This window comes from Pedobacter sp. AC163, from assembly GCF_979258665.1.
In genome coordinates this window covers 115,343-173,013 of record NZ_OZ409872.1, presented here as the reverse complement: position 1 = coordinate 173,013, position 57,671 = coordinate 115,343, and the positions used below count along the sequence as shown (strand labels likewise).

General features: G+C 36.1%; 60 protein-coding genes (2 of these 60 running past the window's edge). 35 read left to right on the top strand and 25 right to left on the bottom strand.

All coding sequences use genetic code 11. The features are described from left to right. Positions 1-1,556: the 3' portion of a DUF3857 domain-containing protein gene (locus ACZZZK_RS00790; protein WP_463482391.1), read on the top strand. It extends 352 nt beyond the left edge of the window; only the last 1,556 of its 1,908 coding nucleotides appear in the window; its start codon lies off the left edge, out of view; the stop codon is at positions 1,554-1,556. Positions 1,557-1,698: 142 nt separating this feature from the next. Here the strand turns inward: ACZZZK_RS00790 and ACZZZK_RS00785 are convergent, their stop codons facing one another. Further along, positions 1,699-3,147, bottom strand: coding sequence for an SDR family oxidoreductase (locus ACZZZK_RS00785; RefSeq protein ID WP_463482390.1), 1,449 nt, complete (start codon positions 3,145-3,147; stop codon positions 1,699-1,701). Between the two features lie 210 nt (positions 3,148-3,357). Between ACZZZK_RS00785 and ACZZZK_RS00780 the strand changes: the two genes are divergently transcribed. Further along, positions 3,358-4,137, top strand: a complete 780-nt coding sequence (locus ACZZZK_RS00780; protein ID WP_463482389.1) for a murein L,D-transpeptidase catalytic domain family protein — start codon at positions 3,358-3,360, stop codon at positions 4,135-4,137. Here the strand turns inward: ACZZZK_RS00780 and ACZZZK_RS00775 are convergent. Next, on the bottom strand, positions 4,134-4,577 hold the full coding sequence (locus tag ACZZZK_RS00775) for a hypothetical protein (protein ID WP_463482388.1): 444 nt from the start codon (positions 4,575-4,577) through the stop codon (positions 4,134-4,136). The genes ACZZZK_RS00780 and ACZZZK_RS00775 overlap by 4 nt on opposite strands. Before the next feature lie 165 nt (positions 4,578-4,742). On the opposite strand from ACZZZK_RS00775, the gene topB reads away from it, so the two are divergent. After that, a complete protein-coding gene (gene topB, locus ACZZZK_RS00770; RefSeq protein ID WP_463482387.1) occupies positions 4,743-6,593 on the top strand; it encodes a DNA topoisomerase III in 1,851 nt (616 codons plus the stop codon). On the opposite strand, the gene ACZZZK_RS00765 is transcribed toward topB, so the two are convergent. The 5 genes from ACZZZK_RS00765 to ACZZZK_RS00745 form a co-directional block, all read right to left on the bottom strand. Beyond that, entirely contained in the window at positions 6,590-6,967 is a 378-nt protein-coding gene (locus ACZZZK_RS00765; RefSeq protein WP_463482386.1) for a response regulator, read from the bottom strand. The two genes, topB and ACZZZK_RS00765, sit on opposite strands and share 4 nt — an antisense overlap. 155 nt (positions 6,968-7,122) lie before the next feature. Further along, positions 7,123-9,033, bottom strand: coding sequence for an AAA domain-containing protein (locus tag ACZZZK_RS00760; RefSeq protein WP_463482385.1), 1,911 nt, complete (start codon positions 9,031-9,033; stop codon positions 7,123-7,125). Positions 9,034-9,088: 55 nt separating this feature from the next. After that, complete coding sequence (locus ACZZZK_RS00755) at positions 9,089-9,472, bottom strand: DUF3037 domain-containing protein (protein ID WP_463482384.1); 384 nt, start codon at positions 9,470-9,472, stop codon at positions 9,089-9,091. Then, positions 9,450-10,241: a HipA family kinase gene (locus ACZZZK_RS00750; RefSeq protein WP_463482383.1), complete on the bottom strand. Its 792-nt coding sequence runs from the start codon at positions 10,239-10,241 to the stop codon at positions 9,450-9,452. The genes ACZZZK_RS00755 and ACZZZK_RS00750 overlap by 23 nt, the downstream gene beginning before the upstream one ends. Before the next feature lie 97 nt (positions 10,242-10,338). Then, positions 10,339-10,527, bottom strand: coding sequence for a hypothetical protein (locus ACZZZK_RS00745; RefSeq protein WP_463482382.1), 189 nt, complete (start codon positions 10,525-10,527; stop codon positions 10,339-10,341). Positions 10,528-10,632: 105 nt separating this feature from the next. On the opposite strand from ACZZZK_RS00745, the gene ACZZZK_RS00740 reads away from it, so the two are divergent. Genes ACZZZK_RS00740 through ACZZZK_RS00730 form a run of 3 tightly spaced genes read left to right on the top strand, consistent with a single transcriptional unit; the run spans position 10,633 to position 11,979 of the window. Further along, positions 10,633-11,013: a hypothetical protein gene (locus ACZZZK_RS00740; protein WP_265798783.1), complete on the top strand. Its 381-nt coding sequence runs from the start codon at positions 10,633-10,635 to the stop codon at positions 11,011-11,013. 26 nt (positions 11,014-11,039) lie between these two features. Then, positions 11,040-11,243, top strand: a complete 204-nt coding sequence (locus tag ACZZZK_RS00735) for a KTSC domain-containing protein (protein WP_463482381.1) — start codon at positions 11,040-11,042, stop codon at positions 11,241-11,243. Further along, positions 11,236-11,979, top strand: coding sequence for an endonuclease (locus ACZZZK_RS00730; RefSeq protein ID WP_463482380.1), 744 nt, complete (start codon positions 11,236-11,238; stop codon positions 11,977-11,979). Before ACZZZK_RS00735 ends, ACZZZK_RS00730 begins: the two co-directional genes overlap by 8 nt. 154 nt (positions 11,980-12,133) lie before the next feature. Here ACZZZK_RS00730 and idi read toward each other — a convergent pair whose 3' ends face one another. The 4 genes from idi to ACZZZK_RS00710 all read right to left on the bottom strand — a co-directional run bounded on the left by idi (position 12,134) and on the right by ACZZZK_RS00710 (position 14,851). Next, a complete protein-coding gene (gene idi, locus ACZZZK_RS00725) occupies positions 12,134-12,676 on the bottom strand; it encodes an isopentenyl-diphosphate Delta-isomerase (protein ID WP_463482379.1) in 543 nt (180 codons plus the stop codon). Positions 12,677-12,680: 4 nt separating this feature from the next. Further along, positions 12,681-13,517, bottom strand: coding sequence for a phytoene/squalene synthase family protein (locus tag ACZZZK_RS00720; RefSeq protein ID WP_463482378.1), 837 nt, complete (start codon positions 13,515-13,517; stop codon positions 12,681-12,683). Position 13,518: 1 nt separating this feature from the next. After that, the gene (locus ACZZZK_RS00715) at positions 13,519-14,406 is read right to left on the bottom strand and encodes a MerR family transcriptional regulator (protein WP_463482377.1); all 888 of its coding nucleotides are present in this window, start codon (positions 14,404-14,406) and stop codon (positions 13,519-13,521) included. 166 nt (positions 14,407-14,572) lie between these two features. After that, on the bottom strand, positions 14,573-14,851 hold the full coding sequence (locus tag ACZZZK_RS00710) for a hypothetical protein (RefSeq protein WP_056848939.1): 279 nt from the start codon (positions 14,849-14,851) through the stop codon (positions 14,573-14,575). 315 nt (positions 14,852-15,166) lie between these two features. Between ACZZZK_RS00710 and ACZZZK_RS00705 the strand changes: the two genes are divergently transcribed. From ACZZZK_RS00705 to ACZZZK_RS00675, 7 genes are all read left to right on the top strand, one after another. Further along, a complete protein-coding gene (locus tag ACZZZK_RS00705) occupies positions 15,167-15,904 on the top strand; it encodes a LytR/AlgR family response regulator transcription factor (RefSeq protein ID WP_463482376.1) in 738 nt (245 codons plus the stop codon). 109 nt (positions 15,905-16,013) lie between these two features. Beyond that, on the top strand, positions 16,014-16,376 hold the full coding sequence (locus tag ACZZZK_RS00700; RefSeq protein WP_056848937.1) for a response regulator transcription factor: 363 nt from the start codon (positions 16,014-16,016) through the stop codon (positions 16,374-16,376). Positions 16,377-16,386: 10 nt separating this feature from the next. Next, positions 16,387-17,016 carry an autotransporter outer membrane beta-barrel domain-containing protein gene (locus tag ACZZZK_RS00695; RefSeq protein ID WP_463482375.1) on the top strand — a complete coding sequence of 210 codons (630 nt, stop codon included), beginning with the start codon at positions 16,387-16,389 and terminating at the stop codon, positions 17,014-17,016. Between the two features lie 169 nt (positions 17,017-17,185). Further along, a complete protein-coding gene (locus ACZZZK_RS00690) occupies positions 17,186-18,559 on the top strand; it encodes an exonuclease domain-containing protein (protein ID WP_463482374.1) in 1,374 nt (457 codons plus the stop codon). Positions 18,560-18,719: 160 nt separating this feature from the next. After that, positions 18,720-19,073 (top strand): MmcQ/YjbR family DNA-binding protein, encoded by a 354-nt coding sequence (locus ACZZZK_RS00685; protein ID WP_463482373.1) that lies wholly within the window; start codon positions 18,720-18,722, stop codon positions 19,071-19,073. Positions 19,074-19,162: 89 nt separating this feature from the next. Next, positions 19,163-19,579 carry a VOC family protein gene (locus ACZZZK_RS00680; protein ID WP_463482372.1) on the top strand — a complete coding sequence of 139 codons (417 nt, stop codon included), beginning with the start codon at positions 19,163-19,165 and terminating at the stop codon, positions 19,577-19,579. 23 nt (positions 19,580-19,602) lie between these two features. Then, positions 19,603-20,034, top strand: coding sequence for an SRPBCC family protein (locus ACZZZK_RS00675; RefSeq protein ID WP_463482371.1), 432 nt, complete (start codon positions 19,603-19,605; stop codon positions 20,032-20,034). Between the two features lie 11 nt (positions 20,035-20,045). On the opposite strand, the gene ACZZZK_RS00670 is transcribed toward ACZZZK_RS00675, so the two are convergent. Beyond that, entirely contained in the window at positions 20,046-20,489 is a 444-nt protein-coding gene (locus ACZZZK_RS00670) for an NUDIX domain-containing protein (RefSeq protein WP_463482370.1), read from the bottom strand. Beyond that, positions 20,476-21,462 (bottom strand): cation diffusion facilitator family transporter, encoded by a 987-nt coding sequence (locus ACZZZK_RS00665; protein ID WP_463482369.1) that lies wholly within the window; start codon positions 21,460-21,462, stop codon positions 20,476-20,478. The genes ACZZZK_RS00670 and ACZZZK_RS00665 overlap by 14 nt, the downstream gene beginning before the upstream one ends. 112 nt (positions 21,463-21,574) lie before the next feature. Here ACZZZK_RS00665 and ACZZZK_RS00660 point away from each other — a divergent pair, with 112 nt between their 5' ends. Then, on the top strand, positions 21,575-22,771 hold the full coding sequence (locus tag ACZZZK_RS00660) for a pyridoxal phosphate-dependent aminotransferase (RefSeq protein ID WP_463482368.1): 1,197 nt from the start codon (positions 21,575-21,577) through the stop codon (positions 22,769-22,771). 181 nt (positions 22,772-22,952) lie between these two features. Here ACZZZK_RS00660 and ACZZZK_RS00655 read toward each other — a convergent pair whose 3' ends face one another. Further along, positions 22,953-24,197: an ABC transporter permease gene (locus ACZZZK_RS00655; protein WP_265798767.1), complete on the bottom strand. Its 1,245-nt coding sequence runs from the start codon at positions 24,195-24,197 to the stop codon at positions 22,953-22,955. A 199-nt stretch (positions 24,198-24,396) separates the two neighbouring features. Here ACZZZK_RS00655 and queA point away from each other — a divergent pair, with 199 nt between their 5' ends. Then, positions 24,397-25,446: a tRNA preQ1(34) S-adenosylmethionine ribosyltransferase-isomerase QueA gene (queA, locus tag ACZZZK_RS00650; RefSeq protein WP_265798766.1), complete on the top strand. Its 1,050-nt coding sequence runs from the start codon at positions 24,397-24,399 to the stop codon at positions 25,444-25,446. A gap of 71 nt (positions 25,447-25,517) precedes the next feature. After that, positions 25,518-26,183, top strand: a complete 666-nt coding sequence (locus ACZZZK_RS00645) for a 2-C-methyl-D-erythritol 4-phosphate cytidylyltransferase (protein WP_463482367.1) — start codon at positions 25,518-25,520, stop codon at positions 26,181-26,183. Between the two features lie 99 nt (positions 26,184-26,282). Here ACZZZK_RS00645 and ACZZZK_RS00640 read toward each other — a convergent pair whose 3' ends face one another. From ACZZZK_RS00640 to ACZZZK_RS00615, 6 genes are all read right to left on the bottom strand, one after another. Further along, positions 26,283-26,441 carry a lmo0937 family membrane protein gene (locus tag ACZZZK_RS00640; RefSeq protein ID WP_131557824.1) on the bottom strand — a complete coding sequence of 53 codons (159 nt, stop codon included), beginning with the start codon at positions 26,439-26,441 and terminating at the stop codon, positions 26,283-26,285. A gap of 170 nt (positions 26,442-26,611) precedes the next feature. Continuing rightward, complete coding sequence (locus ACZZZK_RS00635; protein WP_010603503.1) at positions 26,612-26,833, bottom strand: DUF2795 domain-containing protein; 222 nt, start codon at positions 26,831-26,833, stop codon at positions 26,612-26,614. 85 nt (positions 26,834-26,918) lie between these two features. Next, the gene (locus ACZZZK_RS00630) at positions 26,919-27,467 is read right to left on the bottom strand and encodes a cob(I)yrinic acid a,c-diamide adenosyltransferase (RefSeq protein WP_463482366.1); all 549 of its coding nucleotides are present in this window, start codon (positions 27,465-27,467) and stop codon (positions 26,919-26,921) included. A gap of 66 nt (positions 27,468-27,533) precedes the next feature. Further along, positions 27,534-28,292, bottom strand: coding sequence for an ABC transporter ATP-binding protein (locus ACZZZK_RS00625; RefSeq protein ID WP_056848927.1), 759 nt, complete (start codon positions 28,290-28,292; stop codon positions 27,534-27,536). A gap of 54 nt (positions 28,293-28,346) precedes the next feature. Next, a complete protein-coding gene (gatC, locus tag ACZZZK_RS00620) occupies positions 28,347-28,637 on the bottom strand; it encodes an Asp-tRNA(Asn)/Glu-tRNA(Gln) amidotransferase subunit GatC (protein ID WP_463482365.1) in 291 nt (96 codons plus the stop codon). Beyond that, positions 28,634-29,284 (bottom strand): lysophospholipid acyltransferase family protein, encoded by a 651-nt coding sequence (locus ACZZZK_RS00615; protein ID WP_463482364.1) that lies wholly within the window; start codon positions 29,282-29,284, stop codon positions 28,634-28,636. The genes gatC and ACZZZK_RS00615 overlap by 4 nt, the downstream gene beginning before the upstream one ends. Before the next feature lie 267 nt (positions 29,285-29,551). Here ACZZZK_RS00615 and trpS point away from each other — a divergent pair, with 267 nt between their 5' ends. The 15 genes from trpS to ACZZZK_RS00540 all read left to right on the top strand — a co-directional run bounded on the left by trpS (position 29,552) and on the right by ACZZZK_RS00540 (position 47,507). Then, positions 29,552-30,550: a tryptophan--tRNA ligase gene (gene trpS / locus ACZZZK_RS00610; RefSeq protein ID WP_265798761.1), complete on the top strand. Its 999-nt coding sequence runs from the start codon at positions 29,552-29,554 to the stop codon at positions 30,548-30,550. Between the two features lie 91 nt (positions 30,551-30,641). Then, the gene (locus ACZZZK_RS00605) at positions 30,642-31,256 is read left to right on the top strand and encodes a deoxynucleoside kinase (RefSeq protein ID WP_056848923.1); all 615 of its coding nucleotides are present in this window, start codon (positions 30,642-30,644) and stop codon (positions 31,254-31,256) included. Between the two features lie 112 nt (positions 31,257-31,368). Then, positions 31,369-31,569, top strand: coding sequence for a DUF5808 domain-containing protein (locus ACZZZK_RS00600; RefSeq protein ID WP_463482363.1), 201 nt, complete (start codon positions 31,369-31,371; stop codon positions 31,567-31,569). Between the two features lie 2 nt (positions 31,570-31,571). Then, positions 31,572-32,339 (top strand): 3-deoxy-manno-octulosonate cytidylyltransferase, encoded by a 768-nt coding sequence (gene kdsB / locus ACZZZK_RS00595; protein WP_463482362.1) that lies wholly within the window; start codon positions 31,572-31,574, stop codon positions 32,337-32,339. A 55-nt stretch (positions 32,340-32,394) separates the two neighbouring features. Next, positions 32,395-32,958: a DUF3575 domain-containing protein gene (locus ACZZZK_RS00590; protein ID WP_463482361.1), complete on the top strand. Its 564-nt coding sequence runs from the start codon at positions 32,395-32,397 to the stop codon at positions 32,956-32,958. 46 nt (positions 32,959-33,004) lie between these two features. After that, the gene (locus ACZZZK_RS00585; RefSeq protein ID WP_463482360.1) at positions 33,005-33,544 is read left to right on the top strand and encodes a hypothetical protein; all 540 of its coding nucleotides are present in this window, start codon (positions 33,005-33,007) and stop codon (positions 33,542-33,544) included. 53 nt (positions 33,545-33,597) lie between these two features. Then, complete coding sequence (locus tag ACZZZK_RS00580; protein ID WP_463482359.1) at positions 33,598-34,869, top strand: hypothetical protein; 1,272 nt, start codon at positions 33,598-33,600, stop codon at positions 34,867-34,869. Between the two features lie 375 nt (positions 34,870-35,244). Continuing rightward, positions 35,245-36,861 carry a CTP synthase gene (locus ACZZZK_RS00575; protein WP_463482358.1) on the top strand — a complete coding sequence of 539 codons (1,617 nt, stop codon included), beginning with the start codon at positions 35,245-35,247 and terminating at the stop codon, positions 36,859-36,861. Between the two features lie 20 nt (positions 36,862-36,881). Continuing rightward, entirely contained in the window at positions 36,882-38,681 is a 1,800-nt protein-coding gene (gene yidC / locus ACZZZK_RS00570) for a membrane protein insertase YidC (RefSeq protein ID WP_463482357.1), read from the top strand. 164 nt (positions 38,682-38,845) lie between these two features. Next, positions 38,846-39,646 carry a PorV/PorQ family protein gene (locus ACZZZK_RS00565; protein ID WP_463482356.1) on the top strand — a complete coding sequence of 267 codons (801 nt, stop codon included), beginning with the start codon at positions 38,846-38,848 and terminating at the stop codon, positions 39,644-39,646. Next, a complete protein-coding gene (locus tag ACZZZK_RS00560) occupies positions 39,636-41,666 on the top strand; it encodes a helix-hairpin-helix domain-containing protein (protein ID WP_463482355.1) in 2,031 nt (676 codons plus the stop codon). The genes ACZZZK_RS00565 and ACZZZK_RS00560 overlap by 11 nt, the downstream gene beginning before the upstream one ends. 3 nt (positions 41,667-41,669) lie before the next feature. Then, positions 41,670-43,757, top strand: a complete 2,088-nt coding sequence (locus ACZZZK_RS00555) for a ComEC/Rec2 family competence protein (RefSeq protein ID WP_463482354.1) — start codon at positions 41,670-41,672, stop codon at positions 43,755-43,757. Between the two features lies 1 nt (position 43,758). Further along, complete coding sequence (locus tag ACZZZK_RS00550; protein WP_463482353.1) at positions 43,759-44,535, top strand: enoyl-CoA hydratase/isomerase family protein; 777 nt, start codon at positions 43,759-43,761, stop codon at positions 44,533-44,535. 22 nt (positions 44,536-44,557) lie between these two features. Continuing rightward, positions 44,558-45,241 carry a DUF4412 domain-containing protein gene (locus ACZZZK_RS00545; RefSeq protein ID WP_056848912.1) on the top strand — a complete coding sequence of 228 codons (684 nt, stop codon included), beginning with the start codon at positions 44,558-44,560 and terminating at the stop codon, positions 45,239-45,241. A 94-nt stretch (positions 45,242-45,335) separates the two neighbouring features. Beyond that, on the top strand, positions 45,336-47,507 hold the full coding sequence (locus ACZZZK_RS00540) for a S9 family peptidase (RefSeq protein ID WP_463482352.1): 2,172 nt from the start codon (positions 45,336-45,338) through the stop codon (positions 47,505-47,507). 211 nt (positions 47,508-47,718) lie between these two features. Here the strand turns inward: ACZZZK_RS00540 and ACZZZK_RS00535 are convergent, their stop codons facing one another. Both ACZZZK_RS00535 and ACZZZK_RS00530 read right to left on the bottom strand, forming a co-directional pair. After that, positions 47,719-48,429 carry a DUF3307 domain-containing protein gene (locus tag ACZZZK_RS00535; protein WP_463482351.1) on the bottom strand — a complete coding sequence of 237 codons (711 nt, stop codon included), beginning with the start codon at positions 48,427-48,429 and terminating at the stop codon, positions 47,719-47,721. Further along, a complete protein-coding gene (locus ACZZZK_RS00530; RefSeq protein WP_463482350.1) occupies positions 48,429-49,040 on the bottom strand; it encodes a SatD family protein in 612 nt (203 codons plus the stop codon). The genes ACZZZK_RS00535 and ACZZZK_RS00530 overlap by 1 nt, the downstream gene beginning before the upstream one ends. A 153-nt stretch (positions 49,041-49,193) precedes the next feature. Between ACZZZK_RS00530 and ACZZZK_RS00525 the strand changes: the two genes are divergently transcribed. From ACZZZK_RS00525 to pdeM, 4 genes are all read left to right on the top strand, one after another. Further along, positions 49,194-50,249 carry a ligase-associated DNA damage response exonuclease gene (locus ACZZZK_RS00525; protein ID WP_463482349.1) on the top strand — a complete coding sequence of 352 codons (1,056 nt, stop codon included), beginning with the start codon at positions 49,194-49,196 and terminating at the stop codon, positions 50,247-50,249. Continuing rightward, the gene (locus ACZZZK_RS00520) at positions 50,246-51,844 is read left to right on the top strand and encodes an ATP-dependent DNA ligase (RefSeq protein ID WP_463482348.1); all 1,599 of its coding nucleotides are present in this window, start codon (positions 50,246-50,248) and stop codon (positions 51,842-51,844) included. Before ACZZZK_RS00525 ends, ACZZZK_RS00520 begins: the two co-directional genes overlap by 4 nt. Positions 51,845-52,096: 252 nt before the next feature. Continuing rightward, positions 52,097-54,574, top strand: a complete 2,478-nt coding sequence (locus ACZZZK_RS00515; protein ID WP_463482347.1) for a ligase-associated DNA damage response DEXH box helicase — start codon at positions 52,097-52,099, stop codon at positions 54,572-54,574. Between the two features lie 59 nt (positions 54,575-54,633). After that, complete coding sequence (pdeM, locus tag ACZZZK_RS00510; protein WP_463482346.1) at positions 54,634-55,272, top strand: ligase-associated DNA damage response endonuclease PdeM; 639 nt, start codon at positions 54,634-54,636, stop codon at positions 55,270-55,272. Here pdeM and trxA read toward each other — a convergent pair whose 3' ends face one another. From trxA to ACZZZK_RS00495, 3 genes are all read right to left on the bottom strand, one after another. Continuing rightward, positions 55,273-55,569, bottom strand: a complete 297-nt coding sequence (gene trxA, locus ACZZZK_RS00505; protein WP_463482345.1) for a thioredoxin — start codon at positions 55,567-55,569, stop codon at positions 55,273-55,275. Positions 55,570-55,670: 101 nt separating this feature from the next. After that, positions 55,671-57,020 carry a dihydrolipoamide acetyltransferase family protein gene (locus ACZZZK_RS00500; RefSeq protein ID WP_463482344.1) on the bottom strand — a complete coding sequence of 450 codons (1,350 nt, stop codon included), beginning with the start codon at positions 57,018-57,020 and terminating at the stop codon, positions 55,671-55,673. A gap of 47 nt (positions 57,021-57,067) precedes the next feature. Continuing rightward, a protein-coding gene (locus ACZZZK_RS00495; protein WP_463482343.1) for a competence/damage-inducible protein A crosses the window boundary here: on the bottom strand, positions 57,068-57,671 show its final stretch. 650 nt of this gene lie beyond the right edge of the window; the window shows 604 of its 1,254 coding nt (coding positions 651-1,254); the start codon falls outside the window, past its right edge — the gene reads right to left on this strand; its stop codon occupies positions 57,068-57,070.

The window sequence follows — 57,671 nt, the reverse complement described above, 5'->3', positions numbered from 1 at the left end:
TTTCTTTGTTTGTAGATAGCCGCGTAAAGCATTATCTGCCGAATGTGAATCAATATCCGTATACCATCGTTTACAACTATGAAATTCGTAATAAACAGAATTTAATTATTCCCAGATGGGTCCCAAAGCCTGGCGATGATGTTTCGGTGGAAAAAAGTTCATACACATTTATCTGTAAACCAACTGATGAGGTGCGCATAAAAACTGTGAATTATGCTATGGAACCAGAGGTTTTTACAGATGAAAAGCAAAAAAAAATGGTATGGAAAACCAGCAATATCTTAGCTGTTAAAAGTGAACCTTTTAGTCCTAACCCCGAAACTTATAGAACAAGCATTCAAATTGCACCCAAACAGTTTACTTATTACAACCGCAAGGGTAGTTATCAAAATTGGGAGGAGTTGGGGAAATGGGTTTATGATGATTTGATTAAACAGCGAAATACCTTGCCGCCAGCTACCATAACGATGGTGAAAGATTTGGTAAAGGATGAAAAAACTGATAAAGATAAAGCCAGAAAAATTTATCAGTATTTGCAGGATAAAACACGATACATCAGTGTTCAAATTGGTATTGGTGGTTTGCAGCCTATTGCAGTAAGTGAGGTCGATCGTTTAGGATATGGAGATTGTAAAGCGCTTGTAAACTACATGCAAAGTATGTTGAAAGCTGTTGATATTGAATCCTATTATTGCGTAGTGGAAGCTGGAAGCGAAAAAATAAGTCTTGACCCTCAATTTGCCGATATGGCTCAGGGTAATCACATCATTCTCTGTTTACCACTTAAAGGAGATACGACCTGGCTGGAATGTACCAATCAAAAAATTCCTTTTGGGTTTTTAGGCGATTTTACGGATGACCGGCTGGTGTTTGCCTGTACTCCAGAAGGCGGAAAATTACTTAGAACACCTAAACTAAGTGCACAAAATAATCTTCAGATAAGAAAAGTAAATTTGAGCATTAGTTATGATGGTACAGCTCTAGGCAATATGCAAACGGTTTTTTCGGGCTCGCAATACGATAATCATGAAACCAATATCGAAAAATCGATAACCGAGCAACTGAAAGCACTTAAAATTTGGTATAATCTTGATCATATAGATTTCGAAAACATCACTTACTTAAGAGATAAAACTGATAATCCGAAGATTACAGAAGATGTTAAAGTTAATATCCGTCAATATGCGCCAGTGGAAAACAATAAGATGTATCTACAGTTAAATGCTTTTAACATCTCGAGAGGTATTCCGGAAATAAAAGTAAGAAAGCTTCCTGTTTATATAAATAGAGGCTATACTGATGATGACACCATCACTTATTCGATTCCAGAAAACGTATTAACTGATTTTATTTTACCGATGAATAAAAGTCTGGAAAGCGATTTTGGGTCTTATGAATCGAAGGTAACTGTTGAGGGTAGAAAAATTATTTACCACAGAAAAATCAAAATTAACGATGGAACATTTCCTGCCGAAAAATATAGCTTATTTGCAAAGTTTATGACCGACGTAAATACTGCCGATAATTTGAAGTTGATCCTTAACTTAAAAAAATAATACCCAAGGCAATTCCAACAATCATAATTAAGTACATTAAAATTTCTGTACTTGCAAAGCGTTTATACTTTGTCCAGAAGGAATAATCGTCGTCCTGATTTGGCATTTTTTTCGTTTAAGCAGCAAAACTAACAAAATTGGATTAAGATTCAGGTTGAAAGGTAGTAATCTGTTTGGCCATGCCCTTAAATAATACAATATGAAATGGCCACATGGCGTACCAATACATTCTTCCCCATAAACCTTTCGGCCTGAAGGTAGCAATTTGCGATAGAAACGCCTGGCCATGAAATTCTACCAATTTGAATTCTAGCCAGGCTTCACCAGGCACTTTCATTTCGGCATAAAGTAATAATCGTTTATTCTTTTTGTCGGCTAAAAGCACCCGCCAGAAATCAAGCACATCACCAGCTTGAAGATCAATATTACTGGTTCTGCCTCTGCGTGTGCCTACGCCGCCGAAAATTTTATCTAAAAAACCTCTTAGCTGCCAAAGCCAATCCATAAAATACCATCCTCTACTTCCGCCGATGCTCCAAATATTATCAAAAACCTCTTCCGCCTTGCGTTCAAAAGGCATTTTCACCTTATATTCCAACGTACCATTTTGTGGAACTTTAATTTGATCCATGAAATCGGTTTGCAGGTAGCCTCTATTTAAGGCATCTTTCCAGCTTGAAACTATAGAATTTTGATCGATTTTTTCAAAAGCCAAATGCAAAGCCTGGGCATAGGTTAAGCATTGCCGCGGCACCACCTCTTTAATTCGGTCATCTTTACAAATCACTTCATTTTTCATGCTATCAACCAAGCTTTTTGCCAGTGAGTAAGGTACAGGTGTAATTAAATTCAACCATAAAGATGATAATCGTGGGGTAAGTACCGGTACGGTGATAATCCACCTTTTCAGACCGCGTTCCTTTGCATAGCCCAACAACATATTTTTATAAGTTAAAATATCCGGACCACCGATATCAAACGTTTCATTAAATGCTTCTTTGTTATGGAGAACACCAGTTAAATAGCCCAATACGTCGCGAATACCGATAGGCTGGCATTTTGTTTTTACCCATTTTGGAGCCACCATCACCGGGATTTTCTCTGTTAGATCTCTGATAATTTCGAAAGATGCACTCCCAGAACCGATAATAATTGCAGCTCTCAATATGGTACAGGCAATTCCCGATGATTTTAATTCTTCTTCGACCGCCAGCCGGGAGCCTAAATGTTTGGATAAATGCTCGTCGTTAGCAATACCAGTAAGGTAAATGATCTGCTTACACTTTGTTTTTTTTATTGCGTTAGCAAAATTCTCTGAAGATTTTTTCTCTAAATCAGAAAACCCTTCGTCGCTTGACGACATGGAGTGAACCAGGTAATAAGCTGCATCAACATCATCCGGAATCTCATTTAGAGAATCGGGATTTAATAAATCACCATTGATAATTTGAACCTGATCCACTAAGTCAGATTGTGCCGCAAATCTTCTGCTATCACGCACCATGCAAACAACCTGATGCTTCGCATCTAATAATAAAGGGAGTAATCGTGTACCTATGTATCCGTTTGCGCCAGTGAGCAGTATTTTCATCAAGTAATTATTTATTTCACAACACCTTAAAAACTGTTTTGTTATTTCTTTTCCTACTGATTTAAAAGAATTTGTATTCCACTAAGCTATAAAATAAAAACCTAAAGTCATTTGAAGGTCAAACAAGCTGTATTATTAAAGCTACACTGTGTTTTGGACAACATTTGGTTTAATCTATCGTATATGTAGTATTAAACCAAACATCCCTGTATGAATAAATACATTTTATACTTTGCTTCCATCATTTTAGTATGTGTTGCTCTTATTGGAACAAGTTTTAAAGCAGCTGATCAATCCCAATCTCAACCTTTAAAAAACTTTGCAGCAGATAGCGTTTACAACCAGTACATTTTGGATTTATATCAAACGGCCGATTTGGATTCGGTTGGTTTGAGTGAGCAGGTATTTGAGAAAGCATTGACCGGTTATTATAATATGAAATATTCTGGCTTATTGCATGACAAATCAGTGCTAACCATCGCAGATTTTGATCAGGAAAGTCGTAAAAAGCGCTTGTACATTATTGATATAGATAAAAAGAAACTAATTTTAAATACATGGGTGGCACACGGCCAGAATAGCGGTGGGGATAAACCCTCTAATTTTTCGAATATTCAGAATTCGAACCAAAGTAGTTTGGGGTTTTATCTCACTGGAGAAATATATTTTGGAAAACATGGCAGATCGTTAAAACTAGATGGAATGGATCAGAATTTTAATAGCAAAGCCAGAGATAGAGCGATTGTTGTACATGGGGCAGATTATGTTTCGCAAGAAACCATAAATAAACTGGGTAGATTAGGAAGAAGTCAGGGCTGTCCTGCTGTGCCCACTAAACTCGCCAATAAAGTAATTGATGCCATTGCAGATCGGACAGTCTTATTTATAAATAGTTCAGAACAAGCTTATCAGTCTTCTCTTTTAAACGAAACACTAGCGGCTAATGCAGCTTTAAATCAAAATAATATGATGGCTGCCCAAATGGATTAGTACATTTTGAGGTTGGTGTTGTTTAAATTTTTAGGGAGCATTTTAACAAAAATTGGTTTAAACCGGGCCAAAAAATCCCATACCCAACGATTGCTGTCTTTTTCCTTTTCGCCGCAGTCCACAATTTCTGCTCTCAGTAGTAACTTCTTCACAAAATTGTTCAGAGGTGTTAATTTAATAACGCTATTAAACTTTAACCCTACATAATCGCAGTAAACATGTACCAATATTTCAACAATTAACGAGTCATTGGAAATGACTAAATCCTTGTTAAACAGATTTTTGTAATTACTCTTAATCGTTTTTGCTAACAAATTAAATCTTTCGTTAACGTTTCCATTCAAAAAGCGCCACAATTCAGCATCACTGTATACACGAATTATGCCCGGTTGCAAATCAACTTTTATCCTGCATGCTGCTAATTCGTAAATCTTTCTCATTTTTTAATATTGGATTTAAAAATCGATTTATTGTTACTAAACGATGTATTCCAAACAGCTTGATGCCGAAAATGTTTAAGTTCAGCTGGTTACCCTGTGAGTAAAATTTTAGCTGTTGAAAGGATTATTTTAGTCATCTTTGAGGTTGAAAAATACGCCTAATTAATGAAGATAGTTATTGCAGAAAAGCCCTCTGTTGGTCGTGAACTTGCTAAAGTTTTCGGCGCAACAACCCGTAAAGATGGATATATCGAAGGTAAAGGATATTCATTTACCTGGGCTTTCGGACACCTACTTCAATTGGCACCTCCACAAGATTATGGTTTTATTGGTTGGAGAAAACAACATTTACCAATGTTGCCAGCTAAATTTAAGTTAGCAGTAAGAAAGGTAAAAACCAAAGATGGTTTTGTAGAAGATCCGGCAGTTAGAAAACAGTTGGACACCATTAAGCGCTTGTTTGATGAAGCAACCGAAATCATTGTTGCTACCGATGCCGGGCGTGAGGGCGAATTAATTTTTAGGTATATTTATTATTATCTGAAATGTAAAAAACCTTTCAAACGACTCTGGATATCATCTCAAACAGATGAAGCGATAAAAGATGGCTTCAGAAACCTAAAGCCCGGCACAGATTATGATACCTTATTTAATTCGGCACATTGCCGCTCAGAATCTGACTGGTTGGTAGGGATGAACGCCACTCAGGCTTTAAGTATCTCGGCTGGGAACAGAAGCGTATTATCTTTGGGCAGAGTACAAACCCCAACGCTTGCAATGATTTGTGCCCGGTTCCTGGAAATTAAAAATTTTGTTCCCCAAACTTATTGCCAAATAGCCATCCAACTGATCAAGGATGAGCAGCAATTTAAGGCAGTATCTACCTCAAACTATAAGGATAAAGAAGAAGCTGAAAAACTTTTTGCATTGGTAGAAGATGTAGCTTCTGGTTTTGCCACTGGAGGAAACATCACTGCTGTAGAGGCTAAACCCCGCAAAGAACCACCACCACTTTTGCACGATTTGAGTAGCCTGCAGCAGGAAGCAAATAAAAAGAAAGGATTTACCGCCGACCAAACCTTAAATATTTTGCAAAATTTATACGAAAGCAAATTGGTATCCTATCCACGTACCGGATCAAGGTATATTGGTGATGATGTTTTTGCTGGCGTTCCAACGTTAATTTCGAAATTTACCACTCATCCTGATTTTGGTAAACAAGCACAGTTTCTTCAAACGTTTAGCCTAAATAAAAGAAGTGTAAACGCTAAAAAGGTAACTGATCACCATGCCGTATTGCCCACCGGCGAAGAAGCGTATGGTTTAAGCAGCGATAAACAAGCGGTTTACGATATGGTTGTGGGGAGGATGATTGAAGCTTTTCATCAGGAATGCCTTAAGGAAATTACCAAAATTACTATCCAATCGGGTTTAACTTTCATAGCGAATGGAACCGTTATCCGCTCTGCAGGATGGCGCTCGGTTTTTAACGAAACCGATGAAGATAAAAAAGATGAAGACAATGCGGCGCTGCCTAAAGTTGTTGTAGGTGAGCAATTGCCTATTTTAGAAAAGTCTTTGCTCGAAAAACAGACCAAACCAAAAGCCATGTACAACGAAGCTTCGTTATTAAAGGCACTTGAAACCTGTGGAAAAGAAATTGAGGATGAGGAATTGCGTTATGCCATGAAAGACAGTGGTTTGGGTACCCCAGCAACACGGGCTTCAATTATTGAAACTTTAATTACCAGAGAATATATTGTACGCGAAAAACGTAATTTGTTGCCTACTAATAAAGGCTTGGCAGTTTACGAAGTGGTAAAAGACAAACAAATTGCACAAGCTGAACTAACCGGACAATGGGAAAAGCGATTGGAAGAAATTCGATCGGGATCTTCCGTGGCAGATTTTAAATCGGAAATTACGGAATACACGAAAATGATTACCAACGAATTATTGATTGCGGGAGCCAGTATTTCTGGAAAGCTAGAAGATAAAAAACTAGAGAAAGCTTAATCGAAAGCTTTCTTTAACACTTGCTCAATCGAGATACCCATGTTTTCATCTTTTTTGATGAAACCTATCGCCCCTGCATCTTTATATTGGTGCTGTAAAGTGGCCTTATCGTTACCTGTAAACATGCACACCTTTATTTGAGGTTGGATGGCATGAACTTTTCTTATAGTTTCAGGGTTACTATCTCCCCTTGGCATATTGATATCCAAAAGCAAAAAATCGAACTGGGTTTGATTTAGCAACTCAAATGTATCTGGTAAATTAGTAGTTTCAGTGATAGTTGGATTGTCGAGAAATTTTTTGAAAAAACCTTTCATCACCATTCTCATCAAATCACTATCGTCTGCAATTAAAACTTTAATTCCTACTTTCATTTCCGTTAATTATTAAACCATCATCCTTTACAATGAAATTTATATAACACAGTTTTCTTCCTTGATGGTTAAAGGGAATTTTAAAGCGATAAAATAAATCCAGGATGATTTACTCAAATGTAATAATTTATACGCAAAATAAATGACCTAATAGGTTAGCTATTTATAAATTCCCAAGCGCTATGGTAGGCACCTAATTTATCGGCATATTCAATAAAGTCTGCATAAAATTTGGCCTTTGATAATGTTGCACTATCTCCTATTACTACCAATTTCTTTCGTGCCCTTGTCATAGCCACATTCATTCTTCTGGTATCTGATAAAAACCCAATTGATGCATCGGAATTGCTTCTGGTTAAACTGATATAAACAACATCACGTTCCTGCCCCTGAAAACTGTCTATTGTATTTACCGAAATTTTATTTTTTAGAGGAATTAAAGCTTCATTTTCTTCAACTAAGGACTTTATAAATTGTACCTGTTGTTTATAAGGTGAGATAATTGCTATTGATGGAAAATTATCAATTTCTTTGGAAGTAACTTCCTGCACGAATGAGGTGAGATGATTAACTAAAAAAGCAGCTTCATCAGGATTTATAGTACTTGTGCCATCTAGTTTTTCATCAAAACTGCAGCCAGCAGTATCGATATAAATAAGTGGTTTATCATCGTCGAAAATTAAATGACTTGCAACGGAATGATGAGCATTTAATTGGTTCTGATAAAAAACTTTAGAGGAATAGCCCATAATGTTCTGGTGCATTCGATACTGTTCGTTCAAAAGCACAACAGACTCAGGGTGAATGTCTATCAACTTTTCTAATAATGTTTTGCTTAAGCCATTACTTCCGGCTTCTTGGGATTTTATTGTCGGTGAAAGCTGAAAGTGATCTCCTGCAAAGATTATCTTCTCTGCTTTTAAAATTGGTATCCAGCAGGCGGGTTCTAATGCCTGGCCAGCTTCGTCAATCACTACGGTATTGTACTTCAAATTGCGGACGCTGTAATGGTTTGCACCCACTAAGGTTGCAGTGATAATTTGTGCCTTATCAAACAAATGGTCTGTAATATATTGCTCAATTTTTTCTACTTCTTTCCCAATTTTATGCGCCTCATTAAATAAAGCTTTCCGTTGATCTCTTTCAGCCTTGCCAAAACTTCGCTTATACTTATGGGCCATGTTTTTATATTCGTTGGCCTGTTTTTTTAGCGATTTAATGGTTTTCATATCCGGATGATCAGCCATTTTGTGTTCTAGAGTCGAGGTTAGTAGTCGTTCTGAAACCCGAGCTGGGTTACCAATACGGATGGTATTCAACCCCTCCAGCAAAAGTTTCTCTGTTAATAAATCAACGGCAGTATTGCTAGGGGCAACTACCAAAATCTTTTGGTTATTATGCTTGATCAATGATTTTATGGCATGAACGAGTGTAGTCGTTTTTCCTGTACCAGGAGGACCGTGAACAATTGCCAAATGATTAGCGGTGACAATTTTATTTACCGCAAGCCTTTGCGAATCATTCAATGTGCTAGGGATAACAAACTTTTCTTCCGTCTGAAACGATGGTTTCTCAGCTGTGGCCAATATTCTGATCAGTTTATTTTCTGAATCATCTTCCGAAAGAACTGACGCTCGTTTCAATGCATTTTGCATTTCATCGTAGCTGTTGTTGTCGAATAACAAATCGACACCAAGTTTACCATCTCTTGTCCAATCTGGCAATTCATCAACCCGAAAGTTGATTTTCATTCTAGTGCCCGTTTGGTGGGTGATTATTCCTTCTAGCTGATCTTCCTTTGGATCATGATTGGAGAATAACACCACAGAAGATCCAAATCTAAACTGATGAGAAAAATCTTGATGTGTTGTACGTTCCACCTCCACGGTTAAATAATCGCCCCTTCCGATCTCATTATTTCGGATAGCAATTGGATACCAGGTAAGCCCCAGGGAACGGCGATCGGCAGGCGAAGTATTTTCTGTAAGCTTTAGATAGGATTGCAGATCTGCCTCACGCTCTGTATTAAGTAGATCTTGAAGCTTTTTAAAATATTCTTTTAACAATGGATAGGATAAAAAAAAATCAGTGAATTATATAATTAATGAGACTAATTTGCAATTACAACACCAATTCATGATGGAGCCTCATCATCGTCTCGTAAGGATCTGTGGCAAAACCAGGGTGTACTTTAGAGCATTGAATTACAGTACTTCTAGTGGCAGTAAGCCATCTAAAACGGGAGGCCTGATCATATTGACCAATCGGACCAGCATTTTTTGCGCCTATGCTAATTCGTTCAAAAGCTGAAAGATTTGCCTGTACTTCGTCAATATCGATTTTAGCTGAAAAAGTAGATAGTTTAACTTCATCAACAATGAAAATGCTTTGCAAGAATTTCTTTTTTGCACAGAAAAGAATAATGCCCACATTCATAAATTCTTCACGCTCTACCCTAGGCATAACACGAATCACGGCATACTCAAATAAGAATTTCTCTTGCATGCTGCGCTTCTTTTAAAAATAGTTCAGAATTTGCTAAACGGGTTTCCAGAAAATACGAGTAGGCATTCCTGTGTGCTGTATTGCTTTCAAAGTTAGTCTCCCCTTCCAACCAATCATCCGGAATTAAGTTGATAACTGCCCGAATTTTTTCAGGATTTAAGATCGATTTAAATTCCTGATCAACAACATCTAACTCAGATGCCCAAGGCAATAAAACATGGTCTTTTACCAGAAAAAACGGTCTCGTAGCCTGTTCTTTCCAGTTTTGCCATGAATGGTGAAAATATAGCGACGCACCATGATCGATGAGCCAGAGTTCCTTATGCCAAATGAGCATATTGGTGTTGCGGCATGTACGATCCATATTGGTTAAAAAACAATCTAACCACACAATTTGCGAGGCCAGTTTGGCATCGACAGTAGTAACTGTTGGATCAAAAGTTATGGCACCTGATAAGTAATGAAGTGCGAGATTTAAACCGACACTTGCTTTTAGTAAATCTTGAATTTCTTCATCCGGCTCGGTTCTTCCAAATGCCTCATCCAGATTAGCAAAAACTAATTCCGGAACCCGTAAGCCCAAAATTCTTGCTATTTCGCCACCAATTAGCTCGGCTATTAATGCCCTTGTTCCCTGGCCGGCGCCACGGAATTTTAATACGTATAAGAAATTATCGTCGGCTTCAGCAATTGCAGGCATTGATCCGCCCTCTCGCAAAGGCGTAACATACCGCGTAACACTAACCGTTCTTAGTTGAATTTCATTCATAAGCTTAATTAGCGTAACAATTATAAAAATAGGTCACGTGCTAACCTCGCCACAAATTTAGAAGATTTATATTAATATCATTAACCTATACGGTCAATTAATCATGCCCTAGATACGCATTGCCTGCTGGTGTCATCACGGCTGTCCATTGAATAGATTCCCTGTTAATTTTAACTAAGCCCATGCTTTCCAATACCTCGTAATCATCTTCCATCCCGCCTAAAATTGGAGAACTTACTTGCTGATTGATAACCTCTAATAGAGATACAATTTCTGATCTTTCCATAATTATGGTTTTTGAAGTACTAAACAGTTGTAGCATTAAAATGTTTACTTCAGGATCTAAACATTTTCGATGGTTGAAGGTTGTATTTAAAATTAATTCGATTTCATGGAACCACACATCTATTACATTTTTGTTTTAGCGCTCCCCGTAGCTTGCATCGCCTGGACGGTTACCAAAGAAGAAATTTTTAGAGAGGCGAGAGAATTTTGTGTTGATCGATCTAAAAATTGCGACAAGCTAATTAAGCGGAAATTTTTTTATGTGTTCACCTGCGAATATTGTTTCAGTCACTATATCACCTTGATTATCCTGTTGATTACGAAATACACGCTTATCTATCCAGATTGGAGAGGATACATTATAGCGTTCTTTGCAATTGTTTGGATTGCAAATGTATACATGAGCTTATATAATATTATACGAATTGATTTAAAGAAAGAGAAAATTCGAGCAGCCAAAGAAGAATCAGAACTTAAGGGAGAGTAAAAATTTGAGTTAAGAAAATACTTTTTATGCCATCATCCGTTATAGATCATTTTAGTTATAATCCAGAAGCGAAAGCACTCAATATCACCTTTGTCTCTGGAATGGTCTATCAATATAAAGGTGTGCCGCAGAAGGTATTCGAAAGCTTCAAGGCTGCCAGATCAAAAGGCAGATATTTCAATTATTATATCAAAGAACATTACTCATTTAAAAAACTAGCAGATGCCTGAAGGACCATCAATTGTGATATTAAAAGATTTGGTGGCTGGACTGCACTTAAGAAAACCTGAGGTTTTGGAAGTGACAGGAAATGTGACGACTATTGATAAAGACCGGCTTTTGCATCGAAAGGTTAATGATTTCAAGAGCTGGGGAAAACACTTTTTAATTTGTTTTGATGATTTTACTGTCCGTATTCACTTCATGCTTTTCGGAACATATTTAATAAATGATAGTAAAAAAACACCAATCAAACTTGGACTCACCTTTAAAAATGATCAGCTAAATTTCTACACCTGTAAAATTGACCTACTTGAGGGTGATATTAACGAACATTACGACTGGAAATCTGATGTTATGTCTAAATCATGGGATCCCAAACTGGCACTAAAAAAATTGAAAGAAACCGCATCTTCCTATATCTGCGATGTATTATTAGATCAAAAGATTTTTGGAGGCGTTGGCAATATCATAAAAAACGAAGTGTTATATAGAACTAAAGTTCATCCACTTAGTAAAATTGAAGATATTCCTTTAGCTAAACTTAAAGAGGTTATTAGTGAAAGCCAACGATATAGCTTTGATTTTCTGGATTGGAAAAAGGAAAACACATTGAGTAAGCATTGGGAAGTGTATCTGCAGAAGAAGTGCGCTGCAGATCATAAGGTTACTAAACAAGAACTCGGGAAGACACACAGGCAATGTTATGTGTGCGATTTTTGTCAGAGAAATTATTCTAAACAATAATTTCTACCACAAATACCGATGTTTCGTCTTGTATTTCTTAACGATGACAGTGAACTATAATCTTAAAGTAAAAGAATTGTTAAACATTTAGGAATTATATAAACTACTTCTATATTTGTCCTCGAGAGCGTTAATTTAGATACGGGTATATGGCTTAGGCTGTATGCCCGTTTTTATTTTCAACGAATTCCATATGCTGAATTACTTTTTCCAAGCATATTTTCAGCCAAATCGTGTAGTTGTTTGGGTTGTATTCAATATCTTTTTTCAACAGATCGAGGGTCATGTATTTAAAATCCATCACCTCGTCTAGATTGATTACGGGCTTCTTATTAGATCTGCCGAAAAAAACATGATCAAGTTCATGCTCCGTCAATCCATCTTCAAATTTAACTTTATAAAGAAAGTTGAAGGCATAACTCAAATCACATCTCATTCCCATTTCTTCCCCTAACCTTCTCTGTGTGGCTTCTAAATTGCTCTCGCCTTCCCGAGGGTGACTGCAGCAAGTGTTAGTCCACAACCCACCGGAATGGTATTTTCCTTGGGCCCGTTGCTGCAATAAAAGCTCATTGTTATCATTAAAGATAAAAATGGAAAACGCCCTATGCAGAGCACCCTTTTGATGGGCTTCTAATTTCTCCATTTTACCTTGCGGTATATCATTTTGATCAACTAATATTACGTGTTCTTCCATTAAACTAAATCACGTTTAATTTATGGCGGATCATAGAATCGAACATTAAACCAATCTTATGGTGGTTAGGTATTCTTATTCTTTCAGTCATAATTTTCTCTGCGCTTAATCCCTTTATTTTGTTAAATAACTTTTTATAATAGATATATGATAAATAAACGCCGTTTCTCGAACTTAACGGGAGCATCTTAATGCCAACCAAAGACTCATTAAACTCCTCCTCTATTTCTTGCTCAATTTTTCGTTTTTCGTTATCACAGAACGCCGCTAAATTCACATTAGGGAAATAATTCCTGTTCAAAGCCTGATGATCTGCTTTCACATCCCTCAAAAAATTAACTTTTTGAAAGGCAGAACCCAGCTTCATCGCATAAGGCTTAAGTCTATTATACTCGCTTTCATCGCCATTGGTAAACACTTTTAAGCACATAAGCCCTACAACTTCCGCTGAACCCAAAATGTATTCATCATATAAATCTTGCGTGTACAATTTATCTTCTAAATCCATTTCCATACTTCTAAGAAAAAGACGAATGAGTTCATGATCAATCTTAAACTCGTTAACTACTTTCTGGAAAGAATTAATCACAGGATTTAAGCTGATGCCTAACTGGATAGATTCGAAGGTGTCCTGCTTAAATTTTTCGAGTAAATACTTTTTATCAAAATTATGAAAGCTGTCAACAATTTCATCCGCTAAACGAACGAAACCATATATAGCATAAATGGGTTGGCGCAACTCTTTACCTAAAAAATAGATGCCAAAAGAAAAACTGGTACTATAACTAGTGGTGGTGAGTTTACTACAATTGGCCGATAGTTGATCGAAAATTTCTTTCATGTTAAATAGGGATTTGTATTGATTTTTCGAACTCATCAAGCGATTTAAACCAATTGATATGATCAATATTTTTAAGTTTTTTTATAACTGTTGCATTTCCTGCCAGATGAATTTTAGCAGTTTTGCACTTATTAGTGAGGTTAAGGATATATATATTTGTTGATTCTTCTGCTCTTGATTTAACCATAAAAAGCAAAACGTGATCAATATTTATTGTCGAAATTACAGCGCTTACAGAATCTAATGGTGTTCTATTGCCTAAAAAAATAACATTTTGATTATTTAGTTTAAGCAGGTAGTAAGCGAAAATTAAACCGATGTCATGGTCTTCATCTTCGGGTAGAAAAAGTAGCCAGGTAGCGGAATCCTGGTTAGTGGTACTTATTTTATCGATCTGGGCAAAAAGTTTTTGTCTGATAATGTTGCTGATAAAATGTTCGTGGGCAGGACAAATATCATCTTTTCTCCACATCAAACCTAAACGAACAAGTAAAGGGTATGTTACCCTACGGTAGGTATTGGTAACACCCATTATCTGCATGCAATCGTTGAGTAGATTGTTAAAAGCTAAGTGATTAAATTCTAAACCAAACTTGATTAACCTCGACAGATAGAATTCAGCCAGATCATCGTCAGATTGATGCTCGTATTGTTGATCTAAAAGATCTTCTATCGCTTCGTTGGAGAGACTACAAATTTTTGAAATTTTTAAACCAACTTGATTTAAGCTAACGATGTTTAATAGCTTTACAAGCTGTTCATCATCATACAATCTAGTATTACCCTGTGATCGCATAGGTGTCAAAGCATTATACCTTTGTTCCCAAATCCTAATGGTATGCGAATGTACACCCGAAAGCTGTTCTAGATCTGAAATGGTATAAGTCATTTTTGTTTAAATATATTCAATAAAATCTAAACAAAAAGAAAGTCGAATAGTTTTTTTCTATCCGAAACAAAACTTACAATTTCGAAGTACTAAAATTGCAAGGCAGCTCCGTTGGAATGCTCAGTCGAAACCAGCGAATTTTAGTACTCAAAACGCTAATTAAAACTCAATTGTAGGCTCGCTCAGTTAGCAGAACCCCACTCTCTCCATTTCCCGTAACAATGGTGTGAACATGTTTATATGTTTGACTAAAAAAATCATAACCGTGTTCCATTGTTTCTATCGAAACCGATTTAATTGGGTATTTCCGATTGGTTTGAATACACAGTAAATTACCATTTGCAAGCAAAAGGAAATCACAATCATATCCTAACTCTTGCAATTCAATCACTTTTCTGGTGATAGATTTATTCAACGTAGTAGTGATGGCGGTTCTGTTTTTCATAGGAATGTATTTTAGGTAGATAATTACTGAGTTGTATTTAAGAATCATCTTAAGATTATTACGGTTTTAAACCCGAAATATTATCAAATGGTCAATAAATTGTAAATCACATCAATCATTTATGTTAAAACTACATATTTATTATTATTAATCGCATATTTATACCTCTAATAAAATATATGTGCTTGCAGTTTATTAATTCATATCCGTAAAATTAACACTACACAATTAAATCTACTATTTGCCAATACATTATAAATTATTTTTCGATTTTATCACTCTAAATTGTATTTTGCAGCATCTAAAACTCACAAAATGTCTATAAGTTGCATCGCCATTGATGACGATCCCCATTCCTTAGAAAATCTAATTGCTTACATGGAAAAGTTGCCCGAACTGGAATTAGTTCAAACTTTTACTGAACCGTTGCAGGCGTTGGCAGAAATATCTATGGCAAACCCTGTTGACATTATTTTCATAGATGTAGAGATGCCTGCGCTTTCTGGTATTGAGCTCGCTGGTTTATTGAGACAAAAGGCCAAGCATCTTATCTTTACCACAGCTCATCCGAGATATGCATTAGATGCCTTTAGAGTTGAAGCAGATGCCTACCTATTGAAGCCCTATTCTATTCTTAACTTCACCAAAACCATTAATAATTTATTTCCTACTGGTAAAACCGACCATCAAACTTTATCCATCTTTAATGATCATTACTTTTACATTCCATTACATAATGAGAATGACGAATTAGTAAGAGTAAATTTTGAGGATTTGATTGCTGTCGAGGACCATAAACACGATATTAATTTTATTACCACGGAGCTATCTATATCAAGTGCAAAAATAAACTTCGCGAAGATGATTAATATGTTGCGATCGCACCCGGGTTTTATCCAGATTAGTGCCGATACAATCATTTCTAAAAAGCACATTAAAAGTGTTTTAGGTAATCAAATTTTGCTTGCCAGCGGAATTTCATATACAATTGAAGATTCGCACAAATTGCTTTTTACCGAATTTGCAAATAACAATTCTTTGAAAGATAGCTGATAATTGATGTCATCGGGAAGTTTAATTTAAGTTTTTAATAGCGGTTAAAACATTCCTGATGTTTCTTTGTATTAGGGATAGTCTATTTTTTATTAATTGAAGATCCGTTTTGAAAAGAATATTAGTTGTTGATGATGATCCCGATATTTTGGAGGTTTTTCAGATGGCACTAGAAACCGAGCATTACAGCGTTTACCCATTATTATCTCCAAGATTTATATTTAAAACAATAAAAGAGTTTATGCCAGATTTAATTATTCTGGATATTATGCTGAACGGAATGGATGGCAGAGCAGTTTTCAAAGAGCTAAGACTAAATCCTGAAACAGAAAATATCCCGGTAATAATGGCCTCTGCCCGTTATGATGAAAATTACATCGTATCGCAAAAACTAAACCCGGATGATTATTTAGTTAAACCTTTTAACATTTCAGATTTACTGCGAAAAGTAAATAAGCTAATTGCTAATTAAAAAACCATATATGAACTCAAGATTACTAACCCCGATTATATTGCTTTGCGCCGCAATATCAATGAAAGCTAGCGCACAAAGTAACCGTCCTGATAAACTTTATTCTATGAGTGGAATTGGTTTTGCATTCCCGATGGGCGAAACAGCAGATTACTTTAAACCGAAATTCTCAACTTCCCTTGGGGTAAATCTAGCGGTAGGTAACGGAGGCTTTTTCGTTTATCCAAAGGTGAGTTTGCATGCTTTTACATTTAACCAACAGATTGCTGACCCCGGTTACACTTATACCATTCAGAAAGGCAGATCCACTACTTATTTATTAAACATTGCTTTAGGGTATCGTAAGATAGTGGATAAATGGGCTTTTTATGGATTCGCTGGTGCAGGTGGCGGCTTTATTTTGACTCCTCAAGCTGGGGTTAATGCCAATACATTGCAGGTAAATATGGAAAACAAAACCAATAGTTTAGGTATTGCTGAAGGTGGCGGTGGAATTGAATACAATATCGGCGGCGCCAACTTATTCGTAGAGGTTAGTTATATGTATGGTTTTGGTAAAATTCAAAATCGCGTATTTAACACCGTTCCTGTTAGCGTAGGTATTAAGCCTAATTTAAGCAAATTATTGAGTAAGCTTTAATAAAATATTAATAATAGTTAACCCAGCGATTGCGTTATTACGTATTCGCTGGTTTTGTTTTAAAGCATTACTAAAAATGCAATACAACTAAAAAAACCATCAAAAAATAGCTCAAAATTATTTTTATTACTAAATATTTTAGTATAGATTTGTATTTGAAAATTTGCCGATGTTGTACGCAGTTGTAGATATAGAAACCACGGGAGGCCATGCCTCTGCAAATGGAATTACTGAGGTAGCCATAAACATTCATGATGAAAATCAGGTGGTGGAATCCTATACAACCTTAATCAATCCAAGGCAATTTATACCTGCTTATATCACTGCTTTAACAGGGATTGATAACGATATGGTAGCAGACGCACCCCACTTTGAGGATGTCGCACTGCAAATCTACCAGCTTTTGAATGAAAAAGTTTTTGTAGCCCATAATGTTAATTTCGATTATTCTTTTTTAAAACATCATTTATCGGCTGCGGGTTACGATTTGAACTGCCGTAAACTTTGCACTGTAAGACTAAGTAGAAAACTTATCCCAGGAAAGGCTTCATATAGTTTGGGCAAACTATGTAGTGCGTTAAATATCTCCATTCAAAATCGACACCGTGCCGGAGGAGATGCCGATGCAACCAGTATATTGTTTAATATGCTTTTAGAAACCGATCACGAAGGTATTATTGCCGAAATGTTAAAGAAGAGTTCAAAAGAACAGGTTTTGCCCCCACATCTAGATCGTGCTTCAATTTTAAGGTTGCCCAACCAACCTGGCGTATATTATTTTAAGGATAATAAGGGAAAGATAGTTTATGTTGGAAAAGCTAAAAACTTAAAAAAACGAGTGATAAGCCACTTTACCGGCAACAAACCTAATAAGCAAAGACAAGATTTTTTACGTACTATTTATAATGTTGATTATGTAGTTTGCGGCACCGAGTTGATGGCTTTAATTTTAGAAGCGAACGAAATTAAAAGACTTTGGCCAGAAAATAACAGAGCCTTGAAGCGTTATGAGCATAAGTATGATCTTTATGTTTTTGAAGACCAAAATGGTTATTTAAGGTTGGCGATAGATAAGCATAAGACAAACAATAAATCTCTTCAAAGTTTTAATAGCTTGTTAGAAGGTTACAATTTTTTGAATCAACTAATTGAAAAATATCAACTTTGCGCTAAGCTCTGCTATCTTCAAAAAACGGCTACAAAATGCACTGCACATGATAATGGACAATGCTTTGGCGTTTGTAGCGGTATAGAAACAGTTGCCGTTTACAATAAGCGCTTAAATAATGCGCTAGCTGACCTCCAGAGTTTACAGCCCAGCTTCGCATTGGTTGATGATGGACGCGAGGCAGAAGAACTTAGTTGTCTTGTGGTAGAAAATGGAAGATTCTACGGAATGGGATATTTTAAAGATAAAACCTATTTAGCGGACGGCTTAGCTCCTATCAAAAGTGATTTGTCAGTATATCAATCCAACAGTTATATTCTCAATTTAATTCTTAATCATGCTGCAGAATTTCCGCAGAAACTATATAAATTGTAATTTAGGCTCTCGAAATTTGCGAGCTAATTTTATCAGTTATCTTTCAATTCGTTACCTTTCGATTTAGATATAAAATACTTAAAAGCTTAAAATTGATGTAAGTTTGCTAAATCAAATTCTTAATGATAGCTCGATTAAAGCTTATTTAAAAACACATATTATGATATCTCCAGATTCTTTTAGAGAACTTGCCTTGTCTTTTGAAGACGTAGTAGAAACACCAAATGCCAACAAAAACTCGTTTAAAGTTGACGATAAAATCTTCATTACTATTGATAACTCAAACTTAAAAGCAGTTTTTAGATTGTCGCCAAAAGATCAGAATAAATTTTCGGATTTAGACCCATCAGCAATCTATCCTGCACAGGCAGGCTGGGGCAAACAAGGATGGACAATTTTTGAATTAAGTTTCATAGAAGACGAAGTTCTTAATGATGCGGTTCGACTTTCTTATTGCGCCGTAGCACCAGAAGATTTAGCTAAGAAATATAAGAAGAAAGCCGTTAAGAAGTAACAAATTGGCTCAATTCACACCGTAAATTTTCATAAATAGCATTCTTTTTCTTTTGAAAATCTGATTAAGTTTAATAAAATTTTATAGCTATGATCAAATCACTATGGATAAATCTTCCAGTTAAGGATGTAAAAAAATCGAAAGAATTTTTTACCAACCTTGGTTTCAAATTAAACTTGCAATATGGTGTTCGCGAAGATAGTGCGAGTTTCCTGGTTGGTGATGCAGGTCTGGTTTTAATGCTTTTTGAGAAATCGTTATACGAGGGTTTTGCCGGTAGCGCAGTTTCAGAAAATTTTTCTGGAAACGAGGTATTATTTTCTTTCGATGCCGAGAGTCCGGAGGAAGTAGATGATTTGGCTAAGAAAGTAGTAGAAGCTGGAGGCTCTATTTATGGCGAACCTGGTTATAAAGACGGCTGGATGTACGGTTGTGGATTCATAGATCTTGACGGACAAAGGTGGAGTATCTTGTTCATGGATTTCAGCAAAATGCCTTTGGGCTAATTTAAATCATTAAAATTGAGCCTATGGATGCTAATCCGCTAATAGCTGAATGTGTTTACAATGTGCCAATTGATAAAGTTTGGCAAGCCTTAACAGATAACAACCAACTTAAACAATGGTATTTTCAATTGGATAAGTTCGAACCAAGGATTGGATTCAAGTTCGACTTTATTGGTGGTGCTGACGAAGGACCAAAATACTTACATCTTTGTGAGATCACCGAAGTTGATGAAGAAGGTGTAATTGCTTATTCATGGAAATATGATAACTACCCAGGCAGCTCAATAGTGAAATGGGAAATCTTTGAGCAGGGAAACAATACCCGGCTAAAACTAACTCATACAGGCGTTGAAACCTTTGCCGACAATGGTAAAGATTTCCAAAAAGAAAGTTTTAAAGCTGGATGGAATTACTTTGTAAATGATGCCTTAAAAAATTTCTTACAAGTACTGTAAATAATTGCTTGCTATTTCAATCCATTCTTTAGTAGTTCAGCAACAGTTTTGTCCGTTTTGAAGGTAATTGCGTTCACATCCAATTCGCTTATCGCAACCCAACGAAAGGCTTGAAGAATTTCTCCTTCTACATCGAAATCGTAAATTTTTGTTTTAAAGGCAAGTTGTAAAGGTGCCTTTTCTTTAACCAGGTAATACACACTTATCACCTGACTATCGTTAAAAGAAGATTTTTCGTAAAAATCAGTCGTGTAAAAATGTGATAACACCTCTATCTCAGCATTACATTCTTCCATAAATTCTCGCTTTAGCCCATCAATAAGACCTTCGCCAATTTCCAAACCACCACCAGGAAATTTGCTGAAACGAAAGCCATGCTCCTCTTCATCGCTAATTAGAATCTGTTGGTTAGCATTAATTAGCAAACCATAAACACGTACATTAAAGTAACTCATTTTCGTAATGCTTTTTGTTCTTGATCACAATTTCAGGCGTCCAGATAATTTCCTTTTTAAAGGCTTCTGCCCTCACAGGGCATTCGCTCATGTGGCAATAATGGCAGCATGCAGGCAAACACGGGTCGGCATGGATAAATAGTTCTGCTTTTCGAATGCCGTTTTTATTAATAAGTTCATCAATCTGTGAAATTTCTCTATGAACCTGATTCAAGTCGAAATAGTAAGGCAATGTAACATGGCAATCTATGTGAAAATCAGGGCCGTATTGTTGGGTACGAAGATTGTGAACATCAATCCAGGGATTATGCCTATTGTTCTGCAGTACATCAACAACTTCTTCTACTAAGGTAAAATCGCTTTCATCCATTAAGCCACCAACTGAACTTCTTGTTAACTTATACCCAGAATATACAATGTAAAAACCAACGATAACAGAAAGCAGACTATCCAACCAAATTATATTTGTTATTTGAATAAGCACTAAGCCGAGAACTATAGCCAAACTAGTATAAGTATCTGTAAGTAAGTGCTTTCCGTCAGCCTGTAGCGTTATAGAATGCTGCTCTTTCCCAACTTTAACCAGATACAAACCAACGATCATATTTACCAAACCAGTAATTCCTATAATTATGGTCCCCTGTAAAAGCTGCCCAACGGCATGGGGATAAATTAAATTGTAAGATGATTTGAATATAATAATGATACCTGCTAGAAGAATCAAAATTCCTTCAACAAAGACAGAGAAAAATTCTACTTTTCCGTGGCCATAAGGGTGGTTTTCATCTCTGGGTTGCGTACTTAAATAGATGCTGTAGAACGCAAAACTGCCAGCAATTACGTTTACAATGCTTTCGGCTGCATCGGTTAAAATGGCATTTGAGCCCGTGATGAAATAAGCCACAAATTTGGCTAGCATTAAAAAAATACTAACCACTAATGAAATTATAATCGCTTGCTTTTTAATCGTCACGGGATATTTTTCACAAAAATACGCTTATCACTCAAATTAAATGAGAAAAACTATGCCTTTTTTAGTGCAGAATAATATTTGGTTTATATATTTGCGTTCAAAGTAATTAACCATGAGCACCTTATCCAAAAGAATCAACAATCTATCCGAATCTGCGACACTTAAAATGACCAAATTAGGCCGTGAACTGGCCTCAAAAGGTGTTAATATTATAAGTTTAAGTGTTGGTGAACCCGATTTCAATACTCCTGAACATGTTAAAAATGCCGCAAAAAAGGCTTTAGATGATAACTACACCCGTTACTCTCCAGTTCCAGGATACCCAGATTTACGTCAAGCTATTGTTAACAAATTAAAAACCGAAAATAATCTCGATTACGATATTTCGCAAATTGTAGTTTCTACCGGCGCAAAACAATCGCTATCAAATGTAATTTTAACATTGATAGATCCAGATGATGAAGTGATTATTCCTACGCCATATTGGGTTTCCTACTCGGAAATGGTTGTTTTAGCGGAAGGAAAATCAGTTTTCATCGATACAGATATCGAGAGCAATTTCAAAATTACGCCTGAACAATTAGAAGCGGCTATAACACCAAAATCGAAGTTGTTTATGTTCTCATCGCCATGTAACCCTACTGGTTCAGTTTATAGCAAGGATGAATTGGCAGCTTTAGTTAAGGTTTTTGAGAAACATCCTAACATTTATATCCTGTCGGATGAGATTTATGAGCATATCAATTTTGTTGATCAGCACGAATCTATCGCACAATTTGACAGTATTAAAGATAGAGTAATTATTGTTAATGGCTTTTCGAAAGCATTCGCAATGACCGGTTGGAGATTGGGTTATATCGCAGCAAACAAAGAAATTGCTGCTGCAAATGATAAATTACAAGGACAAACCACTTCAGGAACTTGTTCAATTGCACAAAGAGCGGGCATCGTAGCTTATGAGCAGGGTCTGGACAGTGTTTTAGCCATGAAAGAAGCATTTCTTCGTCGTAGAGAATTGGTTTATAATTTACTAAACGAAATCCCTGGTGTTAAAACGAACCTTCCAGATGGCGCATTCTATTTCTTTCCAGAAATCAGTTCATTTTTTGGTAAACAAGATGCGGATGGAAATATCATCAAAGACTCGTCTGATTTAGCGCTGTATCTGCTAAACGTTGGCCATGTAGCTACCGTTGGTGGTGATTCTTTTGGAAACAATAATTATATCCGTTTATCCTATGCAGCTTCTGATGAAAGTTTACTAGAAGCTTTAAGACGAATTAAAGAAGCACTAGGCAAGCTAGCATAGTTATTTGCAGTTAGTAATTCGGAATTTTCAGTTTATATATATAAAACCCTTCGCTAGAAATGATCTGGCAAGGGTTTTTTAATTTTAGAGTCTTCGTATTGCAATATGAATATTAAATAGAAAAGATCGAAACTGATAGTAAAGATCCGTCTTGGCTAATTCCTTAAAGACGAATAACAACTTAGCTTCTGATGGCCTCAACCGGATCTAATCTTGATGCGGAATATGCCGGCCAGAATCCCGATATCGTTCCAATAATGACAGATATCCAAATGCCGAGTAATATATTATTTACTCCAAGTATAATATAAAATCCGGTCAGCGCTCCGAGTAGTAATGCAATCAAATAGACCAGCAACAGCCCGAGCAGCCCTCCCAAAATACATAGTGAAATAGATTCGAAGATAAATTGCAATAGAATAAAATAATTTTTTGCTCCCAATGATTTTTGAATACCAATAATGTTTGTTCGCTCTTTAACGGATACGAACATGATATTTGCAATACTAAAGCCTCCAACTAATATTGAGAAACCACCAATAATCCAACCTGCCCAATTTACCATAGTAAACATAGAATCTAGTTGATTGGAAAGTATGGTTGTTTTATTCAAAGCGAAATCTTCTTCTTGGCCAGGCCTGATTCTATGGATAGATCGCATTAAACCTTTCAATTCGCTTTCTACTTCTTCAAGCGAAACATTATCGTTTCCACGCACTGTAATTTGTGGACCGTATCGTTCATTTTGAATATCAAGAATGCTCTTGGCAAAATTTATCGGGATATTTACATTTTTATCCAAAGAAGTACCCAACATATCCTCGCCCTCTTTTTTAAATACACCAATAACTGTTAATCTCCTGCCTAAAACTTGCACTTGTTTACCTATTGGGTCATCTCCACCAAATAATCCGTCAGCAACATCTGCTCCCATCAATAACACGGGTGAGCCGTTATTGCTTTCGGTTTCAGTAAAATAGCGACCGGCTTGCAGTTCGAAATTCCAGGTTTTATCAAAATCATGCGAAGCTGCTGAAACATTTATCCCTTCAACAGAATTACTCCTGTATTTTATTGTCCTATCACTCGTCGAGATTTCAAAGGTGATTCCCTGGGCATTCCCCATTCGTTCTCTCAAAGCAGCAAAATCACGAAGCGAAGGCTGTGGCCTGTTCATGTATTTCCACCAAGGGTAGTTATCGCCAAAACTCCAAGGCCATTTTTGAACATAAATCGTATTCGATCCCAATTTATCTACACTTGACTGAAGTTTACCACGAAAGGTATCTACTGCTGAGAAAACAGCGATGATGGTAAAAATCCCAATTGTGATCGCAAGAAGCGACAACATGGTACGCATTTTATTTTGGCGTAGTGCATCAAAAGCAAAACGAAAACTCTCCCCTATTAGCCTAAAGATTATCATAATTAATGGTTAGATGCACAGCATATAAAAAGGTTACAACTCATTTTCAAAACTAGTTAATTTTGTGGCGTTTCAGAGTTAAGCGACTTCTTTTTCAATATTTAATTAACCAAAACATTGTATACTGTAATTACGTTTGATAAAATACGAAAAAGAAGAATTAAATTCGTATTTTTGCACCTCAAAAAATTCATCAAGAATGAAATTATCACAATTCAAATTCAATTTACCAGAGTCATTAATTGCTAACAATCCAGCCGAACAACGCGATGAAGCACGTTTGATGGTTTTACACAAAGACAGTGGTAAAATTGAACATAAAATTTTCAAAGACGTGCTGGGTTATTTCGATGACAAAGACGTAATGATACTGAATAACACAAAAGTTTTCCCTGCTCGTTTATACGGCAATAAAGAGAAAACTGGCGCTACTATCGAGGTTTTTTTGCTTCGCGAATTAAACAAAGAATTACGTTTATGGGATGTTTTAGTAGATCCAGCTCGTAAAATTCGGGTAGGTAATAAATTATATTTCGGCGACGATGACTTATTGGTTGCTGAAGTTGTTGATAATACTACTTCTCGTGGGCGCACCATTCGTTTCTTATTTGAAGGAACTGACGAAGAATTTAGAAAAAACGTAGAAATTCTAGGTGAAACCCCACTTCCGAAATACATCAAACGTAAGGCAACTGCTGAAGATAAAGAACGTTACCAAACCATTTTCGCTAAACACGAAGGTGCTGTAGCAGCTCCAACTGCAGGTTTACATTTTAGTCGCGAGTTGATGAAACGCCTTGAGCTTAAAGGTGTAGAGTTTGCGGAAGTAACCCTACATGTTGGGTTAGGAACCTTTAGAACCGTTGAGGTAGAGGATTTGACTAAACATAAAATGGATTCAGAGCAATTTATCATCGAGCAAAAAGATGCTAATATTGTTAATAAAGCCATAGAGGAAAAAAGAAGAATTTGTGCAGTTGGAACTACTTCAATGCGTTCAATAGAATCGGCTGTATCAGCAAATAGAACATTAAAGGCTGCAAATGACTGGACAAGCAAGTTCATCTTCCCTCCTTACGAATTTAATATTGCTAATTCAATGATTACAAACTTCCACACGCCAGAATCGACATTATTGATGATGGTAAGTGCGTTTGGTGGTTATGAAAATGTAATGAATGCTTACGAAGTAGCAGTTAAAGAAAAATATAAATTTTATAGTTATGGTGATGCCATGCTAATTATATAGATTTTAGTACTTAGTATTTAGTATTTAGATAAATTTGTCTAAGTACTAAATACTAATTTCTAGATACTCGAATGAAATACTACGCTATAATTGTAGCAGGCGGTTCTGGCAATCGGATGCAGACGGAAACCCCAAAACAATTTTTGTTGCTAAAAAACCTCCCGGTTTTAATGCACACCATAAAAGCTTTTGCGCAAAGCGATACTCAACCTAAAATTTTATTAGTTTTAAACAAAGAACAACAGGGCTACTGGAAAAGGCTTTGCGAAGAGTTTAATTTTAGGGTACCACACGAAGTGATTAATGGTGGCACCGAACGCTTTTATTCGGTTAAAAATGCAATTAACTCCATTAATGAAGAATGTTTTGTCGCTATCCATGATGCCGTTCGTCCGTTAGTTTCGAAAGAATTGATTGACGGGTGCTTTAAGGAGGCTGAACTGCATGGTAACGTTATTGCTGCTGTTCAATCGAGCGACAGTGTAAGAATGTTTAAAGACGATAAAACATCGGCGTTGAAGCGAGATGAAATCTTCCTGGTACAAACGCCTCAAACCTTTAGTTTAAAAATTTTAAAAGAGGCTTACCGACAAGATTATTCGGTGAGTTTTACTGATGACGCCAGCGTTGTTGAGGCTATTGGTGAAGCTATTCACATTTTGGAAGGCGAAAGAAATAATATTAAGATAACCTATCCTGTCGATTTAGAGTTAGCAGAACTTTTGTTAAAGCGTTGATAAAGGAAAGGGTGTTTCATAATAATGAAACACCCCTTCTAATTCATCAATATTTTAAGATTTTACGCTGCAAATTGATGAATGTTCGCTTAACATATTTTATGTTGCTCTGCCTATAACTTTAAGCAAGATTGCAATAATTGCGATTACCAATAAAACGTGAATGATGTTACCCACATCGCCAAAGCCGTGGAACACAAAGCCGATCACCCATAGTATAACCAATACTACTGCGACTAAATACAATAAATTTCCCATAGTGTTAATTTTTTAAGTAAATGTTGATGTATTAACACAGCTGGAATACTTTTGTTTAAAAAATGTAAATTATATTTTTAATTGGTTGATAATCAAACTCCTTTTCGTTGTAAAGAAGTCATAAAAAAACCTCTCGTTTTTGCGAAAGGTTTCTTTATGCTTTATAAAATTTAGTATTCATCCTCATTAAAGAAGAAATCTTCTTTAGTTGGATAATCTGGCCAAATTTCCTCAATAGTTTCATAAGGTTCGCCATCATCCTCTAACGCTTGCAAGTTCTCAATAACTTCTACTGGTGCGCCAGAACGGATACCATAATCAATTAATTCATCTTTAGTTGCAGGCCAAGGTGCGTCTTCCAAGTGCGATGCTAGTTCTAATGTCCAATACATATCTTCAATTCAATTAAATTCTTGTTCTTAACAATGCGCAAAGTATATTAAAATTTTTGAGCAAAACAAACTTATTTTTCCACTATTAAATCCGAGGTATCCAGATGTTTTCTTCTGCGCTAAAATCCATGTTCAGTTTTCGTGCCAAAACAAACAGATAATCACTTAAGCGATTGAGATAAACGCTAACTTTGTCGTCTACAAAGCTATTTTCTGCAAGCTCAACAGTTAAGCGTTCTGCCCTTCTGCAAACGCATCTGGCAATGTGGCAGTAAGAAACAGTAGTATTTCCGCCTGGTAAAACAAAGTGCTTTAAAGGTGGCAGCACTTCATTCATTAAATCCATTTCCTGTTCCAATAAAACAATATCAGTTTCATGTAGATCAGGAATTTTCATTTTCGATTTTTCTGGATCTGCCGCTAACGTTGCCCCTATTGTGAATAACCTATCCTGAATTTCTTTCAATAATTTCTTGTATTCGGGAGCAATATCCTGACACATGATTAAACCTAAGTGAGAATTTAGCTCATCAACCGTTCCATAAGTTTCTATGCGTAAATGATATTTCGGGACACGAGTACCACCAATTAATGATGTCTGTCCTTTATCGCCAGTTTTAGTGTAGATTTTCATACCCCTAGCCCCTAAAGGGGAATTATTATACAAAATCCTAAAAGTCCCCTTTAGGGGATTTAGGGGTTAATTTATTTTTTCCCAATCGCTGCCACTATCATTTAAAGCTTGCAGGCGTGGAGAAACATTTTTGATATCGGTATTTACGTAATCGTTCTCAATTAAACCATCACGCATTCTCACAATTCTGTGTGCATGTTGCGCAATATCCTCTTCGTGAGTAACCAAGATAATCGTGTTCCCTTTACTGTGTATTTCTTCAAGAAGACCCATGATTTCTATTGAGGTTTTGGTATCTAGGTTACCGGTTGGCTCATCGGCCAGAATAATAGATGGATTGTTTATTAACGCTCGTGCTACAGCCACACGTTGGCGCTGACCGCCAGATAACTCGTTCGGTTTATGATCCATACGATTACCTAAATTTACATTTTCTAATGCCTTTGCAGCCCTAGCCTCGCGGTCCTTTTTGCTACTACCGGCGTAAATTAAAGGCAAAGCCACATTATCAAGCGCGGTAGAACGGGGTAAAAGATTAAAAGTTTGAAAAACGAATCCTATTTCTTTGTTACGAACCTCGGCTAAAGCATCATCAGTCATTTGGCTCACATTCGTTCCATTTAAGATGTAAGTACCACTTGATGGTGTATCTAAACAGCCTAATATGTTCATCAAGGTTGATTTTCCCGAACCTGAGGGCCCCATAAGCGCAACAAATTCGCCTTTATTAATGTCTAAAGAAACTGATTTTAAAGCATGGATAACTTCTGATCCGATTACATATTTACGGCCAATTTCTTTTATGGTAATAAGTGGTTTCTCCATGTTTTTTCGTTTTTAGACAAGCGTAAAGGGTAAGATGTTACAATAGTAACAAAATTACTTTTCGATAATTTTTGGAACCATAAAAAATTGATCAGTATGTTTTGCGGCGTTTTTAAGTCCATCTGCCGTTGATATCTCTTGTTTCACAACGTCTTCTCGCCAAACATTAGTCGTTTCATTCATATAAACTAAAGGCTTAACAGTTGAGGTATCGAGTTCGTTGAGTTTTTCCATAAACGAAAGTATCTTGTTCATTTCAGGAATTAGGGTTTCAACTTCCTTTTCATCAATATGAATTCTGGCCAAATCGGCAATTTTATAAATGGTTTTTGCGTCTAAATTCATTTTACTAGCTTACTTTCAATGAGTTGAAATACCTTTTCCTTTAACAAATCAGAATCAACGTCTGCCAACTTTGCTGTGTCTATCGGTTTGTGGACGTAAATATCGCAAATTCCTGGCTTACTTCCATACTTGGCGCCGTCATCCCAGTTAATTTTCCAAACATTGGTAATGCTGACTGGCACGAGTGAAATGTTTTTATCTATAGCTAAACGAAAAGGACCATTTTTAAATTCGCCCAACCGTGGCGGATAATGATCATCTATTTTTCCCTCTGGAAAAATAATCAAGCTCATTCCTTTTTCTAAATTTTCGCCAGCTTTTTTAAATGCCCGAAAGGCAGAAATTTTACTATCACGGTTTACCGAAATATCAATTGTTTTAAAGAAAATTCCTAAAACAGGATTATTTAACAATTCATCTTTGCCCATAAAATGGAATTTACCATGACACATGATACAAAACACCATAATATCCAAATTCGAAGAGTGGTTGGCACAATAAATATACGTTTGCTTGTAATTTAGTTTTTCCTCGTAATAATAGTTGTACCAAACGCCGGAAAGCAAACTGCAACAGAAACTATTGGCTTTTCTGCAAAGATTTAAAATGGAGTAATATTTTGGATTACGAGATGTGAGGTAATACATTGGATAAAAAAGGATAAAGAAGAAAATTATCCAAAATAAAAACCATACTCGGTGTACTTGCCTTAGAAAGTGAATCATAGATAATCAAAAATATAAAATACTTTATCATTTCAAATACTGATTAGCCACCACCAATTAAATGATTGGTTATTTAATAATATGAATCACAAAAGATTGATCCATCAAATTAAGCCGAAAAAATCTATTCATATAAAATTGATTATATCGTATACGTTGCTTGCTTTTTATTTTTAATTTCGTGCCATTATGAAAGAAACAGTGGTGAGTGGCATTAGGCCAACTGGAAAGCTACATTTAGGAAATTATTTTGGTGCGGTAACCAATTTTGTAAAAATGCAGTATGATTATAACTGCTACTTTTTTATTGCCGATCTACATTCATTAACAACTCATCCTACTCCGGGTGATTTGCATGGTTATGTTCGCCATGTATTAGTGGAATATTTAGCTTGCGGAATTAATCCAGAAGAAACCACCATATATGTTCAATCTGATGTTCCAGAAGTTTCGGAGCTTTATTTATATCTGAATATGAATGCATATTTAGGTGAATTGGAACGAAGCGCTTCTTTTAAAGAAAAGATAAGATCTAACCCGGATAACGTAAATGCTGGTTTATTAACCTATCCTACTTTGATGGCTGCAGACATTTTAATTCACAGAGCTACTAAAGTGCCGGTTGGAAAAGACCAGGAACAACATTTAGAAATGACCCGTAACTTCGGAAACCGTTTTAACAGGATGTATAATGCCGATTTTTTTCCTGAATCTTTTGCGTTTAATTATGCTGAAAATTTAGTTAAAGTACCTGGTTTGGAAGGAAAAGGCAAAATGAGTAAATCCGATGGTGATGGAAACTGTATCTATCTATCCGATAGCCCTGAAATTATTCGTAAGAAAGTAGCCAGAGCAGTGAGCGATAGCGGACCAACAGAAGAAAATCAGGAAAAACCAGAAGCAATTCAAAATCTTTTTGATTTGATGAAAATTGTCTCTACGCCTGATACCATTGAGCATTTTGATGGATTGTATAATAAAATGCAAATCCGTTATGGAGATATGAAGAAGCAACTGGCTGAAGATATGATTGTGTTTAACTCCCCTATTAGAGAGCGTATCGAAGAACTTTCGAAAGACGAAACTTATTTAAGACAGGTTGCTAAACATGGTGCATTAAAAGCCCGTGAGAGTGCTCAGAAAACCATCAGAGAGGTTCGTAGTTTAATCGGTTTTAAAAGTTTTTAGTAATTTTAAATAGATTTGAGAAGATTGATATGAGATTTGAGACAATGCTCGACTCCATATCTGATATCTCATATCTCATATCTAGATATATATGCACATAGCAATTGTAGGAAATATAGGCGCAGGAAAAACAACATTAACGGGTTTACTCGCCAAGAATTATGGATGGGAAGCTCTGTATGAAGCGGTTGACAACAACCCCTACCTGGAAGATTTTTATAGCGACATGAAACGTTGGAGCTTTAATCTTCAAATTTATTTCCTCAACAGTCGTTTTCAACAAATTACTGATATTGAAGTAAATAAACGGAACGTAATTCAGGATAGAACCATTTACGAGGATGCACATATTTTTGCAGAAAACCTGCATGATATGGCGCTGATGACCACTCGTGATCATGACAACTATCGTGCGATATTTGATAACATCACTTCTTTCATCAAGCCACCTGATTTACTGGTCTACTTACGAGCGTCGGTTCCTACGTTAGTAAATAACATTCAACGTCGTGGCCGCGAGTACGAAGCAGGCATTCGGATTGACTATTTATCTAAATTAAATGAAAAATACGAAGCGTGGATCAAAAATTATAACCTGGGTAAACTGTTGATTCTAGATAAAGACAAATTGGACTTCACCAACAATCCAGAAGATTTAGGTACTGTTATTCAGTCAATTGAGGCTGAAATAAACGGTCTGTTTTAATTTTGTTTTTTACATTAAATTTTCAAATACATCGTTACACTAATGTCTTGAGGAACAAGCCTTTTTTTGCTTAGAATTTGTTTTTGCTTATCGCTTTAGTTATATTATAAAGATGACGGAAAAAGATTTTGAACACGAGAACTATTCGAATTGGAAACTTGGCATTTTTTATTTCAATCGAGATGATAAACGTTTGTTTGTGCACAAGCGGATCAGAATTTTAGGTTGGACACTGAATTTTGCTCATCCATTGTCTTACGTTGTGTTGGCGCTAATTTTTATTTTAGCTTATATCTTAAGTAACCTACCATAAACATGATTGATAGTGCAAATTTAGCCATAGGTATTATTCCTGCCCGGTTCGCTTCTACCCGGTTTCCAGGGAAGCCTTTAGTTGATATCGCAGGAAAAAGCATGATTCAACGCGTATATGAGCAAGCGCTGAAAGCAAAAAGTTTGTCGAAAGTGGTTATTGCTACAGATGATGAGCGTATAGCGGATGAAGTTAAGAGATTTGGCGGTGAGTTTGTGTTTACATCTGCTCAGCATCAAAGCGGCACCGATCGATGTGCCGAAGTGATTGATAAAATCCCCGGGTTTAATATTGTAATCAACATACAAGGCGATGAACCTTTTATAGAGCCTAGCCAAATAGATTTATTAGCAAGTTGTTTTATTGAGGATAAAGTTCAGTTGGCCACGCTCATTAAACCCATCCAAAGTCAGGAAAGCATTTACAATCCAAATAGCCCGAAAGTGGTGATTGATGTAAATGGCAGAGCAATGTACTTTAGCCGAAGTCCGATACCATTTATCAGAAATGGCGAGCCAGGCGTTTGGGCAGAGAAACATCAGTTTTATAAGCATATTGGTATCTATGGATATAGAACAAAATCATTAAAAGAAATTACCAAACTACCACCATCATCATTAGAAATTGCAGAGAGCCTGGAGCAATTGCGGTGGATTGAAAATGGTTTTTATATTCAAACAAAAGTTACAGATTTAGAAACGGTTGCAATAGATACTCCAGAGGATTTATCAAAGTTGAATAACTTATTAGCGGCTTTGAAGCGAGAATAAAATAATATTCTTAAATTACACTTAAATATGATTTAATACCCTCAAATTTGAATCGTTGAAAAAGATTGTAATCATTTTTATATCATTTCTAATTATTCAAACGGCTAGTTCTCAAGAACCTATCGGTATCTCCGTAAAATCCAATTTGTTAAATTTATTGGCTAAACAGCCATCTTTTTCTATTGAGAAAACCTTTCGCCAGAGATACGGTCTGGAGCTTTCCTATTCATCAGGCGAATTAAACTGGGGTAGAGACTACAAGTTCAGTGGTTTTTTGCTTAGAGGGAAAATGTATGCTTATGATATTGAGGCCAAAGAGATCACACCCTTTTGGGGATTGTATATTGGAAACCTGAACAAAACTATCGTTTCTAACAATGCCTATGTTCATCCTACAGGATTTTTATCGTTTGGAAACAACAGAAATTTCAAGGCGAATTCAATTCGTTCAGGGATGAATTTGGGCTTTTTATATCTCCCAACCAAAAGATTTTTAATAGAAACCACTACAGGCTTAGGTTATGGCAAATATTTCAACTTAGAAACATTTCAAGATAGAGCTGCTCCGAAAGGTTATTTGGATTTCCAATTATGGTTATCAGTAGGCTATACCTTCTAATTATAATTTAATTGTTTATAAAAACTTAAAATTTGTATTTTCGGAAATGAGAAAATTGCTGCTCCTACTTTCCGTTGCCTTATTGTTATATGCTTGCCAAACTGACAAACAGAAAAACAACGATTCTATAGAATTTAAGAATGTAAATCAAAGTATAGCTCAATCATTTTCTGATCTAAATAAGCTCGATACTTTTAAAATTGAGCTAACTGGCAGGAAACCGGAAGAAATGGTTTTAACCTTTACCATTAAAAATTTTGATGGTAAAGAAATTTATAATGTAAAACTAAAAGGAACCGATTTGTTAGGAAATACAGATCCAAACCTTGATTTATCGAAAGAAAAAGCGCAGATTGTATTCTTAAAAACCATAGCAGATGATTTTTTTGCTGAAGATAATTTTCTCGAGCCTGCAGTGATGCCGGAAGACAAGGCAGACAAATACGTTCCGGATAAAGCGCTATACGAGGAGCTTAAAAAATCTGGTTTGAATGGCTTCAAGTATCGTTTAGGTAAAGAAAAAAATCTCTATATCGCCTGGAGCGAAAAAGAAAAAAAGGTAAAAATCTACTATAACTGCTGTTAAAAAACTCCCTATTCTTCGTACAACATCCCTATGTCCTATTAAACTAATCTAATATGAGAAGAGCTGTTTTGTTGTGCTATTTTGTTTTTTGTGCTGTGCTTAGTAATGCGCAAAGTGTATTTTTAAAAGAAAAACCAGCTAACGAAAAAGCTGCAGTTAGTATCAATGACCATGCGCCAAGTGTGATGTTTTTTGGTGTAAATGATGGAAGCGATAGTTGGAAAAATCATAAGCAAAAAGAAAAAGAAGTCAACGCCTATTTTGGTTCGGTTTACAGCAACTTTCCCATATTCGACATTGGAAAAGAACGTGTTGTAGAATATAGTAACTCCAATGGAAAATTTGTTTTTTACAGACCGAATACTAAACGACAATTTGGAATGATTGTTTCCAATGGGAAAGACAAGCCAATACTAGTTTTCAATCCAGACCAGTATTTGAAAACCATAAAAACTTACCTCAATATTAGTAGTGCTGATGATTTGGTTCCTAAAACGTTGGATGAACGAGATCAAAAAGATGCGGTTACAGAGATGCAAGATGTTCTAAACATAAAGTTCGTAACCGATCAATCGTATGCTCAAAGGCTAATTAAAAATGCGAGTTCAGTACATTACAGTAATACTTATGAAGACGGAAGTCCGAAAATGACTTGTACAAATAGAGTGTTCGAAATGTTTGGCGATAGTTTAATGACGACCAAGTCGCCTTATGGCGCCAACTATGTTTATGATAAAAATAACATAATGCAATCAATGGACAATACAATGAACGGTAAGCCAAGTGGTTATTCAAAATATTTGAGAGATCAAAATGGCTTAATCAAAAAGATTGTTAGTGGTGATGAAAAAAGCACCGATTCGACTGTTTTTATTTATGAGAAAGATAAATACCACACCATTAGCTTCAGTGGTTCAAGGCCTTATTCTTTAGAGACGTTTTTTTTAAATGATCAAATGCAATGCGTTCGTCGGTTATCCAAAAGATCCGATCAATCCATCATTTGGGACATCACTTACATTTATGACAAATTTGGACGTATCATTCGAGAAGGAAAAGTAGATAGCGAAATGATTTATAGTTATAAAAATGATTCTGATGCCATTTTCTCGGGCTTCAAATCCTACAGCCTAAATCCCAGAAAGCTTGATCTACAAAATGAGGTAATTAGAGAAAAGAACAAGCAAACCTTTATTGGGAGAAATGGAACTGGAGGCTTGAATTTCAAATCTGTAACTTACACTGCTAAAGATGGATCGACGAAAACCTATTCTTATGATAAGGATAATAAATTGACAAGTGTAAGTGTAATACGCTGCTTGTAAAGTTTAACAGATGTTGTAAAACAGTAAACATCCCAATTACCAATCTTTTTTAGATTATTGGAATGTTATCAAACTTTCCCATTTGTAAACAACGCTTTCAATAAATCTAACTGATCTTGATAAAAAAACTTAAAAAAAGAGAGATTGCCCATCGGATAGGCATGAAAAACAGGGCTAAGAATAACTAATAAAGTAGGATTCGCTTTCCATATTGTTAGAAATTGAATATAAGTAATCGCTAATTTTCTGATAGACATCGCATTATCATTTTTAAAATATCTAAATTTTAAATCAGCAGAAACAAGGAATTTTCCTACCTTTGTATCCCGTACAAAAAGCGGCAATATTTACCATTTGCCGTAAAAAATCACAAACATGACTAAGTATATTTTTGTTACGGGCGGTGTTACTTCCTCATTGGGTAAGGGCATCATTTCCGCATCTTTAGCTAAACTTTTACAGGCACGTGGCTACCGTGTAACCATTCAAAAATTCGATCCTTATATCAATATCGATCCAGGAACACTGAATCCTTATGAACATGGCGAATGTTTTGTTACTGAAGATGGTGCCGAAACCGATCTGGATCTTGGTCACTATGAGCGTTTCTTGAACGTTCCAACTTCACAAGCAAACAACATTACTACTGGTCGTATTTACCAAAACGTGATTAACAAAGAACGTAAAGGTGAATATCTAGGTAAGACTGTCCAGGTTGTGCCCCACATAACCGATGAAATCAAGCGCAACATGCGTATTTTAGGCGATAGTGGTGATTACGATATCGTTATTACTGAACTAGGCGGAACCGTTGGTGATATTGAATCTCTACCTTTTATTGAGGCTGTTCGTCAGTTTAAATGGGAAGAAGGAAGTTCGAATGCGATTGTAATTCACTTAACATTAGTGCCTTATTTAGCTGCTGCAGGCGAATTAAAAACTAAGCCAACACAACATTCGGTTAAGGCATTATTGGAATATGGTATTCAACCGGATATTTTAGTTTGTCGTACTGAACATCACTTAGGTTCTGATTTAAGAAAAAAAATTGCTCTTTTTTGTAACGTTAACATCAACGCCGTAGTCGAATCTATGGATGCGTCTACTATTTATGATGTTCCGTTGTTGATGATGAAAGAACAGTTGGATAAAACGGTTTTGGCTAAATTAAAACTCCCAACTAAAAACGAACCAGATATGGAAAGCTGGAAAGAGTTTTTAGGACATTTAAAAAATCCGACAGCTGATGTAACTATTGGTTTGGTTGGTAAATATGTTGAGTTACCAGATGCTTACAAATCGATTATCGAATCTTTTGTGCATGCAGGTTCTAAAAACGAATGTAAAGTTCGTGTAGAATATATCCACTCTGAAGGCATTTTTCCGGATAACGTAAAAGAGAAATTAGGTCACTTAAATGGTGTTTTAGTAGCACCAGGTTTCGGAAGTCGTGGTATAGAAGGGAAAATTGATACCATTAAATACGTCCGCGAAAATAATATTCCATTCTTTGGGATCTGTTTGGGTATGCAATGTGCTGTTATTGAGTTCGGACGAAATGTTTTGGGCTTAAAAGATGCGCATACTACCGAAATTGAAGCTGACTCTAAAAATCCTGTGATTAACATGATGGAAGAACAGAAAAACATTGTAAACATGGGTGGCACTATGCGTTTAGGTTCATATCCTTGCGACATTAAGAAAGGAACGAAAGCATTTGCTATCTACGGCAAGGCACATATCAATGAGCGTCACCGTCATCGTTACGAATTTAACAACGATTATTTAAAGCAGTACGAAGATGCTGGAATGATTGCTTCTGGAATTAATCCACAAACAAATCTTGTGGAAATTGTAGAGCTAAAAAACCATCCTTTTTTCGTTGGAGGACAGTTTCACCCAGAATTAAAATCAACAGTTGCTAATCCTCACCCACTTTTTGTTAAATTTGTCGCCGCTGCGATGGAGTTTGCGAAAAAGAAAACGAATTAAAAGCAGTACAAACAAATATAATGGATAGAAATACCTTTACAGGATTATTCCTGATTATGATCATCTTGGCGGGATCATTCTACTTTTTTGGGCCAAAAGATGCTGAAATAAAAAAAGAAAATGCCAGAATCGACTCTATAAAGAGAGCTGATTCACTAAAAAACACTGGAATTAAACCAGTTTTAAAAGACACAACTGCTGTAGCAACTACACCAACTGTAGATTCTTTGGCTTTAAAAGGTCCTTTCGGTTCTGCAATAACAGGAACCGATGCAAAAACAGTTTTAGAGAATGAGAAATTATTAATCAACCTAAGTAATAAAGGTGGTAGAATTATTTCAGTAGAAGTTAAAGGACAAAAAACCTATGCTGGCAAGCCGCTAATATTATTTGACGGAAATGCCAATAAATTTGGCTTGACTTTAAATGCTGCTGGCAAAGTAATCAACACTAACGATTTATACTTCACTCCTACTAAAGCTGGTAATACCGTAACCATGCGTGCTAATTATGGCGCAAATGCTTATGTTGAGTATGTTTACGATTTAAAAGCTGCAAGTAATAAAGTTGGCTTTAACATCAACCTGGTTGGCTTACAACAAGTAATTGCCGGAAATAACATTTCTTTAAACTGGCAAACTATTTTATTACAGCAAGAAAAATCTTTAGAAAGCGAGCACCGTTATTCGGCACCATACTATAAATATGTTGACGGCGATGTTGATCACTTAAGTGTATCAAAAGATGAAAAAGAAGATTTAGGCAAAGGAAAAATTCAGTGGTTTTCATTTAAACAACATTTTTTCTCTGCAACGCTGATTTCGAAGGATGGTTTCGAAAAAGGAAGTTTAGAAGTAAAAATCCCAACAGCTCCTGGTCAGGTTAAATTTTATGATGCTAATATGCAATTACCTTATGCGCATCTTGCAAACCAGGCATACAGCATGGAATTCTACTTTGGTACCAACAAATTCTCTGCTTTAAAAGATCAAGGTTACGATTTAGAGAAACAAGTAGATTTAGGTTACTGGCCGTTAAAATACATCAACCGTTTTATCGTATTGCCTGTATTTAATTTCCTTAACAACTTCGGCTGGAACTTCGGTTTAATTATTTTGGTATTAACCATTTTATTAAAAGTTGCATTATCTCCATTAACTTATAAGTCATACCTATCAATGGCTAAAATGAGGGTATTGAAGCCAGAAATGGATGAAATTAAAGCCAAAGTAGGTGAAGATAATCCAACCTTGGTTCAACAAGAATATTTAAAACTTTACAAAAAGGCTGGTGTAAATCCACTTGGTGGTTGTTTACCAATGGTTTTACAATTACCGTTGGTAATGGCTTTCTTCTTCTTCTTCCCTAACCTTTTCGAATTACGTGGAGAAAGTTTCTTATGGATGAAAGATTTATCAACCTATGATGAGTTTATTAAATTCGGATTTAAAGTTCCATTTATTGGCGATCACTTGAGTTTAATGTGTGTTTTGATGACAGTTTCGACATTAATCATGACTTACTTTAACAATCAGGTTTCGGGTGCAACTGGCCAAATGAAATACATTGGTTACATCATGCCAATCATTTTCTTAGGTGTTTTGAACAGTTACCCTGCGGGTTTAAACTATTATTATTTCTTGGCCAACTTAATGACTTTCGGACAGCAGTTCTTAATTCGTAAAATGGTAGATGATGATAAAATCCATGCTTTAATTCAACAGAATAAAGCAAGACCAACTGATGATAAAAAGAAGAAATCTAAGTTTCAACAACGTTTAGATGATTACATGCGTCAGCAACAACAGGCAAAAAAATAATTAAATAATAATAAAAGAGCCTCGATTGTGAAAACAGTCGAGGTTTTTATTTTTACTGAGAATTTTAAAAATATTATAGTTATCAATTCTAATTTAATTTCACTAAATTGAAATAACCAAACACAATCCTCCCTATTTTTTATTTACTGGTTTAACGCCCTCAAATGAAAATATGGAATGTATTGTTAATCTCCCTTACGCCTTTTTATTTATTCGGTCAAAACAGTCTGGGTCCTCGGCTTACTGCCATGGGCAACAGTGGCACCGCCGTTACCGATGTTTGGGCGCTACAGGCAAATCCATCGGGAATAACCTCGCTCGAGCAGCCAACCATTGCCTTAAACTACATTAAACATCTTTTTAGTGATGAAATTAGTACACAAGCGCTAGTTGCTGTTCTACCTTTAAAAAACAATTTTGTTGGACTTAGTTTCCAACGCTACGGATTTACAGAATACAATGAGAGCAAAATTGGTTTTGCTTATGCCAAAAAATTTGGAAACAAACTATCAATCGGCCTTAACGCAAACTATCATCAGCTTAAAATTGCGAACTATGGTGCTTCAACAGGTTTTTCGATAGATTTTGGAGCGCTTTACCATTTTAATAATGTATTTACTTTCGGAGCTTTTTTAAGTAATCCATCCAAACAAAAATTCAGCAGCACTGAAATATTAATAGAAATTCCAACATCGATTAATGTTGGTGCGAGTTATTTGGCCTCTGATAAGGTATTAATTGCTACATCTGTCAGTAAAAAACTTAATGAATCGATTGATGTCAGATTGGGTATCGATTATAAAATTATCAGTTTATTGAGCCTACGCGGTGGTTTAAGTGCAAAGCCTTTTAAGCAATATGCTGGTTTCGGTTTAAACTATAAAAAGTTCTTGTTTGATATGGCAACTACCTACGATGCCAACCTTGGTTATGCACCCCAAATTGCAATTGGCTATGCGTTTTAGACTTATAACATTGGTATTTGTAGTGACGGGTTTCATTGCAAACGCTCAAATTGCTGAGCAAGAAGTTGATGTTCGAGATATTTTGGAAAGTGTAGCAGAAAATCTTCCTGACGATTATGATATGACTGAACTAATTGAGGTGCTGACGAGATATAAAAAGCATCCAATTAATCTTAACAAAACTTCACCAGAAGAATTGAAGACACTTGTATTTTTGTCTCCTCTTCAAATCAGTAACTTCTTTGCCTATCTAAAAGATAACGGAGATTTTGTCAATGTATTGGAGCTTCAAAGTATTGATGCATTTGATATAAAAACGGTAGAAAGTTTGTTACCCTTTGTTACTTTAAGTGTTGCAACAGAGTACGAAAAACTTAGCTTTAAAAATATCTTAACTTTAGGAGAGAATGATTTAGTGATGCGTTTTGCACAAACTTTGCAGACGCAAAAAGGTTTTACAGATTTACCTGGAAACCGATATTTAGGATCTCCAGAAAAGTTTCAAGCCCGCTATCGTTACCATTATGGAACAATTGTTTCAGCCGCAATCACAATGGATAAAGATGCTGGTGAAAAATTCATTGGTAAACCATTTGATTTCTACTCTGGAAATATTGCCTTATTTAAATTAGGTCGAGTTAAAAAGTTAGTAATTGGAGATTACACCTTACAATTTGGACAAGGTGTTACCATGTGGTCGGGATTTGCCTTTGGTAAAGGGCCAGATGTTACCAGCGTGGCGAAAAAAGATTTGGGCTTGCGTCCTTATACTTCAGCCAATGAATATTCCTTTTTAAGAGGCGTATCCGCAACAATTAATCTTTACAAAAATATTGACATCACTCCTTTCGTCTCTTTTAGAAATCTTGATGCAAGTCAGGAGCTAGATTTTGACGGCAATCTAGTTCAAGCAACAATTAATCAAAGTGGTTACCACAGAACCCCGACAGAAATTGAAAACAAAAATTCTTTGAGTCAACAGGTTTATGGAGCAGCACTTCAATATACCAAAAATGAATTGGGGATTGGTGCCATTGCTTATCATAGTAAATACGGAAATAGTTTCATTACACAAACTGCGGTTTACGATCGGTCTAGTTTTACAGGAAATTCATTAACAAATGTTGGTGCTTATTATAATTATACCTACGAAAATATTTATCTCTTTGGTGAAGTTGGAAAAAGTTTAAATAGTGGTTTGGCTTACGTTAACGGTGCTTTAATCAGTCTTTCTCCTGTAGTTTCTGCTGCAATAACGTATCGGAATTATGAAAAAGATTATCATAATTTTTTTAATCAGGCACTGGCTGAGGCAAGCGAAGCGATAAACGAAAAAGGATTGTATGCAGGCTTAAACATCACTCCAAACAAAAAATGGGCGTTCTCCATTTATGGTGATTACTTCCAATTTCCTTGGTTAAAATATCGTATAGATGCACCATCAAAAGGTTACGAAATCTTAAGTCAGGCGGTTTACACCCCGAGCAAAACCTTTAAATTTTTAGCAAGATTTAAAACTGAACACAAACAACAAAACACCGATTTGGATGTCCCGATTAACTTTTTGGATGATGTTAAGAAAGAAGGCTACCGCATAGAAGTGAGTTGGCAACTCAATAAAAAATGGAGCTTTCAAAACCGAATGGAAGTTTCTCAATATAAAAAAGGCGAAGCAAATCGTGAATTTGGCTATCTGATTTACCAGGATGTAGATTACTCTCCGATGTTTTCTAAAGTCACCGGAAATCTGAGAATTGCATATTTCAACACACCAAGTTACAACAGCCGGATTTATGCCTACGAAGATGATGTGCTATATAGTTTTGCCTTCGGAATGTACAGTGGAAAAGGTTTCAGGACTTACTTAAACCTGAAATATAACCTTGCTAAAAAATTAAATATTTGGGCAAGATACGCCATGTTTGTTTATAAAAATGTAGAAACAGTTGGTTCATATTTGGACGAAATACAAGGCAATAAAAAATCAGAGATAAAAATTCAGTTGAGGTATCAATTTTAAAATATGTTTAAAGCAGAATATATTTTCGCAAGGATTCTAATTCCTTTTTTAATTGGGATTGGCATTTTTTACTTCATCGCAACGCAAAGAATGATTTTGATTACTGAGATTACGTTGGTAGTGATTTTCATTTTTTTATTAACTATTAACATAATTTACAAAAAGGCTAAGGGCTATAAGTTTAAAGGCATAACAGGATCATTAATTTTTATTTTCTTTTTTATACTGGGAGGATTACTATGCCTCTTAAATAATCACAAGCTGAGGCAAGATTACTTCGCCAAAAAGAAATATACTTACTTAAAAATTTGGATAAATGATGAACCCGAGCAAACAAATGATATTTTAAGGTTTACGGCAAACGTAGTTTCGGGTTACGAGAATTCGAACCACGTTAAGCTGAGCGGACAATTATTGCTGGCTTTGAAGGTAGATAGCCTAAGCCCAGTAAAATTAAAATATGGTGATGAGTTGATAGTGTTCGCAAAATATCTGGAAGTTGAACCCCCATATAATCCCGCTGAATTTGATTTTAAAAGGTGGCTGGCCAGCAAAAACGTTTACGAACAAACATTTATCAACCAAAAGCACTTGCTTAAAACTAATAGAAATACTGGAAATCCGATTATAAAGTTTGCCTTGGATTTGAGGGAAAAGCAGGTGGCAAAATACCGAAAACTGATAAAAGATGATGAAGCTTTTGCAGTTGCATCGACACTAATTTTAGGATATCGGGCGGATTTAAGTAAGGAAACGCTAGCAGCTTATTCTAAAACTGGAACCATCCATGCTCTCTCTGTCTCCGGTAGTCATGTGGCGATAATTTTCTTTGTGCTAGATTTTTGTTTAGCTTTTCTGGACAAAAAACGTTCACTTAAAATTTTAAAGTTTATCCTCATCTGTAGTTTGATTTGCGGCTATTCATTAATTACAGGTTTATCTCCATCTGTCGTCCGGGCGACGATTATGATCACAATTTTCATCACAGCTAAAACTTTCGCCAGAAATAAAAACGGATATAACACTTTAGCATTTGCGGCATTTTGCCAGCTGATTTACAATCCATTCTTAATTTGGGATGTTGGTTTTCAACTGTCATACCTGTCCGTTTTTGGTTTAATTTATCTTCAACCAAAGATTTACAAATGGATCTACGTTAAAAATAAATGGCTGAATAAAGTGTGGCAATTGATTGCACTTTCTCTATCGGCACAATTGGTTACATTTCCGCTTTGTATTTATTATTTCCATCAATTTCCTGTCTATTTTTTAATGGGGAATTTGTTTATCTCTATTCCGCTTATCCTCATTATGGTTTTAGGAATTGCTATTCTAGTTCCATTTATAGATAAAATTTCCCCGATTTTTGAATGGATAATCGTTACTACAAACATCGTTCTAAAACGGATTGCCGATTTACCATTTTCTACTTTTTCATCGGTATGGATTACTCTTCCAGAATTAATCTTGATGAGTATTGCTTTGGGCTTATTGATTTACGGGCTTGTCAGTAAGAGTGCTAAATTTTATATCTTTTCCGCGTTGATTTATGTCGCCTGTTCTGCAATTACCCTTTATAATGATTGGGCGGCTATCCATCAGAAGAAAATTATCTTTTTCACCTTAAGAAAAAATTATGCAGCTGCATTTATTGATGGTAAAACCGCAATTTTACTTACCGATTTAAGCTCAGACGATAGAAATTACGAATTCTTTATTGAGCCCGCACTGCAACAATCTCAGATTAATGCAATTAGATTTACCAATTTGGAAAGAGACACCGTTTCGAAGAATTTCATTAAAAAAGATAACCAAATTGTATTTTATAAGTACAATATTCTACTGATTGATGAACACCTTAATTATAAAAAGATAGTAATCGATAGTAAATTTTCAAGCGTTTGGTTAACAGCTAATAACAAATACAATTTGCAAAATCTTCCTAAAGAATTAACATTTAGACATTTAAATATCGACGCTACAAATAAAGATTATAAAATAGCAACCTTTAAAAAATTTGCGGAGAATAATAAAATAGAAGCTCATATTTTAAAGAAAAATCCTGCATATTTGGTTTACCTAACCCAATAACATGGAAAACCTGGTTTTGTACCGTGTGGAAGAAAGAATTGCCACCATAACCCTCAACAGACCCGAAAAAAGAAACGCACTAAATCCTCAATTAATTTTGGAATTAACTGAGAAATTTATTCATGCATCAGAAGATGATGCGGTTAAAGTGATCGTATTAAAAGCAAATGGAGGTTCATTCAGTGCGGGTGCAGATTTAGAGTATCTTCAACAATTACAACAAAATACCTTTGAAGAAAATGTTATAGATTCGAATAATTTAAAAAAGCTTTTTACAACCATTTATTATCTTCCGAAAATAGTTATTGCACAGGTAGAGGGACATGCAATCGCCGGGGGGTGCGGATTAGCCACAATATGCGACATTATTTTCGCCACTCCTGAAAGCAGTTTTGGCTATACAGAAGTTAAAATCGGCTTCGTACCGGCTATCGTTTCGTGTTTTTTGAAGCAAAAGGTAAAGGAAACTATAGCTAAAGAATTATTGCTAACTGGAAAAACTTTCACAGCTCAGGAGGCTTTGGAATATAAATTGATAAATTATGTAACAAATTCAGCAGAAATTAATCGAAGTGTTAAAGAATTTGCACTACGTTTGTGTAGCGGGAGTTCTGGTAATTCGTTGATGATCACAAAACAGCTAATTAACCAAACAACAAATCCCTTATTGGAGAAAAGTCTGGAATTTGCAGTACAAATAAACGCTAGAGTGAGGGAAAGTGAAGATTTCAAAAAAGGAATTGCTTCATTTTTAAATAAAGAAAAAATTAACTGGTAAAAAACTAAACTTAAATAAAAACATGTTAAAATCAATCAAAACAAGCGTTGTCGCTTTAATCTTAGTTAGTGGTGCAATAATCGCACATGCGCAAAAAAAAATTGCTGAAGGTACGATTACTTACGGCTTGGAATATAAATTAACTGATGAGCAAAAAGCTGCAATGGGCGGTCAGGAACCACCTGCAGAAATGAAAGTTAAATTCAATAATGGTTTAACTAAAATTGAAATGGAACAAGGTCCTGCTTTAATTGGTATCGTTTCTGATAACAACGAAAAAACGGGTTTATTATTAATTGATGTGCCTATCGCTCAAAAACAATTCGCCGTAAAACAATCAAAAGAAGATGTAGAAAAAGCTATGGGTGCAATTGCTAAGTTTTCAGATTTCAAAGCAACTGGCGAAAAACAAACTGTAGGTGGTTACAATGCTGAAAAATATACATTTAAAGATGATAAAGGTGGCGCTCACGAATTATGGGCAACTAAAGATGTAGAACTTCCAAACGTAGGTTCTCAAAACTATTTCCCAGGTTTAGGTGCATTTCCGGTAAAGTTTACAATGGTTCAACGCGGTATCGAAACTACAACAACATTAAAATCAATTGCTGAAGGTAAAGTGGGTGCAATTTCGAAAGACGTTCCGGCAGGTTACGAAGTAGTAACTATGGACGAATTAATGAAAATGCAAGGTGGCGGAGAATAACTAACTTATATCTTACAATCAAAGGCTTTTTAACTGCCGGCTTTTATTTAAATTAGCCCAAAAGTTAAAAAGCTTTTTTTATGACTAATTTTCTATGATAAAAAACTTATTACTCAAACTCTCAATAGTTTGCATTACCGTTTGTGTACTTGTTGATGCAAAAGCTCAAGGCATAAATTGGGCAAAAGATGGCAATTCTTATTATCAAATTACCAGTGGAGAAATTGTTTCTGTTACACTACCCAAAAGTGAGAAAAAGACGATTATTTCCCGGACACTTCTAACGCCTTCAGGAAAAGATGCCCCAATTGCAGTTCGTAGTTTTCAACTTTCTGCCGATGGAACTAAAGCTTTAATTTACACCAATAGTAAAAAAGTTTGGCGCTACGATACGCGTGGAGATTATTGGTTGGCTGATTTAACAGCGAATAAGATCACTCAAATCGGCAAAGACAAGCCTGCATCATCGTTGATGTTTGCAAAATTATCGCCCGATGGAAGTAAGGTTGCTTATGTAAGCAAACACAATTTGTACGTAGAAAATTCTGACGGTACTAACATGAAGGCCTTAACAACCGATGGAACAGACCGAATGATTAACGGCACTTTTGATTGGGTTTACGAGGAAGAATTCGATTGCAGAGATGGTTTTAGATGGAGTCCTGATGGAAAATCTATTGCTTATTGGCAAATCGACGCTACCAAAATCAAGAATTTTTTAATGATTAATAATACCGATTCGATTTATCCCTTCACCATTCCTGTAGAATATCCGAAAGTTGGCGAAAATCCATCAGCTTGTAAAGTTGGTATTGTCGATGTAAATACTGCTAAAACCAATTGGTTAAATATCCCTGGCGATAATATTCAACATTATATTCCTCGGATGCAATGGGTTCCAAATAGCAATGAGGTAATTCTCCAACAATTAAATCGCGAGCAAAATGAAAGTATTGTATTTATTTGCGATGCAACCAGTGGCGCTGCTAAAGCCATTTATACCGAAAAAGCAAAAGCATGGATTGATGCCCAAGATGAGTGGAAATGGTTAAATGACAATAAGGAGTTTACCATTTTATCTGATAAAGATGGATGGGCACACCTTTATAGAATTAGTCGTGATGGAAAAAAAGAAACGCTGGTAACAAAAGGAAATTACGATGTTGTCGATGTAAAATTAATCGACGATAAGAATAACTATTTGTATTTCATCGCTTCGCCTAATAATGCCACACAACGTTATTTGTATAAAACCAAGCTCGATGGTAAGGGCAAGTTAGAACAAGTTACGCCATCTATCCTGCTTCCTGGCACGCACAGCTATGATATTTCCCCTAATGCAGCTTTCGCTCGTCATACCTACAATAGCGCTACAGTAAGGCCGGTAACCGAATGGATGAATTTTACTACAGGCAATCCATTCACCATGGATGGTAGCATTACTAACCAATTATCAAAACAAGAAGCACCTAAAAATAAAGTAGAATTCTTTAAAGTAACTACAGAAGATGGTGTTGAATTGGATGGCTGGATGAAAAAACCAGATAATTTTAATCCCGATAAAAAATATCCTGTAGTATTTTATGTTTATGGCGAACCTGCTTCTCCAACAGCCTCTGATACTTATGGAGCCGGTAGAAATCCCCTTTATGCCGGCGATATGGCCAAAGATGGTTATATCTATATTTCTATGGATAACCGTGGTGCGCCTGTTCCTAAAGGTGCAGCCTGGAGAAAGGGTATTTACAAAAACATTGGTGTAATTAATATCCGCGATCAGGCCATGGCCGCAAAAAAACTGCTGGCTACAAATGCATTTATGGATAAAGATCGTGTTGCCGTTTGGGGCTGGAGTGGCGGTGGTTCATCCACTTTAAACTTAATGTTTCAATATCCTGAAATTTACAAAACAGGTATCTCCATTGCAGCTGTTGGTAACCAATTAACTTACGATAATATTTATCAGGAACGTTATATGGGCACTCCTTTTCCAAGCAAAGAAGCTTATGTTAAGGGCTCTCCTATTACTTATGCCAAAAATCTGAAGGGTAATTTACTTTACATTCACGGTACTGGCGATGATAATGTTCATTATCAAAACGCAGAAATGTTAATTAACGAATTGATTAAAAACAGAAAGGTTTTCCAATTAATGAGCTATCCGAATCGTACGCACAGTATTTCTGAGGGCGATGGAACCAGTGAGCATTTATCGCTCACTTATACTAAGTTTTTGAAAGATAACTGCCCTCCAGGCGCAAAATAGAATTAGTATTTGAAAAGCAATTTAGCGGGGAATCGGATTCGATATCCCCGCTTTTCATTTTAATCTTTTTTGTGAAAATCAACCTCGCAGGTTTTTAAAACCTGCGAGGTTTCTCAAAAAAGTATTACATTTCAATCGGGTTTAGAATGCAATGTTCTACACGCTCCTTAATGTTAGCTTAGCATAAAGCTTAATATGCGGCAGGGAAAATTTATTTTATCAATCCCATAATCATTAGTGAAACTACTATGGCGATTCCGAAACTCAGCAAGGTGCCAATTAGTACATATTCGGTTAATTTTAAATCATGTGCTTCTTTTAAATCGCCAAAGCGGAAAACAGATTTAGCCGCCAACAGAAAACCTACAGCCTCAAAGTGATTGGTGAGGATGAAAACAAAAATCAATGTGCGTTCTAAAATTCCAATATATTTCCCTGCATTCTGTAACGATTTCGGACTCTCATCATCACTTTCTGGTAACCACTTGGCAATAATCACTTTCATAATGATGGATGTTGGCATAGTCAAAAACAAAATGCCCGAAATTATAATCCACGTGTGCGTTTCATTGATAAAACTGATATTTAAATAACCATTATAGAAAAAATTCCATACCAATACAATAGAGCTAAAGTGCAAAACCTGGTCAACAAAAAATAAGATTCTGGCATTTTTATTTGTTTGAAAGATCGATTTTAAGGCATCAATTAGAAGATGCAATACACCGATTGATAAAGCTATTTTCCAAACATTAAAGCTTAAAAAAACAACAAAAATTAATCCTATATGAACCAGGACATGTAAATATAACTTGCTTGATTTTAGCTTCTTTCTTTCTTTATCTTTCACCCATGAATTAGGCTGCAGAAAAAAATCTCCAACTAAATGCGCTATAATGATTTTAATTAAATAGATCTCCATTATTTCGAAAGCGTTTGGTTCAATTTTTTACGGTATAATTTATCCATCTCCATCAATTCAGAATAATGAGCACGTTTTAAAGCCTCACTTACCAAAGATTGGGTTCTGCCTGAAAGCACGGCTAGCTCACTTTGCAACACATTTTCGTTTTCTAATGCCAGCTTGACCATTTCTGCTGCAACTATTCCCCAACTATCCATTGCAATTAAAGAAAGCTTAATCATAACATTAATTTCTTCATCGAAATCAGGGAAGTCAGTTTTAATAGCCAGATTAACTTTTGCTTGTTTTAAGCTATCAAAAGCTGCTCCAGAGCTTACAAATGCATCTCCGCTTGATTCTGAAAGTTTTTTACGCTTGCTTTTTATATCTCCGATTCCAATGCCCATCCTCACATCTGCAGGTTTATTTATTCTGATACAGGCTTTTAAATAAGCTGCAGTTTTAATGGCATTTTCTGTCTCTACCTCTACCTGGAAGCTATCTCCGCGATAAATCTCCCACTTATTATTCTGCTTTGAAACTACTTTTAAAGCATTTTTCAAACTCAATAACCAGCTATCTTTTATCTTTCTTGAACCTATTATATCACCTGTTATAATGCAAATCATAATACAATATCGGATTATTAAATCATATTTCAAAAATTATCGGCTAATTACCCGATATTTCTATTTATCGGCTAATTACCCGATATTTTAAATTATCGGCTAATTAGCCGATATTGATTTAAAACTTATAGCATAATTTATTGTTTAGTACTCATGGCATTAATAGAATTTACAAAAAGAGGTATTTACTGTAAGCAAGGAGATTTTTATGTAGATCCTTGGTGGCCTGTAGATTACGCCGTAACTACACATGGCCATAGCGACCATGTACGTTTTGGAAATAAACATTACCTCTGCCATACCTTAACAAAGCCTATAATTAAACGCCGCATTAGCGAAGATTTAAATGTAGAAACCCTTAATTATGGCGAAAGCATCGTTCGTAACGGTGTAAATATTTCATTTTATCCTGCAGGCCATATCATTGGTTCGGCACAAGTTAGATTAGAATACAAAGGGGAAATCTGTGTTATTTCAGGCGACTATAAAACGGAAGATGATGGGATTAGTGATATTTTTGAACCCGTAAAATGCCATTCATTTGTATCTGAAAGTACTTTTGGTTTGCCTGTATATAAATGGCAAAAACAAGATCTTGTTTTCGATAAAATTAAAAGTTGGGTTAGCGATAATATTCCACAACAAAAAACGAGCGTATTAATTGCATATAGTTTAGGGAAAGCACAACGTTTAATTAAAAATCTTGCGGGTAGTGTTCCTATTTATGTTCACAATAGTATCGCAAACCTAAATGAAGTAATTATCAATGCTGGTGTAAACTTGCCAGAAACGATTAGAATTACACCCGAAACTACCAAGGATGAATTACAGAAGGGAATTGTAATTGTGCCACCAGCCATGCGTGATAGCCGATGGATTAAGAATTTATCCCATCCGGTTACTGGTATTTGCTCAGGTTGGATGCAGGTTCGGGCACACCGTCGCTGGCAAAGTGCCGATGCTGGTTTCGCCCTCAGTGACCATGCCGATTGGACAGGGCTAATGGATGCCATTACTGCAACCGGCGCAGAAAAAGTTTATGTTACCCATGGTTTCACGGCCGCTTTTAGTCGGTTTTTAAATGATGAGGGCATTGAATCAGAAGAAGTAATGACCAAGTTTGGGCAAGAAGACGATGAAGAAAACAAAGTTGATCTGGCGGATGGTGAGAATCAAAAGAATGAAACTGAAAACATAAGCGCAGAATGAAAAGATTTGCAAAACTCATTCAGCAGCTAGAATTGAGCAATAAAACCAATGATAAAATTGCTGCCTTAGTAGATTATTTTAATTTTGCCGATGATAAAGATAAGATTTGGGTCATCGCCTTGTTCACAGGTAAAAAACCTCGTCGACCAATTAAATCAGCATTGCTTAAATATTGGGCAATAGAAATTACACAAACACCCGAATGGTTATTTTCTGAAAGTTACTCGAACGTGGGCGATTTAAGTGAAACCATTGCCCTGCTCCTCCCACCTGCAGAAAAAACTTCAGATATTCAATTGCATAAATGGATTGAAAATTTGCACGATTTGGAAGGTAAAAACGATGAAACTAAAAAAGATTTCATCTTAAATGCCTGGAATACCTTAGAAACACAAGAACGATTCATTTTCAATAAACTTATTTCAGGCAATTTCAGAATTGGGGTTTCCAATAAAATGCTGGTGAATGCCCTGGCCAAGCAAAGTAGTTTGGATAGTGCCCAAATTATGCATAGCATTATGGGCAAGTGGAATCCTTATGAAATTACTTTTACCGAGCTGATTAATGGGGCACATGTAAATACAGATAACTCCTGGCCGTATCCCTTTTGCCTTGCCTATGCTTTGGAGCAAGAGCCAGAAAAGTTAGGCGATATTACTGAATGGCAAGCCGAATGGAAATGGGATGGTATCCGCGGACAAATTGTTAAAAGAAATGGTGAATTATTTATATGGAGCAGAGGCGAAGAATTGGTAACAGAGCAATTCCCAGAACTACATTTTTTAATTGATATTTTGCCAGATGGTGCAGTTTTAGATGGTGAAATACTAGCGGTACAGGATAAGCAGGTTTTATCTTTTAGTACTTTGCAGCAACGTTTAAACCGTAAAACGATCAGTAAAAAACAACTGGAAGACGCCCCTATTGGGTTCTTCGTTTACGATATTCTGGAGTTTGAGGCAAATGATTTTCGCGAACATCCTCTTAGTGAAAGAAGAAAAATATTAGAGCAGTTAATTGGTAGTTTAGATGAAAGTGCTGTAATTCTATCACCAGTTATAAAGTGTAAAACCTGGGAGGAATTAGCGGAGTTAAGACAAACCTCACGTTCAATTAACAGTGAGGGAATTATGCTTAAAAAACTGAGTTCACATTACCACAGTGGTCGTAAACGTGGCGATTGGTGGAAATGGAAAATAAATCCTTATACCGTTGATGCAGTGATGATTTATGCTCAAAAAGGTAGTGGCAGACGAGCAAATTTCTTCACCGATTATACTTTTGCCGTTCGCGATGGCGAAAACTTGGTTACTATTGCGAAGGCTTATTCTGGCCTAACCGATAAGGAAATTAAAGAAGTGAATTCTTTTGTAACCAAAAATGCAATAGAAAAATTTGGACCAGTAAGAACGGTGAAACCCGAACTTGTTTTCGAAATTGCATTTGAGGGAATTGCAGAAAGTAAACGACACAAAGCCGGTTTGGCACTTCGTTTTCCACGGATTTTAAGATGGCGGAAAGATAAAAAAGCTGCTGAAATAAATACATTAGAAGATTTGAGGCAATTACTGGCATCAACATTTATAAATGATTAGAAAATCAGGTTTCTGTGTTTATCGGAACCGAAAGCCCTGTCATACACTTTACTCACCCGATTAAAAAAATCGGGTTTCGTGCTCGCTCCTGTCAGGTTTATTTTACTTAGGTTTACCTAACTATTTTAAACCCGACAGAAGCGAAAATATCCCGATTTTTCATCGGGAATTGTAGCAAATGGCGGGAATGATGCAACCAAAGAACTACTGAAATTGCTTTTCAAGTTAAAAATTTAGAAATTATAATTATACATGGACCAAACGAAAACCAAAGGCTACAAAAAAATTAAGCAATGGCTTAAAGCCAATGGTCGTAAACCATTTAAATTTCAAGAAGATGCCTGGCAAAACTATTTAGACGGTTACAGCGGATTGGTGAATGCTCCAACAGGATTTGGTAAAACATTTTCTTTGTTTTTGGCCATAGCCATAGAGGCGCTAAATGCATCAGAATTAAGCAATAAAAAAGCAAAAGACCGTTTGCAACTCATTTGGATTACCCCACTTCGCTCCCTGGCTAAAGATATTGCAAGAGCGATGCGTGAAACACTTACCGAACTTGAATTAGATTGGCATGTTGGAGTAAGAAACGGCGATACCTCGCAGGCAGAAAAGGTTCAACAAAAGAAATCGATGCCCGAAATTTTATTGATTACACCTGAAAGTTTGCATCTTTTATTGGCGCAAAAAGGCTCTTCAACTTTATTTAAAAATCTGAAATGCATAGTAGCAGATGAATGGCATGAATTGTTAGGAAGTAAACGTGGTGTATTGGTAGAACTTGCTATTTCCCGGATTAAAGGTTTGCAAAAATTGGAAAAAAATCAGTTTTTAAGAGTATGGGGAATTTCGGCGACCATTGGAAATATTGAAGAGGCTTTGGATGTTTTGGAGCCTGATGAAACGGCGAAAAGGATCATTATAAAAGCCGACCTAGAAAAGAAAATCATCATTAAATCTATCCTTCCCGATGATATTGAAACCCTGCCTTGGGCTGGGCATTTGGGTTTAAAACTGGCTTACAAACTTCTGCCTATCATTGAGAAAAGCAAAACCACTCTTATTTTTATCAATACCCGTGGGCAATCGGAAATGTGGTACCAGCACCTGCTAAATATCGAACCTGAACTGGCAGGAAGAATTGCTATTCACCACGGTTCGATAGATTTTGAACTCAGAAACTGGATTGAAGATGCATTACACACGGGACAACTGAAAGCTGTTATTGCGACTTCATCTCTGGATTTAGGGGTTGATTTCAAACCCGTGGATACCGTTGTTCAAGTGGGTTCTCCTAAAGGTGTTGCCAGGTTTTTGCAACGTGCCGGCCGTTCAGGGCATTCACCCCATGAGGTTTCGAAGATCTATTTTTTGCCAACCCATGCTTTAGAATTAGTGGAAGCAGCAGCAATTAAAGAAGCAGCCAAAACCAATAATATAGAAAGTCGTGAGCCATTCATTATGGTTTTTGATACTCTGGTTCAATACCTGGTTACTTTAGCTATTGGAGATGGCTTTGATGACAAGATCGTTTATGAGGAAATCAAAAATACCCACGCTTTTAAATTGATCTTGCCAGAGCAATGGGCTTGGGTAATGCAATTTATTACTTCAGGTGGTGATAGCTTAGGCGCTTATAATGAGTTTAAAAAGGTAACTAAAGATGAAGACGGATTATGGAAAGTTAAAAGCCGACAGCTGGCTATGCGACATCGTTTGCACATCGGAACTATAGTAAGTGATGCGATGTTAAAGGTAAAATTTCTTTCCGGCGGGTATATAGGCATGGTAGAAGAATATTTTGTTACCCGGTTAAAAGCCGGCGATAATTTTCGTTTGGCTGGTCGGGTTTTGGAGTTTGTTCACGTTAAAGATATGACGGTGATTGTTCGCGTGAGCAAACAGAAAAATGCCATTTCTCCAAGCTGGAATGGTGGCCGTTTGCCTTTATCTTCAAATCTAGGTTCGGTATTGCGGAAAAAATATAATGAAGCGTTAGATAAAACCCATAATGATGAAGAATTGGATTCTGTTTATCCATTATTTCTTTTGCAAGAAAAGCGTTCTCATGTACCACGCAATGATGAATTGCTAATTGAATTGATTAATAACAAAGAAGGTTTTCATCTTTTTGCTTACCCATTTGAAGGGCGTTTAGTTCATGAAGTTTTGGCGGCTTTGGTAGCCTACCGTTTGAGCAAGCTTTTGCCGATAAGTTTTTCTATTGCAATGAACGATTATGGTTTTGAGCTCTTAAGCGAAACCGAAATTCCTATGGATGAATCTATCGCTTACGAAGTTTTCTCGCCAAAAAACTTAACAGAAGACATTACGCTAAGTATCAATTCAACAGAAATGGCTCGAAGAAAGTTCCGCGATATTGCCTGCATTTCAGGTTTGGTTTTTCAGGGGTATCCTGGTAAATATGTTGCCAATAAACATCTCCAGTCATCTGCAGGTTTATTTTTTAATGTTTTTAGCGATTACGATAAACATAATTTACTTTTGCGCCAGGCATACGATGAAGTTTTTTATCAGCAGTTGGAAGAGCCAAGATTGGCTGCCGCGTTAGAAAGAATTCAAAATAGTGAGGTAATCATTACCCATCCTCAGAGTTTTACACCATTATCATTTCCGATTAAGGTTGATAGTTTACGGGAAAATATGAGTTCGGAAGAATTGGAACAACGAATTGCAAGGATGAAAGCTGAATCGGAGAAATTTAAGTAGATTACCCTTTTACTGTTTCGTCATTGCTCGCAACTACGGACTATATTAGATAAAAATTAATGACAATAACAAGCCACGGAGAAGAACTGATTCTAGATAAAGAAAGGGCTTTATACTTACCACAACATCAACTTTTAGCCATTAGCGATTTGCATTTGGGTAAATCTGCACATTTCCGTTCTGCTGGTGTACAAGTACCATCTACCATCGCTCAAAATGATTTACAACGATTAGGTTTGCTCATTGAAAAGTACAAACCTAAAACGTTATTGATTAATGGTGATATGTTTCATCATGGTTTAAACACCGATATCGATGAGTTTGCATCATGGAAAAAGCAATTTCGCGAACTCACTTTCTTGCTTGTAAAAGGAAACCATGATAGGTTAGCAAATGCTGATTATGAATCAATGCAAATTGAAATACATGAACCGAGTTTTTGTTTGGGGCCTTTTTGCTTTATTCATGATGTACCAAAATGTACCGAAGAAGAATTGTATCCGATAAGTGGCCACATTCATCCTGGGGTTACTGTAGTGGGTAAAGCAAAACAGCGTTTAAAATTTCCTTGTTTCTTCTTTGGAAAAGAATATGCAGTTTTGCCAGCTTTCAGTACGTTTACAGGCCTTTATAACATTTACCCGAAGACTAATGAACAAATATTTGCGGTTACGCCCAATAAAGTGGTCGAAGTATAATTAAGAATGAGAATCGATAATCTGTTTCAATTGCGAAGCCTGCAAAACACCACTTTGACGCCAAACTTGTTTTCCTTGTTTGAATAACATTAAAGTAGGTACACTTTGAACCGAATAGGCTGATGCAGCCGCTTGATTTTTATCAATATCGACCTTAATAATAGATACGGAATCGCCAACCTGCGATTTCAATTGTTCTAAAATGGGCTTCATCATTTTGCAAGGTCCACACCACTCGGCAAAAAAATCTACCAAAACTGGTTTCTCTCCATTTATTAATTCTGAAAACTTAGCCATAATTTAAGTCGTTAGTCGTTAGTCAAAAAACAGAATTAACGTGATTTGGTTTTAAACTAAAGAAGTCAAGCTTTGAAAAACTTGACTTCTTTTTATTTTAATTAAATCTCTCTGTTAAAATCCCAGTTTTCCAGGTAATCAGCCACTCTTCTAATAAACATCCCTCCTAACGAACCATCCACAACTCTATGGTCGTAAGACAATGAAAGGAACATCATGTGGCGAATTGCAATAACATCCCCGTGTTCAGTTTCTAACACTGCAGGTTTCTTTTTAATGGCGCCCACAGCTAAAATAGCAACTTGTGGTTGGTTTATAATAGGTGTACCCATCACGTTTCCAAATGAACCTACATTTGTTAATGTGAAAGTCCCACCTTGTGTTTCATCCGGTTTAAGTTTTGAAATCCTGGCTCTTGCAGCTAAATCGTTAACGGCTTTTGTTAAACCAACTAAATTTAACTGATCGGCATTTTTTATCACCGGAACAATGAGGTTTCCACTTGGCAAAGCCGCTGCCATACCAATATTGATATCGCGTTTTTTGATAATTTGCGTTCCGTTAACCGAAACATTGATCATTGGAAAATCTTTAATGGCCTTTGCTACAGCTTCAACAAAAATTGGCGTAAATGTTATTTTCTCATTTTCACGTTTTTCAAAGGTATTTTTCACTTTGTTGCGCCACAAAACCATATTCGTCACATCGGCCTCAACAAATGAAGTGACGTGTGGAGATGTCGTTTTACTCATCACCATATGATCGGCAATAAGTTTACGCATTCTATCCATTTCAATAATTTCATCGCCACCAGAGACTGATGTTGTTGATGTTTTAGTTGCAACCGGTGCTTGTTGTGATGCGGTAATAGGTTCAGCAGCTGGCTGATTAGGAACATTTGAAATGGTTGGTGAGGCATTCGCTTGCCCACCGTTTCTGTTTGAGATATAATTTAATAAATCATCTTTGTTGAGCCTGCCATCTGCACCAGAGCCTTTTATTGAATCGAGTTCTTCAATGGAAATATTTTCTTGAGAAGCTATGCTTTTTACCAGAGGAGAATAAAAACGGTCTGAAGAAGCAAAATCAGCTTGCACTTCAGAAGTTTTTTCTTGCTGTAATTCTGCTAAGCCTGGAATGTCTTGAGGTTGTTCTTCTTCTACAACAGGCATTTGTCGAGCAGCTTCTTCGGTTTTAACGTCGTTACCACCTGCAGTTTCTATAATAGCAATTACATCACCAACTTGTGCAACTTCATCTTCCTTAAATAATTGCTTTACCAATTTACCGGCAACAGGTGAAGGTACTTCAGAATCTACTTTATCTGTTGCAATTTCTAAAATTGTGTCATCCAAATCAATTGAATCTCCAATTTGTTTTACCCATTTAATTACGGTTGCTTCGGCAACACTTTCACCCATTTTTGGTAACAATAGTTCGTATTGAGCCATATTAAATTACAGTATTATATATTGGTATTGCGACAAAAATACAGTTTTTATTCGTTGTAAAAGTCTTCCCTAAGTAGATTTAATAACATCATTAATGCTGATGCTGCCGAACGTTCGATGTTTTGAAGGCGTTTATTACTGAAATTAAACACTTTAGCAACTGTTTTATTCTTTGATGAAATCGCAATCCACACGGTTCCAACCGGCTTATCTTCGGTACCACCATCTGGTCCGGCTATACCACTTACTGCAATAGCATAATCAGTTTTGAAATGTTTAATTGCTCCTTCGGCCATTTCGGTAACCGTTTCTTCACTCACCGCACCAAATTTAGATAAGGTAACTTCTTTCACGCCCAAAATCGATTCTTTAAGTTCGTAGGCATAGGCCACAGCTCCGCCCCAATACACAGATGAACAGCCAGGATGTTGAGTAATCAAATGGGCAATATAGCCACCAGTACAACTTTCTGCAGTAGATAAGGTTAAACCTTTCGATTTCATTAGATTGAGAATGGCCTGCTCGAGCGGGAGATCTTCATCAATTACAACAAACTTTTTAACTTTTGTGATAATCTGTTGAGCATAAACTTCAACTTCAGCCTTTAAAGCCAATTCATTATCGCCTTTTGCAGATAAACGCAAACGCACC

Bases quoted from the DNA above. Each gene is read 5' to 3' on its own strand.
- ACZZZK_RS00780 (WP_463482389.1), top strand. From the start codon at position 3,358: ATGAATAAATACATTTTATACTTTGCTTCCATCATTTTAGTATGTGTT.
- ACZZZK_RS00685 (WP_463482373.1), top strand. From the start codon at position 18,720: ATGATATCTCCAGATTCTTTTAGAGAACTTGCCTTGTCTTTTGAAGAC.
- ACZZZK_RS00660 (WP_463482368.1), top strand. From the start codon at position 21,575: ATGAGCACCTTATCCAAAAGAATCAACAATCTATCCGAATCTGCGACA.
- ACZZZK_RS00730 (WP_463482380.1), top strand. From the start codon at position 11,236: ATGCCTGAAGGACCATCAATTGTGATATTAAAAGATTTGGTGGCTGGA.
- yidC (WP_463482357.1), top strand. From the start codon at position 36,882: ATGGATAGAAATACCTTTACAGGATTATTCCTGATTATGATCATCTTG.
- ACZZZK_RS00645 (WP_463482367.1), top strand. From the start codon at position 25,518: ATGAAATACTACGCTATAATTGTAGCAGGCGGTTCTGGCAATCGGATG.
- ACZZZK_RS00540 (WP_463482352.1), top strand. From the start codon at position 45,336: ATGATAAAAAACTTATTACTCAAACTCTCAATAGTTTGCATTACCGTT.
- ACZZZK_RS00690 (WP_463482374.1), top strand. From the start codon at position 17,186: ATGTTGTACGCAGTTGTAGATATAGAAACCACGGGAGGCCATGCCTCT.
- ACZZZK_RS00625 (WP_056848927.1), bottom strand. From the start codon at position 28,292: ATGGAGAAACCACTTATTACCATAAAAGAAATTGGCCGTAAATATGTA.
- ACZZZK_RS00680 (WP_463482372.1), top strand. From the start codon at position 19,163: ATGATCAAATCACTATGGATAAATCTTCCAGTTAAGGATGTAAAAAAA.
- ACZZZK_RS00715 (WP_463482377.1), bottom strand. From the start codon at position 14,406: ATGACTTATACCATTTCAGATCTAGAACAGCTTTCGGGTGTACATTCG.
- ACZZZK_RS00670 (WP_463482370.1), bottom strand. From the start codon at position 20,489: ATGAGTTACTTTAATGTACGTGTTTATGGTTTGCTAATTAATGCTAAC.
- ACZZZK_RS00635 (WP_010603503.1), bottom strand. From the start codon at position 26,833: ATGTATTGGACATTAGAACTAGCATCGCACTTGGAAGACGCACCTTGG.
- gatC (WP_463482365.1), bottom strand. From the start codon at position 28,637: ATGAATTTAGACGCAAAAACCATTTATAAAATTGCCGATTTGGCCAGA.
- ACZZZK_RS00755 (WP_463482384.1), bottom strand. From the start codon at position 9,472: ATGCAAGAGAAATTCTTATTTGAGTATGCCGTGATTCGTGTTATGCCT.
- ACZZZK_RS00545 (WP_056848912.1), top strand. From the start codon at position 44,558: ATGTTAAAATCAATCAAAACAAGCGTTGTCGCTTTAATCTTAGTTAGT.
- ACZZZK_RS00615 (WP_463482364.1), bottom strand. From the start codon at position 29,284: ATGTATTACCTCACATCTCGTAATCCAAAATATTACTCCATTTTAAAT.
- topB (WP_463482387.1), top strand. From the start codon at position 4,743: ATGAAGATAGTTATTGCAGAAAAGCCCTCTGTTGGTCGTGAACTTGCT.
- ACZZZK_RS00605 (WP_056848923.1), top strand. From the start codon at position 30,642: ATGCACATAGCAATTGTAGGAAATATAGGCGCAGGAAAAACAACATTA.
- ACZZZK_RS00785 (WP_463482390.1), bottom strand. From the start codon at position 3,147: ATGAAAATACTGCTCACTGGCGCAAACGGATACATAGGTACACGATTA.
- idi (WP_463482379.1), bottom strand. From the start codon at position 12,676: ATGGAAGAACACGTAATATTAGTTGATCAAAATGATATACCGCAAGGT.
- ACZZZK_RS00710 (WP_056848939.1), bottom strand. From the start codon at position 14,851: ATGAAAAACAGAACCGCCATCACTACTACGTTGAATAAATCTATCACC.
- ACZZZK_RS00675 (WP_463482371.1), top strand. From the start codon at position 19,603: ATGGATGCTAATCCGCTAATAGCTGAATGTGTTTACAATGTGCCAATT.
- ACZZZK_RS00630 (WP_463482366.1), bottom strand. From the start codon at position 27,467: ATGAAAATCTACACTAAAACTGGCGATAAAGGACAGACATCATTAATT.
- ACZZZK_RS00580 (WP_463482359.1), top strand. From the start codon at position 33,598: ATGAGAAGAGCTGTTTTGTTGTGCTATTTTGTTTTTTGTGCTGTGCTT.
- ACZZZK_RS00750 (WP_463482383.1), bottom strand. From the start codon at position 10,241: ATGAATGAAATTCAACTAAGAACGGTTAGTGTTACGCGGTATGTTACG.
- ACZZZK_RS00745 (WP_463482382.1), bottom strand. From the start codon at position 10,527: ATGGAAAGATCAGAAATTGTATCTCTATTAGAGGTTATCAATCAGCAA.
- ACZZZK_RS00600 (WP_463482363.1), top strand. From the start codon at position 31,369: ATGACGGAAAAAGATTTTGAACACGAGAACTATTCGAATTGGAAACTT.
- ACZZZK_RS00585 (WP_463482360.1), top strand. From the start codon at position 33,005: ATGAGAAAATTGCTGCTCCTACTTTCCGTTGCCTTATTGTTATATGCT.
- ACZZZK_RS00550 (WP_463482353.1), top strand. From the start codon at position 43,759: ATGGAAAACCTGGTTTTGTACCGTGTGGAAGAAAGAATTGCCACCATA.
- ACZZZK_RS00525 (WP_463482349.1), top strand. From the start codon at position 49,194: ATGGCATTAATAGAATTTACAAAAAGAGGTATTTACTGTAAGCAAGGA.
- ACZZZK_RS00765 (WP_463482386.1), bottom strand. From the start codon at position 6,967: ATGAAAGTAGGAATTAAAGTTTTAATTGCAGACGATAGTGATTTGATG.
- ACZZZK_RS00560 (WP_463482355.1), top strand. From the start codon at position 39,636: ATGCGTTTTAGACTTATAACATTGGTATTTGTAGTGACGGGTTTCATT.
- ACZZZK_RS00500 (WP_463482344.1), bottom strand. From the start codon at position 57,020: ATGGCTCAATACGAACTATTGTTACCAAAAATGGGTGAAAGTGTTGCC.
- trxA (WP_463482345.1), bottom strand. From the start codon at position 55,569: ATGGCTAAGTTTTCAGAATTAATAAATGGAGAGAAACCAGTTTTGGTA.
- ACZZZK_RS00720 (WP_463482378.1), bottom strand. From the start codon at position 13,517: ATGAAAGAAATTTTCGATCAACTATCGGCCAATTGTAGTAAACTCACC.
- ACZZZK_RS00530 (WP_463482350.1), bottom strand. From the start codon at position 49,040: ATGATTTGCATTATAACAGGTGATATAATAGGTTCAAGAAAGATAAAA.
- ACZZZK_RS00695 (WP_463482375.1), top strand. From the start codon at position 16,387: ATGAACTCAAGATTACTAACCCCGATTATATTGCTTTGCGCCGCAATA.
- kdsB (WP_463482362.1), top strand. From the start codon at position 31,572: ATGATTGATAGTGCAAATTTAGCCATAGGTATTATTCCTGCCCGGTTC.
- ACZZZK_RS00565 (WP_463482356.1), top strand. From the start codon at position 38,846: ATGAAAATATGGAATGTATTGTTAATCTCCCTTACGCCTTTTTATTTA.
- ACZZZK_RS00655 (WP_265798767.1), bottom strand. From the start codon at position 24,197: ATGATAATCTTTAGGCTAATAGGGGAGAGTTTTCGTTTTGCTTTTGAT.
- ACZZZK_RS00640 (WP_131557824.1), bottom strand. From the start codon at position 26,441: ATGGGAAATTTATTGTATTTAGTCGCAGTAGTATTGGTTATACTATGG.
- queA (WP_265798766.1), top strand. From the start codon at position 24,397: ATGAAATTATCACAATTCAAATTCAATTTACCAGAGTCATTAATTGCT.
- ACZZZK_RS00535 (WP_463482351.1), bottom strand. From the start codon at position 48,429: ATGGAGATCTATTTAATTAAAATCATTATAGCGCATTTAGTTGGAGAT.
- ACZZZK_RS00705 (WP_463482376.1), top strand. From the start codon at position 15,167: ATGTCTATAAGTTGCATCGCCATTGATGACGATCCCCATTCCTTAGAA.
- ACZZZK_RS00575 (WP_463482358.1), top strand. From the start codon at position 35,245: ATGACTAAGTATATTTTTGTTACGGGCGGTGTTACTTCCTCATTGGGT.
- ACZZZK_RS00735 (WP_463482381.1), top strand. From the start codon at position 11,040: ATGCCATCATCCGTTATAGATCATTTTAGTTATAATCCAGAAGCGAAA.
- ACZZZK_RS00775 (WP_463482388.1), bottom strand. From the start codon at position 4,577: ATGAGAAAGATTTACGAATTAGCAGCATGCAGGATAAAAGTTGATTTG.
- ACZZZK_RS00515 (WP_463482347.1), top strand. From the start codon at position 52,097: ATGGACCAAACGAAAACCAAAGGCTACAAAAAAATTAAGCAATGGCTT.
- pdeM (WP_463482346.1), top strand. From the start codon at position 54,634: ATGACAATAACAAGCCACGGAGAAGAACTGATTCTAGATAAAGAAAGG.
- ACZZZK_RS00555 (WP_463482354.1), top strand. From the start codon at position 41,670: ATGTTTAAAGCAGAATATATTTTCGCAAGGATTCTAATTCCTTTTTTA.
- ACZZZK_RS00740 (WP_265798783.1), top strand. From the start codon at position 10,633: ATGGAACCACACATCTATTACATTTTTGTTTTAGCGCTCCCCGTAGCT.
- trpS (WP_265798761.1), top strand. From the start codon at position 29,552: ATGAAAGAAACAGTGGTGAGTGGCATTAGGCCAACTGGAAAGCTACAT.
- ACZZZK_RS00520 (WP_463482348.1), top strand. From the start codon at position 50,246: ATGAAAAGATTTGCAAAACTCATTCAGCAGCTAGAATTGAGCAATAAA.